We start from the raw sequence: 57,671 nt of genomic DNA on the forward strand, positions 1-57,671 counted from the left end.
CGCGGCGCTCGGCGAGTACATCGTCGTCGACGAGCATCTTCAGGGTCCGGGTCTTGACGTCGATGAGGATCTCGTCGCCGTTCTCGACCAGCCCGATGTCGCCGCCCGCGGCAGCCTCGGGGGAGGCGTGCCCGATGACGAGTCCCGACGATCCGCCGGAGAATCGCCCGTCGGTGACCAGTCCGCACTTCTTGCCCATTCCGGTGCCCTTCATGAAGGCCGTCGGGTGCAGCATCTCCTGCATACCCGGCCCACCGGCAGGACCTTCGTAGCGGATCACCAGGACCTCGCCCGCCTGGAGTTCCTTCGACAGGATGGCGTGAACCGCGTCCTCCTGGCTCTCGACGACACGCGCGGGGCCTTGGAAGTGCCACAGTGACTCGTCGACTCCGGCGGTCTTGAGGACCGCGCCGTTCTCGGCGAGGTTGCCGTGCAGGACACACAGGCCACCTTCGACGGTGTAGGCGTGTTCGATGTCGCGGATGCAACCGTCGGCGGCGTCGGTGTCCAACGATTCCCAGCGATTCGACGTCGAGAACGGCTCAGTGGTGCGAACGCCGCCCGGCGCGGCGTGGAAGAGTTCGATCGCCGCGTCGGTCGCGGTGCCGCTACGGATGTCCCAGTCGGCCAGGTACGACTCGAGCGACGGGGCGTGGACCGGGTGGACATCGGTGTTGAGTAGGCCGCCGCGATTCAGCTCGCCGAGGATCGCGGGGATACCTCCGGCGCGGTGCACGTGCTCCATGTAGTACTTCGGCGAGTTCGGCGCGACCTTCGACACGCAGGGCACCTTGCGCGAGATGCGGTCGATGTCTTTGAGGGTGAAGTCGACCTCACCCTCCTGCGCAGCAGCGAGGATGTGCAACACCGTGTTGGTGGAGCCGCCCATGGCGACGTCGAGCGCCATCGCGTTCTCGAAGGCCTCCCGGGTCGCGACGCTGCGCGGCAGCACCGACTCGTCGTCGTCGTGGTAGTAGCGCTTGGCGATGTCGACGATCAACTCGCCCGCCTTCGTGAACAGGTCACGGCGGGCGACCTGGGTCGCGAGGGTGGATCCGTTGCCCGGCAACGACAACCCGAGCGCCTCCGTCAGACAGTTCATCGAGTTGGCGGTGAACATGCCCGAACACGAGCCGCACGTCGGGCACGCCGAACGCTCCACGGTGAGCAGTTCCTCGTCGCCGACGTTGCTGTCGGCGGAGGCGGTGATCGCGTCGATGAGGTCGGTGCCCGGATGCACGACGCCGTTGATGACCACGGAGGTTCCCGCCTCCATCGGTCCGCCGGAGACGAACACCGTCGGGATGTTCAGACGCATCGCCGCGTTGAGCATTCCCGGAGTGATCTTGTCGCAGTTGGAGATACAGACGAGGGCGTCGGCGGTGTGTGCGTTCACCATGTATTCGACCGAGTCGGCGATGATTTCACGGCTCGGTAGCGAGTAGAGCATCCCACCGTGTCCCATGGCGATTCCGTCGTCGACGGCGATCGTGTTGAACTCCTTGGATACCCCGCCCGCGGCCGCCACTGCCTCCGCGACGATCTCTCCGACGTTCTTGAGATGAACGTGGCCCGGCACGAACTGCGTGTACGAGTTGGCGATGGCGACGATCGGCTTGCCGAAGTCATCCTCCGTCATTCCGGTTGCGCGCCACAGCGCGCGAGCGCCGGACGCCTCGCGTCCGACGGTGGTGGTACGTGACCTCAAGGCTGGCATGGAGATTCCTCGATCATTTCGGTGTCCGCACAGAGGCGGAGCGTGTGGACTCGCTGCGCGTTGTAGTGCGTGTCAACGTCGCGCCCGGCGCAAATATTCATCGCAGACATTCGCGCCTGACACCGCGGCGGGTCCGCGCCGGGTTCGTCTGGGCTGTGAGCAACCGGTCGTCGTCGCCGATCGACGCGATGACTCGGGCTCGACATTCCACGGTACTCCCCGCTGACGTGGGAGAACAAAACCGACCGCCGTCCGGTAGGGCTCAGATGTTGAGCACCGCTTTGGCGATGGTGAAGTAGATGATGAGTCCGGTCGCGTCGCAGAACGTGGAGATGAAAGGCGTCGAGAAGACGGCAGGATCGACGTGGATGGACTTCGCTGCCAGTGGCATGAGTCCGCCGACGGTCGCGGCCATGGTGCAGATGGCGACGATGGTCAAGCCGATGACCGTGCCGATGCCGGTGTCATAGGCCAGCGAGGCCACGGCGAAGCCGACCACACCGAGACACGCGCCCAGGGTGAGGCCCACCCGGAATTCCTTGGAGACCACCCGCACCACGTCGCGGGTGCGCACGTCGTCGACGGCGAGTGCGCGGGTCACCGTGACCGCGGCCTGCGAACCGGTGTTGCCGCCGATGCCGGTGAGCAGCGGGATGAACAGTGCGAGAGCCACCATCTCGTCGAGTGTCGCCTCGAAGATCTCGAGCACGTTGACCGTGAGGATCGCCGACACTGCGAGGACGAACAACCACACAACCCGTGATCGGGTGATGCGCCAGACCGACGCCAGCAGGTAGGGCTCCTCGAGGGGTTCGCTGGCGCCCGCTCGCGCCTGGTCCTCGTCCCTGGCCTGCTCGATGACCTCGATCGCGTCGTCGAGCGTGAGGACGCCGACGACCTTGTTGTCGCTGTCGACGACGGGAGTGGCGAGGATGCCCCGCTCGACGCAGCGTTGGGCGGTCTGTTCCGCGTCGTCGTCTGCCCGGGCGGACACGGGGCTTCGCATGAGCTCGGTCATCGTGGTGCCCGGATCGGCGAGCAGTAGATCGCGCAGACTCACCACCCCCGCGAGTTCTCGGTCGGGCTCGGTGACAGGGATGGTGTAGATGGTCTCGACACGGTCGCCTACCGCTTTGACCTGGTTGAGGACGGACTCGGCGGTGTCGTCGACGACGGCGTGCACGATCTCCGGACTCATTCGCCTGCCGACGGATCCGCGCGGGAATCCGAGCACCACGCCGGTGGCCTCGCGCTCGTCGCGGCGCAGCGTCGCAACCAGTTCGTGGGCGATGGGGGTGGGTAGTTCGTCGAGGAGTTCGGCACGATCGTCGGGATCGAGACCCGCGAAGTATTCGCCGACCTCGGTGGTGCCCAACTCGTCGATCAATCCCTGTTGCACCCGTGGCGAGAGATGCTCGAACACTTCGAGGCAGTCGACTTGGGCAGCATGCGGAAGGCGATGCTCGCCTGTTTGCGGGGAAGGTGGTTGCCGATCGAGGCGATCTCGGTCGGCGGCAGGTCGCGCATGAGTCGCGTCAGCGTCGCGAGGTCACCGTCATCGATGAGCTCTTTCACCGCGTGGGGCGTGATCGTCGGCGTGTGCACGATCCGACCCTAAACGCGTTGCCGCGCCGGCACCGGGTGGCGAACCGACGCCACGCGTGCGATCTCGCCGCGCGTCGGCCATGGCGTCCGCGGGGTCAGTCCTCGGCGGCAGCGGCTGCGGCATAGGGGTCGGGTATCCGACCACGGCTCGCAGCCGACAACCGGGGGAGATCGCGGAACATCAGTGCGGGCAGGCGCACCGTCGAATCATCGGTCAGGACAGCGCGGACAGGCCCCCACTTGGAGAACTGCAGACCGGCGATGTCAGACCACGGGATTCGTCTCGTTCGGAACGTCCCGACCGCGGTGATCCCGTCCTCGGTCACGACGGTTCGCACGCGTGCGATCCACAGGGCGAGGAGGACAGGGAGGATCAGGGTCCATCCGAGCCACACCAGCGAGGCGCCGGCGAGGATGATGACCACGATGAACGCTGCCGGAATGGTGAAGTAGGCCAGCTTCTGGACCCGGAACACCTGCGGGAGCTCGACCACCTCGGGAGCGCTCGTCTCGTCGTGCACAGCCTCGGCGTCGACATGTGCGTGAGCGTCGCCCGCAGTGGCGTCGACCCGTGCGGTCGCGTGGCTGCTGTGCCGTGCGGAGTCGTCTGCGGCGGAGTCGTGCGTCGTGTGGTCGGAGGGGGAGGACACGCTCCCATTGTGACATCCGGACGATACCGCCCGGTCACGCAGTACTTTCTCACGATGTGGGACTGAAGTGTCCGTAGTTTGACTCTGCGATGGGCGCGGTCCTACCGTGAACAACGTGATGCACAAGGATCTTCTCGTAGTAATCGGCCGGCGCGTCGTCGCCTGACCGGTCACTTCGTAGACCCAGCCAGCATCGACGCGCCACCCTCGAACAGCCTTGCTGTCGGGGGTTTTTTGTTGTCAACGGCATGGTGACCCGATCTCCATACGCCATCACAAGCCAATTGAATCCCAGTCCGTCACAGGACACCGAGCAGAAGATGTGAGGACCGTGCAGTGAGCGCACCAACAGCACGCGCCGCCGGCGGGGCCGAGCCCGCAGCCAAGAGTAATGGCAATGCAGCCACTGTGCTGCGCGAACAGTCACCGGCGGCGGGCACTCTCCGCGCCGTGCAGCAGAACACCGTTGCACCCGAACGCGTCAGCGGTGCACAGTCGGTGGTCAGGTCGCTCGAAGAACTCGGCGTCGAGGTCGTCTTCGGAATTCCGGGCGGTGCTGTGCTGCCCGTCTACGACCCGCTGCTCGACTCGCAGAAGGTGCGTCATGTCCTCGTTCGCCACGAGCAGGGGGCTGGCCACGCCGCCACTGGTTATGCGCAGGTCACCGGGCGCGCAGGTGTCATGATGGCGACGTCGGGGCCCGGCGCGACCAATCTGGTGACGCCGCTCGCCGACGCGCAGATGGACTCGGTCCCGGTCGTGGCGATCACCGGTCAGGTGGGACGCGCTCTCATCGGTACCGATGCGTTCCAGGAGGCCGACATCTCCGGCATCACGATGCCGGTCACCAAGCACAACTTCCTCGTGAGCAACGCCGTCGACATCCCGCGGATCATCGCCGAGGCGTTCCACATCGCCGAGAGCGGCCGTCCGGGTGCCGTCCTCGTCGACATCCCCAAGGACATCCTGCAGGCACAGACCACCTTCTCGTGGCCGCCGCAGATCGACCTGCCCGGCTACCGCCCGGTGACCAAGCCGCACGGCAAGCAGGTCCGCGAGGCCGCACGTCTCATCAACGCCGCCAAGAACCCCGTGCTCTACGTCGGCGGCGGTGTGATCAAGGCGAATGCCACCCCGGAGTTGCTCGAACTCGCGGAGCTGACCGGCATCCCTGTCGTCACCACACTGATGGCGCGGGGCGCCTTCCCGGATTCGCACCCGCAGCACCTCGGAATGCCCGGTATGCACGGCACCGTGGGAGCTGTTGCTGCGCTGCAGCGTTCGGACCTGCTGATCACGCTCGGCGCCCGTTTCGACGACCGCGTCACCGGGCAGTTGTCCTCGTTCGCGCCCGGCGCGAAGGTCATTCACGCCGACATCGACCCGGCCGAGATCGGCAAGAACCGAGTTGCCGACGTGCCGATCGTCGGGGACTGCAAGGCGGTCATCTCCGATCTGATCGAAACCCTGCGCAACGAGCGGGCCACCAGCGATTCGTCGCAGGATCTGACCGCGTGGTGGGAGTATCTGGACCGCATCCGCCGCACGTATCCGCTTAGCTACGACCGTCCCGCCGACGGGTCGATGTCGCCGGAGTTCGTCATCTCGCGCATCGGGCAGCTCGCGGGTCCCGACGCCGTGTACTGCGCGGGCGTCGGCCAACACCAGATGTGGGCGGCCCAGTTCATCTCCTACGAGAAGCCGCGCACGTGGCTCAACTCGGGCGGACTGGGCACGATGGGGTACGCGGTTCCCGCGGCCATGGGCGCCAAGATGGCCGACCTCGACGCCGAGGTGTGGGCGATCGACGGTGACGGTTGCTTCCAGATGACCAATCAGGAGTTGGCGACCTGCGCGATCGAGGGCATCCCGATCAAGGTGGCACTGATCAACAACGGAAACCTGGGCATGGTGCGCCAGTGGCAGACGCTCTTCTACGAGGAGCGCTACTCCAACACCGATCTCTCGACCCACTCCCGCAGAATCCCGGACTTCGTCAAACTCGCAGAAGCGTTGGGCTGCGCGGCATTCCGCGTCGAGAACGAAGCCGACGTCGACGAGGTGATCGCCAAGGCGCGCGAGATCAACGACCGGCCGGTGGTCATCGACTTCATCGTCGGCGCCGACGCCCAGGTGTGGCCGATGGTCGCAGCGGGAACCGGCAACGACGAGATCATGGCGGCCCGCGACATCCGACCACTGTTCGACGACGACGAGTCGGCGGCTGAGGACGTCGCCGACATCCACGAAATCGTCAACCAGCAGACCAATCTCGGCCAGGAGGGTCGCAAGTGAGTACTCATACCCTGAGCGTTCTGGTCGAGGACCTACCGGGCGTCCTCGCGCGAGTGTCGTCGCTGTTCTCGCGCCGTGGATTCAACATCGAGTCGCTCGCGGTCGGTCCGACCGAGATGAAGGGTGTCTCGCGGATGACCATCATGGTGTCGGTCGACGACTTCCCGCTCGAGCAGGTCACCAAGCAGCTCAACAAACTGATCAACGTGATCAAGATCGTCGAGCAGGACCCGGCGTCGTCGGTGTCCCGCGAGCTGATGATGGTCAAGGTGCGGTCCGACGCTTCGGTGCGCAGCGAGGTCATCGAGGTCGTGAATCTGTTCCGCGCCAAGGTGATCGACGTCTCGCCGGAGTCGTTGACCATCGAGGCGACCGGAACGTCGGAGAAACTGGAGGCCCTGTTGCGGATGCTCGATCCGTACGGGATTCGTGAGATCGCCCAGTCCGGTGCGGTCACGCTGGGTCGGGGTCCCAAGAGCATGTCGGCCAATCGCTGACGCACTCACATCACTGTCACAACACAACAGCAGCGTCCCGGTTCGACGAGTTCGCTTCCACCGAAGCCGTCTTCATCCGGGGCACCAAGAGATATATCGAAGGGAATCCAACTGTGGCGATCGAATTGTTCTATGACGACGATGCCGATCTGTCGATCATCCAGGGCCGCAAGGTCGCGGTGATCGGTTACGGCAGCCAGGGGCACGCGCACTCGCTGTCGCTGCGCGACTCCGGCGTCGACGTGGCGATCGGCCTGCGTGAGGGCTCCAAGTCGCGTGAGAAGGCCGAAGAGCAGGGCCTCAAGGTCATGTCCAACGCGGAGGCCGCAGAGTGGGCCGACGTCATCATGCTGCTCGCGCCCGACACGAGCCAGGCGAAGATCTTCACCGAGGACATCGAGCCGAACCTGAAGGACGGCGACGCGCTGTTCTTCGGTCACGGGCTCAACATCCACTTCGACCTCATCAAGGCGCCGGAGAACGTCACGGTCGCGATGGTGGCGCCGAAGGGCCCGGGACACCTCGTTCGGCGTCAGTTCGTCGACGGCAAGGGAGTGCCGTGTCTGATCGCGGTCGACCAGGACCCCAAGGGTGAGGGCCAGGCGCTGGCGTTGAGCTACGCGTCGGCCATCGGTGGTGGTCGTGCCGGCATCATCAAGACCACCTTCAAGGAAGAGACCGAGACCGACCTCTTCGGTGAGCAGGCTGTGCTCTGCGGTGGCACCGAGGAACTGGTCAAGACCGGCTTCGAGGTCATGGTCGAGGCCGGCTATGCCCCCGAGATGGCGTACTTCGAGGTGCTGCACGAGCTCAAGCTCATCGTCGATCTCATGTACGAGGGCGGTATCGCGCGGATGAACTACTCGGTGAGCGACACCGCCGAGTTCGGTGGCTACCTGTCGGGACCGCGCGTCATCGACGCCGACACCAAGGAGCGCATGCGCGCCATCCTCTCCGACATCCAGGACGGCACCTTCGTCAAGCGGCTCGTCGCCAACGTCGAGGGCGGCAACAAGGAGCTCGAGGAGCTGCGCAAGAAGAATGCCGAGCACCCGATCGAGGTGACCGGCAAGAAGCTGCGTGACCTGATGAGCTGGGTGGATCGCCCGATCACCGAAACTGCCTGAGTCACAAGCACCCAACGCCGGCCCGGCTTCCCGTCAGGGAGCCGGGCCGGCGTTGTTTCCGGCTCGTGGGTCGACCGGCTCTGCCACACTGCGCAAGGTTACCGAACTCTGGATGCTGGAGGATCTCGAGTACTTCCCCGAGGTACCCGAAGGTGACGGTGTCTGCGCGCCGACGACACTCGGTGCCGACTGACGGACCGACATGCGAAACCACAACACCCCGAGGCGAACTGCCGCCTCGGGGTGTTGTGGTTGTTCTCGGATCAGCCGATCAGATCAGCGAGAAGCCCTTGTACCTGGTCGTTTTCACGTAGTCGAGCACCGCACCGATGTTGGTTCCCGTCTCCGGTCCGATGCAGCCGACGAAGTAGTAGGCGTTGACCATGCCGACGAGCCGGTCGCCGACGACGACCGGGCTACCGGAATCGCCCTCGATGACGCAGATCTGGGAGAAGTGGACGTCGCCGTCGGAGAACCACGAGATGCCGCAGGTGTTGCCGGTGGTGCGGCCCTGCTTGCACGCGACGGTGGGGAAGCCGATGGGACGGGTGTCGATTTTGTTGATCGTCACGCCGTGCACGGATCGCAGCGGCACGACACGATTCGGATCGAATTCGATCAGCGCGACGTCTTCCTTGGGATCGGAGTAGGTGATGACGCCGGCCTGGCCGCGATCCTGGAATGTCTCCGAGAGGACCTTCTGTCCGGGCTTGCCGCAGTGCCCGGCTGTGATGCCGATCAACTGCCCGGTCTTGGCGTGGCCGATCGTGGTGAGGGTGCACGCCGACGCGCTGTTGCCGCCCTTGAGGACCAGGATTCCCGAGCCGCCGCCGATGTAGATCTTCGCCGGGGCGGCTGTGGCGCTACCCGCCCCCCAGCCGGCCAGCAATACCGCAGCGAGAACAGCCAGCATTGCTGTCAGCTTCCTCATCATTCACATGCTCCACTCTTGTTAACATTCGTCCCGCCTGTTCGGCGGGTCATGCACACCGTAACGGTCGGCGACCCAGTCGATCTCCACTCGGAATCCAGATGCGGTTGCTTTGCAACCAGTCCGTGATGACGCTCGTCGGGCCGCGTAATGACGATCACAATGTACAGGTGTTTCCTGAGTAAGCACCTTGACGACGCAGACCGGCTGTTCAGGCGCGTCGAGCGTCCCTCTAAGCTGTTGCCGTACGTCTTTGACGTCCTCGAATCCTGTGCACCCGATCTACGGAGAATTCACTGTGACCTCAGCTGGCAGTCCGGTCGTCCTGATCGCCGACAAACTGGCCCCCTCGACGGTGGAAGCCCTTGGCGATGGCGTCGAGGTGCGGTGGGTCGACGGCCCAGACCGCCCCAAGCTCCTCGAGGCAGTGGTCGATGCGGATGCGTTGCTCGTGCGGTCCGCAACCACCGTGGATGCAGAGGTGCTCGAGGCGGGCAAGAACCTGAAGATCATCGCGCGCGCGGGCGTGGGCCTCGACAACGTGGACGTGCCGGCAGCGACCGCACGCGGCGTGATGGTCGTGAACGCACCGACCTCCAACATCCACACCGCCGCAGAGCATGCCGTCACGCTGATGCTGGCGGCCGCCCGCCAGATCCCCGCGGCCGACGCAACGTTGCGTGAACACACGTGGAAGCGCTCGTCGTTCAACGGCGTCGAGATCTTCGACAAGACGGTCGGCGTCGTCGGGCTCGGTCGTATCGGTCAGCTCGTCGCTGCGCGCCTGGCAGCCTTCGAGACGCACGTCATCGCTTATGACCCCTATGTCTCGCCCGCGCGCGCTGCGCAGCTCGGCATCGAGCTCGTCAGCCTCGACGAACTGCTCGAGCGTGCCGACTTCGTCACCGTCCACCTACCGAAGACTCCCGAGACACTCGGCTTGATCGGTGCGGATCAGCTGGCGCGGACCAAGAAGGGCGTGATCATCGTCAACGCCGCTCGTGGCGGACTCGTCGACGAGCAGGCGCTGGCCGACGCGATCACCTCCGGTCAGGTCCGTGCCGCGGGTCTCGACGTGTTCGCCACCGAGCCGTGCACCGACTCGCCGCTGTTCGAACTGCCGCAGGTCGTCGTGACGCCGCACCTCGGTGCCTCCACGAGCGAGGCGCAGGACCGCGCGGGTACCGACGTCGCCAAGAGCGTCCGCCTCGCGCTCGCCGGTCACTTCGTCCCCGACGCGGTCAACATCACCGGCGGTGCGGTCGACGAGGAGGTCGCACCGTGGCTGGAGATGGCGCGCAAGCTCGGCGTGATGATCGGTGCGCTGAGTACCGAACTGCCGTCGTCCATCGTCGTCGACGTCCGCGGTGAACTCGCCTCGAGCAACGTCGACGTCCTCGGGCTGTCGGCGCTGCGCGGACTCTTCTCTGCCGCCCTCGACGAACCGGTCACGTTCGTCAACGCGCCGACCGTTGCCGCCGAGCGCGGTGTGACCAGTGAGGTCGTGACCAACAGCGAGAGCCCGACCCACCGCAGCGTCGTCGACGTCAAGGCCGTGTATGCCGACGGTTCGGTGCAGAACGTGTCGGGTGCGATCACCGAACCACGTCAGGTCGAGAAGATCGTCAACATCAACGGTCGCAACTTCGACCTCCGTGCCGAAGGGCTCAATCTGCTTGTCAGCTATGTCGATCAGCCCGGTTCGCTTGGCAAGATCGGCACGCTGCTCGGTAACGCGGGCATCGACATCCTCGCGGCCGCGCTGTCGCAGGACGCGGAGGGCGGCGGTGCCACCATGCTGCTCCGGGTCAGCACGAAGGTCGACGACTCTGTCGTCTCGGCCATCTCGGAAGCGGTCGACGCAACGCTGATCGAACAGGTGGATCTGTCATGAAACTCGCTGTCATCGCAGGCGACGGCATCGGGCCCGAGGTCATCTCCCAAGCGCTGCAGGTGTTGACGACGCTCGTCCCCGACGTCGCCGTCACCGAATACGACCTCGGCGCGCGCCGTTTCCATCGCAACGGCGAACTGCTCACCGATGACGATCTGGCGTCGCTGCGTGAGCACGACGCAATCCTGCTCGGTGCGATCGGCGATCCGTCGGTGCCGTCCGGTGTGCTCGAGCGTGGCTTGCTGCTCAAGATGCGGTTCGCGCTCGATCATCACATCAACCTGCGTCCGTCACGCCGCTTCCCAGGCGTGCCGTCGCCACTCGCGGGCGATCCCGACATCGACTTCGTCGTGGTCCGGGAGGGCACCGAGGGGCCGTACACCGGCAACGGTGGAGCCATTCGCGTCGACACCGCGCACGAGGTCGCCACCGAGGTCAGCGTCAACACCCGGTACGGCGTCGAACGCGTGGTACGTAATGCTTTCGAGCGTGCGACCGCGCGCCGGAAGCACCTGACGCTCGTGCACAAGACGAATGTGCTGACCTTCGCGGGCTCGCTGTGGAGCCGCACCGTCGAGCAGGTCGCCGCGGAGTACCCCGACGTCAGTGTCGACTACTGCCATGTCGATGCGGCCACCATCTATCTCGTGACCGATCCGGGCCGTTTCGATGTGATCGTCACCGACAACCTCTTCGGCGACATCATCACCGACATCGCTGCTGCGGTCAGCGGTGGGATCGGCCTCGCGGCGTCGGGCAACATCGACGCCACCGGCACCAACCCGTCGATGTTCGAACCAGTGCACGGCAGCGCACCCGACATCGCCGGGCAGCAGAAGGCGGATCCGACGGCCGCGATCCTGTCTGTGGCGCTTCTGCTCGATCATCTCGGGTACGCAGACGAAGCGCGGCGCGTGGAAAAGGCTGTCGCCGACGATCTCCTCGACCGCGACGGCGCAACGTTGTCGACCGGCGAGATCGGCAAGCGGATTCTCGGGCGGCTCTGAGCCGCGCAGCGTCCCACAACTTCACGGGCCGGAACCTTCGGGTTCCGGCCCGAGTCGTCTGTGCAGCTGTTCGATACGATGACTATTGTTCTATTTGAGCTAGAACTATAGGATAGCTGTGTGCTCATTCGCATCGACGCCGCAGACCGCACGCCGATCTTTACCCAGATCGCCGCATCGGTACGTGGCGGAATCGCGCGCGGCGACCTGACGCAGGGTGAGCGACTGCCGGCAGCGCGTGACCTCGCCGCATCCCTCGACGTCAACATCCACACGGTGCTTCGTGCATACCAAGAACTGCGCGATGAGGGGCTCGTAGAACTCCGCCGCGGCAGGGGAGCGGTTGTCTCGGGCGACGCGCCGCGCAACGCAGAACTCGCAGACGCACTCGACCGACTCGTCGACACCGCCCGCAGATTCGGCGTGGGGGCCGCAGAGTTGTCCGGAGAGATCACCAGGAGGATGTCATGAACGGTTCGTCGGCCCATCATCCGAGGCGCGCGGGGTATGCCCTGCTGGGGAGTCTGCCGTCCGTCGTTGTCCTCGTCGTCGGGCTGGTGCTGTTGAGTCTGTGGAGATCTGAGTTGCCGACAACTGTTGCCACGCATTGGGGTTCGGGCGGGGTCGACAGCACGGCCGACGTGCGGACCGTGGTGGTTTCTGTCGTGATCGTCGCAGTGGTTGCCGCCCTCGTCGGCGGCCTGTCGGGGTGGTTCATTCGTGAGGCCCGTGTGCTTCGCGTCGCCATCGCGCTGGTCAATGGTGTCGTCGTCTTCGTGACGATCGGTCTCGTGGGAACCGTTGGCGCCCAACGAGGCAGCACCGACACATCCGACGTCGGCGTACCGGTGGGTGCGCTGCTTCTGGCGGGGGTGCTCGGGTTGCTGGTCGCGCTCGCGAGCGCCAGTCTCGTGCGCCCGACGCACCTGTCGCAGCCCCCGGTGGTCGGAGCACAACCGATTGAGAGTCTTGCTGTGGGAGAACGCTTCCTGTGGCAGCGTAGGGTGTCGGCGTCGAGTGGATCGCTGGTTGTTCTCGGGGTCGCGCTACTGACGATGGGCGCACTTGCCGTTGTCCTGCGCAGCGCGTGGCTCGTGCTGCCGTGCGTCGTCGTCGTGGCAGCTGCGGCGATCCTGTGGTCGGCCCGGGTGAGCGTCGACCGTGGTGGCGTGGCGGTGCGAGGCGTCGTGGGCTGGCCGCGGCTGACCATTCCGATGCACGACGTCAGACGTGCCGAAGTCGCACACGTGAACGCGTTGCGGGACTTCGGCGGCTACGGCCAACGCATCTGTGTGTACGGACGCCTGCGCGGCGTGCGCGGCCTTGTCCTGCGGTCCGGGAGTGGTTTGTTGATCACACGGTCCGACGGAAGCCGTGACCTGGTCGTCGTTCCCGACGCCGCCGTGGCGGCGGTGCTGGTGAACGCGTCGGTGTCGCAGGCGCATTCGCGGCGTTGACGCGACTGGTCGGCTGACACTGACCTCAACCCACCAGTTCTTCGCGCGGTGCCGGATCCCTGGGAATCAACGGGGTGGCCACCACTGGAGCTGCGGCGCTGACCAGGAAGGCGAGAGGGAAACCGGCTGCGCCGATGAGGAGGCCGAACAACGGCGTCGTCGCTGCCGTCGCCAGATATTGTGCGGTGTTCTGAACCGCCAAACCGCGCCCACTCCACTGCGGCCCCGCGTATTCGGCGATGGCGGTGAAGGCGAGTCCGTTGTCGGCAACGGTGATGATCGACGCGACCACCATCAACGCGGGTGCCAGCGGCGTGTGCAGCCAATCGGTGACGGCGAGCAGCGCCATCGCGGCCGCCGCACCGAGCGCGATGAGGCGAATGGGCCGCATCCGCGACAGCCAGGCATCCGACCATCGTCCGGCGGCGATTCTCCCCAGCGCGCCGATCACCTGCGTGATGGTCACCAGAATGCCTGCTGCCGCGGGCGACCAGTGCCGGGCGACGATGAGCCACGTGGGGACGAAGGTCCACAGCATCTGTTGCGGGATCACCAGAAGCACACTCACGGCGTGGACCCTGACCAGAAACCAGCTCTCGCGGTAGGGATTTCGACGAGCCGCGTGGTCCGCCGAACCGTTGCCAGCGCTCGGTGGGTCGATCACGCCGAACACTACCGCTGCCAAACCGATGGCGGTCACCACGGCGGGCACCGCGAATGCGGCTGCGACGGAGTGTCGGTCGGCGATCACCGGCATCGTGAGGGCGCACACGCCGATCCCCAGTGGTTGGGCCATCTGTCGGATGCCCATCGCGGTACCACGCAGTCGGGGCGGGAACCAACCGACGACGATTCGTCCGCTCGCCCCGTTCGCGGCGCCGGAACCCAGCCCGGCGAGGAACAGACACACGGCGATCACGATGTACGACGCGTGCGTGGAGGCCGCGATGGCGGCTGCGGAGGTGCCGACCAAGGTGATCGAGATCGAGATCATCAGGATCGTCCGCTCGCCGTAGCGATCGAGCAGCGCGCCCCACCCGACGATCGCCAGCATGAGCCCGATCGTCGGAACGGTCGCCAACACCGAGGCCTGGGCCAGCGACATGTCCTGCTGAGTGTGCAACGCAGGGATCAGATACGCGACGCCGCCGACCACAACCGCTGTCGTCATCGCAGCGATCAACGAGCACGCGAGCATGGTCCAGCGCCTGGTGTTCGTGATCGTGGACGTGGTCGTCAACGTGGACCCCCTCTGGCGCGTGGGAAACCGAAACTTCTCCGCCTGAACTCACTTAATCTTAAATAATGAGATCAATAGTTCATATTCTAGGACGGCATAGCTGCCCGCTCAATTTCACGTCCCACGAAGTGGACAAGCCGGGTGCGCTAGGGTTTCGGGTATGCGTCTTGGCCGAATTGCGAGTCCTGATGGTGTGGCATTCGTCTCGATCGACGAGTCGGACGGTACTGCGACCGCCAAAGAGATTGCCGAACATCCCTTCGGTACACCGACGTTCACGGGTCGATCGTGGCCCCTGGCCGACGTGCGTCTACTGGCGCCGATTCTGGCGTCGAAGGTGATCTGCATCGGCAAGAACTACGCGGCGCACGTTGCGGAGATGGGTTCGGCCACGCCCGAGAGTCCTGTGATCTTCCTCAAGCCCAACACGTCGATCGTCGGGCCCGAGGTGCCGATCGTGCGTCCGCCGTCGTCCGAAAGAGTCGACTTCGAGGGCGAACTCGCCGTCGTGATCGGTCGCCCGTGCAAGGACGTGAAGGCGGCCGACGCCGCCGGTGTCATTCTCGGCTACACGGTCGCCAACGACGTGACCGCTCGGGATCAGCAGAAGATCGACGGTCAGTGGACCAGAGCCAAGGGATACGACACCTTCTGCCCACTCGGGCCGTGGATCGAGACCTCGTTCGACCCGTCGGACGCTGTGATCACCACCGAACTCGATGGTGAGGTTCGCCAGCGGAGTCGGACGTCGCTGATGTTGCACGACGTAGGTGCTGTGGTGGAGTGGATCTCGCGCGTGATGACGCTGCTGCCGGGTGACGTGATCCTCACCGGAACCCCCGAGGGTGTCGGTCCGATGGTTGCCGGACAACGAGTGTCGGTCACGGTCGAGGGGATCGGCACGTTGAGCAACCCGGTGGTCGACAAGCCGTGAGTGGATCGGCAACCGCGCAGGTCAACGGGATCGACATCGCCTACGAGCGGTCGGGGTCGGGCCCCGCTGTGGTCATGGTCATGGGTAGCGGCAGCCCCGGCAGGGTGTGGCGGGCGCACCAGGCTCCTGCGTTGGTCAGCGCCGGCTACGAGGTGATCACGTTCGACAACCGCGGCATCGCACCGTCGTCGGAGTGTGCGGAGGGGTTCACGCTCGACGACATGGTCGCCGACACCGCCGAGCTCATCGAAACGTTGGGGATCGCACCGGCTTTCGTCGTCGGAACCTCCCTGGGTGCGCGAATCACCCAGGAGTTGGCACTCGCTCGGCCCGATCTGGTGCGCGCCGCGGTGATGATGGCGACCTACGGGCGCACCACAGTACTGCAGGAGACGTTCTCGGCGGGAGAGCGTGCGCTCTACGACAGCAACATCGAGTTGCCGCCCGAGTACGAGGCCTCGATCACCGCTGAACTCAATCTGTCTCGGCATACGCTCGCCGACGACCGCACGACGCGCGACTGGCTCGACGTCATGATGTTCTCCCAGCAGAAGATGACTCCGGGAATGCGCGCGCAACTGGGTGTGCACACCAACGAGCCCAATCGGCTCGAGGCCTACCGGCTTATCGCGGTTCCGACCCTGGTCGTCGGATTCACCGATGACAGAAGGCTTCCCGTCGAACTCGCCCGCGAGGTGGCTGACGCGATCCCTGCCGCGGAGTACGCGCAGGTCGACAAGGCCGGGCATTTCGGGTATCTCGAACAGCCCGCCCAGGTCAACCGTCTCCTGGTCGACTTCCTCACGCGACATCGGTAGGCGGGACCGTCTCCGGTCGAAACCACGGTGCGAGCGGTCGGTGCTGCGGTATTCGATACGCTGACCTCCATGAGCAGCAACGATCCTGTCCGCGTCCGCTTCTGCCCGTCGCCGACGGGTACACCGCATGTGGGAATGGTGCGCACCGCGCTGTTCAACTTCGCGCAGGCGCGTCACGACAAGGGGACCTTCGTGTTCCGTATCGAGGACACCGACGCCGCGCGCGACAGCCAGGAGTCGTACGACGCGATCCTCGACTCTCTGCGGTGGCTCGGGCTCGACTGGGACGAGGGGCCGGAGGTCGGCGGTCCCTACGGCCCGTACCGGCAGTCCGAACGACGCGGAATCCATGAGGATGTCGTCGCGCGGTTGCTCGCCGCGGGAGAGGCATACGAAGCGTTCTCGACTCCCGAGGAGGTCGAGGCACGCCACCGCGCCGCAGGTCGGGATCCCAAGCTCGGGTATGACAACTTCGATCGCGATCTCACCGACGAGCAGCGCGAGGCCTACCGCGCGGAGGGCCGCAAAGCCGTTGTCCGCCTCCCGATGCCCGATCGCGACATCACCTGGAACGACCTCGTGCGCGGACCGACGACCATCAAGGCGGGGACGGTGCCCGATTTCGCACTGACCCGCGCCAACGGCGATCCGCTCTACACCCTCGTCAATCCGGTCGACGACGCGATGATGAAGATCACCCACGTGCTGCGCGGCGAAGATCTCTTCTCTTCGACACCGCGTCAGATCGCGCTGTACGAGGCTCTCATCCGCATCGGTGTGGCAGAGCGTGTCCCAGAGTTCGGCCATCTGCCGTTCGTGATGGGGGAGGGGAACAAGAAGCTCTCCAAGCGCGACCCGCAATCGAACCTCTTCCACCATCGCGATCGCGGCTTCATTCCGGAGGGGCTGCTCAACTATCTCGCGCTGCTCGGCTGGGGATATTCACATGAGACCGACGTTTTCAGTCTCGACGAGATGATCGACGCATTCGACGTGCGCGACGTGAATTCCAATCCGGCACGCTTCGACCAGAAGAAGGCCGATGCAATCAACGCCGAGCACATCAGGATGCTCGAACTCGGCGACTTCACGGCGAGACTGAAGGCATATCTCGTCACACAGGGGCTTCTCACCGAGCCGATCGACGACGAGCAGTTCACCACGATCGCCGAGCTCGTCCAGACCCGCATCCAGGTCCTCGGCGAGGCGTGGCCTCTGATCTCGTTCCTCTATGTGTCCGACGACGAATTCGCGATCGACGAGAAGTCGGCGTCGAAGAATCTCGGAGCCGACGCCGCGCCCGTCCTCGACGCCGCGATCACCGCACTGGACGGCCTCGCGTCCTGGAACACCGAGGCGATCCAGGAGGCGCTCACGAGCGCACTGGTCGACGGTCTGGAACTCAAACCCCGCAAGGCGTTCGGGCCGATCCGCGTGGCGGTGACCGGTTCGCACATCAGTCCGCCGCTGTTCGAGTCGATGGAGCTGTTGGGGCGCGACAAGAGCCTCGCCCGACTGCGCGCTGCGCGGGAGTAGTCGCCCAGTTAGTGCGTTGACCAGGCGATTTGTAGTAACCGGGTCGGCCTCTGCTAGGCTATCGCAGGTTGTTTTCCTCACGGAGAACAAGACCTTTGGGGTATGGTGTAATTGGCAACACAGCGGTTTCTGGTACCGCCATTCTAGGTTCGAGTCCTGGTACCCCAGCGAAAGCCGGGACACCACACCCCGGTCTTTCCAACTGAATATCGAGTCATGGCCCCGTCGTCTAGCGGCCTAGGACGCCGCCCTCTCAAGGCGGTAGCGCGGGTTCGAATCCCGTCGGGGCTACAACACAGCACCCCCCTCACCATCAGCCAGTGGTGAGGGGGGTGCTGTCGTTTGCGTAATCGCCTCGGGTGTCCGTCTAGTCGGCTTCCGCCGTGACCGCAGCGGCCGTCGACCCGGCGACCGGCATCGGATCGAGGCCGAGTTTGCGGTGATCCCACGACCGCACACGCGACGGAACCACGCGCACCGCCACGCGCTTGTGCATCATCTGGTCGACGAAGGGCTTCATCTCGTCGGAGTAGGGCCCGGTGTAGCGTTCCCAGACGCTCACGCCGACGCGATGGCAGTTGTCGGGGTCGTCGTGGATCTCCGCGACACCCTCGAACGCGACGCCTCGCAGCGTGTCGTAGGTGTCGCCGTCCTCGATGAGTACCGAGCACCGTGGATCACGACCGAGGTTCACGGCCTTCTGTGACTTCGCTTTCGTCTCGAACCAGATCTCGCCGTCGACGACGCCGTACCACATGGCGACGAGATGGATGCTGCCGTCGGCGCCGTAAGTCGCGAGAGTCGCTGTGCGGCTGCGTTCGACGAAGTCGGTGATCTCTGCGTCGGACATGACGATCTGTCGGCGTTGGTTTGTTCCCATGCCACGACGCTAACCGAATCAGGTTCGCGCGGTTGGCAGTAGCCGTTTCTGGATGGCCTCGGCAGCGGCGAGCAGGTCGGCGGCCCACCGTGCGCCGGGCCTTCGCCCCATCCGGTCGATCGGACCCGAGACCGAAATCGCCGCCACGACGTCGCCGTTGGCGTCGCGAACCGGCGCCGAGACACTGGCCACGCCCGCGGCGCGCTCACCTGCACTCTGCGCCCACCCGCGACGACGGATCTCGTACAGTGCGCGCTCGCTGAAGACGCTGTCGTGTAACAGCGCCCGCTGCGTCGACGGTTCGGCCCAGGCGAGCAGCACCTTCGCGGCAGAGCCCGCACTCATGGGAAAGCGGGTCCCGACCGGAACGGTGTCGCGCAATCCGGTCGGTGGCTCCATCGCGGCGATGCATACCCGTTCGGAGCCCTCCCGGCGATAGACCTGGACCGATTCGCCGGTGATCTCACGTAGTCGGGGGAGCACCATGAGCGCGGCTTCCTGGATCGGATCGTGGGCGCTGGAGGCCAATTCGCCCAGCGCGGGTCCCGGGTACCACCGTCCGGAAGCGTTGCGTGCCAGGAGACGATGTGTCTCCAGGCCGACGGCCAATCGATGGGCCGTCGCGCGTGGCAGATTGGTGCGCTCACAGAGCTCGGTGAGGTTGGCCGGAGCCTCGGCGATGGCCCGTAATACGATCACGGACTTGTCGAGGACGCCGATTCCGCTCTGCGGTTCCGGTGCGCTATCCTTTCCCATAGGACGATACTAGCGGTCCACATCGTGAGATGCACACGCGAACCGGCACGGCCCGCCGGGTCCCGTCGCACCCCACGCGAAACCACAAGTGCTACAGCCAGAATGAGTGCAGTGATGACGAACAGTGCAAGTAAGCCTCGTACTCTCGCCGAGAAGGTGTGGGACGACCACGTCGTCGTGCGTGGAGACGCGAACGACCCCGATCTGATCTTCATCGATCTCCACCTCGTTCACGAGGTCACCAGTCCGCAGGCCTTCGAGGGACTGCGACTCGCCGGTCGGCCCGTGCACCGCCCGGATCTGACGATCGCGACCGAGGACCACAACGTGCCCACCGTCGACACCATGCTGCCCATCGCGGACCCGGTCTCGCGCACACAGGTCGACACACTGCGAGCCAACTGCGAGGAGTTCGGGATTCGCCTGCATCCCATGGGCGACAAAGAACAGGGCATCGTCCACGTGGTCGGACCGCAACTCGGCCTGACCCAGCCCGGGATGACGGTCGTGTGCGGCGACAGCCACACCTCGACGCACGGTGCCTTCGGGGCGCTCGCCATGGGTATCGGCACCTCGGAGGTCGAGCACGTGCTGGCGACACAGACACTGTCGTTGCGGCCGTTCCGGACCATGGCCATCACGGTCGACGGTGAACTGCCGTCCGGTGTCACGAGTAAGGACCTGATCCTCGCCGTGATCGCCGAGATCGGTACCGGCGGGGGACAGGGCTACGTCCTCGAGTATCGCGGCAGCGCAATCGAGAAGCTCTCGATGGAAGCCCGGATGACGATCTGCAACATGTCCATCGAGGCGGGGGCTCGCGCCGGCATGATCGCACCCGACGAGACGACCTTCGAGTTCCTGAAGGGGCGTCCGAATGCCCCCACGGGAGCACATTGGGACGCGGCCGTCGACTATTGGACGTCGCTGCGGACCGACCCCGACGCCGAGTTCGACGCCGAAGTGCACATCGACGCCGCGTCGCTGAGTCCGTTCGTCACCTGGGGCACGAATCCCGGCCAGGGCGCACCGCTTTCGGCGGAGGTACCCGATCCTGCCGATTTCGGTGACGAGAACGCGGCCGGCGCGGCGTCGAAAGCGCTTCAGTACATGGATCTCACCCCCGGCACACCCTTGCGTGACATCAGTGTCGACACGGTCTTCGTCGGCTCGTGCACCAACGGCCGCATCGAGGATCTACGTGCCGTCGCCGAGATCCTCGATGGTCGAACGGTCGCAGAAGGTGTTCGGATGCTTGTGGTCCCGGGGTCGATGCGGGTACGTGCACAGGCCGACGAGGAGGGACTCGGCGAGATCTTCACGGCGGCCGGTGCGGAGTGGCGTCAGGCCGGATGCTCGATGTGTCTCGGCATGAACCCCGATCAGCTCGCCCCGGGCGAACGGTGCGCGTCGACGTCGAACCGCAACTTCGAAGGGCGCCAAGGCAAGGGTGGGCGTACCCACCTCGTGTCGCCTGCCGTCGCAGCGGCCACCGCGATCCGCGGCACGTTGTCGTCGCCCGCTGATCTGTGAGCCCCGCCCGTCGCGACGCCTGACTCCGCCACCACCACGCAATCCCCGATCCGAAGGCCACAACATCATGGAACCGTTCATCACCCACACGGGAATCGGCGTCCCGCTGCGTCGCAGCAATGTCGACACCGACCAGATCATCCCCGCCGTCTACCTGAAGCGCGTGACCCGCACAGGTTTTGAGGACGGATTGTTCGCAGGCTGGCGGACCGACCCGGACTTCATCCTGAACGCCGAGCCGTGGAAGCGCGGCTCGGTTCTCGTCGCGGGGCCCGACTTCGGCACCGGGTCGTCGCGCGAGCACGCTGTCTGGGCACTGTCGGACTTCGGATTTCGGGTCGTCATCTCGTCGCGCTTCGCCGACATCTTCCGCGGGAACGCCGGAAAAGCCGGTCTCGTCGCCGCGCAGGTCGAACAATCCGACGTCGAGCTGCTGTGGAAGCGCCTCGAGGAGCAGCCGGGGCTCGAACTCACGGTCAGCCTTGAGGACCGGACTGTCACTGCCGGAGACCTCGTGGTGCCGTTGACAATTGATGACTACACGCGGTGGCGTCTGATGGAGGGTCTCGACGACATCGGACTCACATTGCGGCAGGTAGACGCCATTTCCGAGTACGAGTCGCGCCGTCCGTCGTGGAAGCCCACCACATTGCCGCGCTGATGTAACGGCCGGAAAAGCCTTTCCGCGCGACAGCGTCGGAAGTGCCAGAAAGCGTGACGAATTGGTGACACGTCGCGCTAATTGGCGTGGAAGATGGAACTTTTCGACGTCGACGTTTACCGTGTGGTGGTAGCTGGCCTGATAAGTGGGCCAGATCGGCTTGCGGAGGTATCCAATGAACAAGGCAGAGCTCATCGATGAGCTGACAGCAAAGCTCGACACGGATCGAAAGACCGCGACCCAGGCGGTCGAGCAGATGGTCGACTCCATCGTGCGTGCGGTCAACAAGGGTGAAAGTGTCACCATCACCGGATTCGGTGTCTTCGAGAAGCGTCGTCGCGCACCGCGCGTCGCACGCAACCCGCGGACGGGCGAGACGGTGAAGGTGCGCGCTACGTCCGTGCCCGCGTTCCGTCCCGGCGCTCAGTTCAAGGCAGTCGTCTCGGGCAAGCAGAAGCTCGCCTCGTCCGGCCCGGCAGTGAAGCGTGGCAGCGGCGCCACCACCACGGCGGCCAAGAAGACGACTCCGGCCAAGAAGACCACGGCCGCGAAGAAGACGACTCCGGCCAAGAAGACCACGGCCGCCAAGAAGACCACGACCCCGGCCAAGAAGACCACGGCCGCCAAGAAGACCACGACCCCGGCCAAGAAGACCACGGCCGCGAAGAAGACGACTCCGGCCAAGAAGACCACGGCCGCCAAGAAGACCACGACTCCGGCCAAGAAGACCACGGCCGCCAAGAAGTCGACCGGCACCGCGGCCAAGAAGACCACGGCGAAGAAGACGACGGCAGCCAAGAAGTCGACCCGTCGCTGAGGGTCCACAGCGACCGACGCTTCGATCACCTCACCCCCGATGGTCTTCCCCCGTCGGGGGTGAGCTGTATCCGGCGCGATTCACTCCCTGTCGTGCTGTGGCAGCGGGCTGTCGATGTGGTCGGCCGCGACGAGCTTGCCCTGGTGTGTCGGAATGACCCATACGCTCGCTTTGCGGTTACGCGCGGGTGGTAGGGACACACCGTCCTGTGTGGCCCACCATTCGAGTAGCGGTGGAATCACCTTGCCCTGACTACACACTGCGCGTACCACAGCGCCTGAATCCGCTGCCAGGGCGACGATCCGCCGTTGTGCGGCGACAGGATCGTCGCGATACATCTCTTCGGAGAGTGTCGGCTCCGTGATGATCGGCACGCCGAGGGCCTCCGCGGTCGGGGCCACCGTCTGCTCGCAGCGAGTCCGGTCTGCGCTGTGGACCTCGTTGGCGCCGAAAGCCGGAAGCATGACCGCGAGCGCGTGGGCCTGCGCGTGGCCTTCGGCGTCGAGCGGTCGCAACCGGTCGTCGCCGCGGTAGCGTGATCGACTGCCGGCCTTGGCGTGCCGCACCAGAAGTAGAGTGTCGAGATCGGCTGGGAGTCTGGTGAATTCGCGTAGAACCCGCCGGTCCTGTGAATAGCTCAGGAGTCGGTCCGCTGCCTCGACACCCAGCCACTCCATGGTGTCGACCTCATGGTTCTCGACGAACTCACCGTCGGCTGCCTGTGCGGACCAGTACCGCACGCGCTTGCGTCCGCTGGAGATGTCGTATGCGACGTCGCGGAGATGTCTACCCAGCCGCACGCGGTAACCGGTCTCCTCACCGATCTCACGTGCCGCCGTCATCACGAGCGTCTCGTCGGCTTCGAGCTTGCCCTTGGGCAGCGTCCAGTCGTCGTAGCGGGGTCGATGGATCACACCGATCTCGACACCGTCGTTGTCCCGCGGCCTCCACAGCACACCGCCCGCGGCCCAGATCGTCTTGTGTGTCTTGGACATCGACTGTGAGCTTAGTGGTGGAAGGTTACGAAACGGGTGCGTTCACGGCGCCCACAACCAGCTGATGACATTCGGCGATACGCCCGCGGGTCACATGCCCGCATCGCGCTGCCGCGTGCGACGCATCATCTGGCGCTGGTGATCGCGCACCTCTTCACCCGCTGCCGGAGAGGCAACCCAGCTTCCGTCCGGTTGCAGCACCCAGCACCTGGTGCGTGGGTCGAGGGCCGAGTCGAAGATGTCGCCGAGCTCTGCGGTCAGTCGATCGTCGCGCACCTGCACCATCACCTCGATGCGTCGATCGAGATTGCGGTGCATCATGTCGGCGCTACCGATCCAGTACTCGTCCTGCGCACCGAAGTGGAATATGCGCGAGTGCTCGAGGAACTGGCCGAGGATCGACCGGACATGGATGTTGTCGCTGACACCGGGCATGCCCGGACGCAACGCACAGATCCCTCGTACGACGATCTCGACCGGCACGCCCGCCTGAGACGCGCGATAGAGGGCGTCGATCACCTGCTCGTCGACAAGTGCGTTGGCCTTCAGACGAACCCGAGCATTCGGGTCGCCGTCGCGCTTGAGCTCGATCTCGCGGTTGATGCGCTCGATGATGCCGGAGCGGATGCCCGTGGGGGCCACCAGGATGTTGCGGTACTCACGCTTGCGGGAGTACCCGGTCAGTGTGTTGAACAGATCTGTCAGATCGGCACCGATGTCGGGTGCGGCAGTGAGCAATCCGACGTCTTCGTAGAGCCGGGCGGTCTTCGGGTTGTAGTTGCCGGTCCCGATGTGGCAGTAGCGTCTGATCGACGACCCTTCACGACGGACCACGAGGCATGTCTTGCAATGTGTCTTGAGTCCGACGAGACCGTAGACGACGTGCACGCCCGCCTGCTCGAGCTGACGCGCCCACTTGATGTTGGCCTGCTCGTCGAACCTCGCCTTGATCTCGACGAGTGCGACGACCTGCTTGCCAGCCTCGGCGGCATCGATGAGGGCGTTGACGATCGGGGAGTCGCCCGACGTGCGATAGAGGGTCTGCTTGATCGCGAGCACCTGCGGGTCGGCGGCGGCCTGCTCGATGAAACGCTGGACACTCGTCGAGAACGAGTCGTACGGATGGTGCACGAGCACATCGCCCTCGCGCAGCGTCGAGAACACGCTTTTCGGGGTCTCGCGTTCGCCGAATGCGGGGTGCGTTGCGGGGATGAATGGTCGGTCTTTGAGTTGAGGGCGGTCGAGGGAACCGATCTCGAACAGAGAAGACAGATCGAGCAGCCCCGGAACCTGGATCACGTCAGCGGGATTGACGTCGAGTTCGCGCAGCAGCAGTTCGAGCATGTGCTCGGTCATGTCGTCGGCGACCTCGAGACGCACCGGTGACCCGAAACGGCGACGCGCGAGTTCGCGTTCGAGCGCCTGCAACAGATCCTCGTCGCGATCCTCCTCGACCTCGAAATCCGCGTTGCGCGTGATACGGAACGCATGGTGTTCGACGATCTCCATGCCGGGGAACAGGTGTCCGAGGTTGGCGGCGATCAGGGTTTCCATCGGCAGGAAGATCGCTGTGCGGTGTCCCTTGTCGTCGGTCTCGCCTGTCGGGGGCATGAGCTGATCGACGCGCACGAAACGATTCACGTTGTCGGGCACCTTGACCCGGGCGAAGTGCTCGCCACCCTCGCCGGCATCACGCACGGTGACCGCGAGATTGAGGCTCAGTCCGCTGATGTACGGGAACGGGTGCGCCGGGTCGACGGCGAGCGGCGTCAGTACCGGGAAGACGTCCTCGTGGAAGTACTCGACCATCCGGGTCTTCTGGGCGTCGTTGAGATCCGACCACCCGACGACGTAGATTCCGTTGTCCGCCAACGCCGGACGTACTGAATCAAGGAATACCCTGGCGTGTCGATCTGCGAGGGTCTGGGTGCGGCCCGCGATACGCAGCAACTGCTCCCGCGGAGACAAACCGTCGGCAGACCGTACCGAGAGTCCGGTCTCGTCGCGTCGCTTCAGTCCTGCAACGCGGACCATGAAGAACTCGTCGAGGTTCGACGCGAAGATGGCAAGGAACTTGGCCCGCTCGAGAAGCGGGATCGACGTGTCCTCGGCGAGCGAGAGCACACGCGAATTGAAGTCGAGCCAACTCAGTTCTCGATTGAGATACCGGTCCTCGGGAAGATCGGCGGATTCGCCCGGTTCGAGAGTTGCCGCGGGCGGCGCACCGGGAATCGCACTGATCGGCTGCGTGGTGACCTTGGTGGTCGCAGTGTCGTCGGCTGTGCTCACGGTTCAATCATGACGCATCCGACTGATCGCCGACACCGCTGGCCGTCGAGTGGGAGGTCAGAGATCTCCGAGTACCGACAGCGTGCGATCGCCGACGCCGAGTCGGATGGCCGCGGTGAGATCACTCACGGTGTCGACGTCGGTTCGTATGTCCGGCCACAGGTGATGATCGGGGTCGAGTTCGGCGATCCCCGCTGCGCGGTGCGCCGCAGCTGAATCGGGGCCGAAACACGGCGCATCGCTGTTCGATGCTCTGCGCAGGAGAAGCGACGTCCCGGTTCCGGCGCGGTCGGTGACCATCGACTCGCCCTGTGCCGCGGCAGCGGAGACGATCTGACGAAGGCTCTGTGGCTCGGCAGCCGGCAGATCGGCCTGGATCATCAGAATCCACCGGCGATCCGGCCACAGCCGACGAGCAGTTGACGCCCCGAGTGCGTACGCGGCGTTCAGGCCGCCGGTGCCATCGGTGGATTCGGACACCACCTGCGCGGCCAGGCCGTACGCGGTCGCGCGAACCCTGTCGTCCGGAGTCACGACGACGACGTCTCCCACGCCTGCGTCGTGCAGCGCACCGATCGTGTCGGCGAGCATGGCGAGCACGAATGCACCCGGGTCGGCCTTGAGGCGGTCCCGTTGAACAGGGGAGAGGACGCCTGCCGCATCGTGTACCGCGGCGTGCGGTGGGGAGTCCACGTGCACCGCAAGGTCGTCGGGCTCGTCGTGCAACGTGGCGACGAGCCGCGACTTGGCGTCGCCGAGATGCTTGACAGCGAGGACGGCAGCCATGTTGTCGAGAACGTAGTGGCCGGCCGCGTCGGAAGCGTGCTCGATGTCGTTCGCGGGCGCAGCGGCGTCGGCGGGCACACGCCGTCGCTCACCGGACTGACCGCGTAGACACGAGAGGGTCATCTACACATGATGACCCATGGGCGTGCGCGAGGTGATCGCGCCGCATGATCGCGAATCGGTCGGGCGGGCATCGTCGGCGGTCTACCCTGAGTCGAAGCGACGTCTGGTGATGAGGAGAGTTGTGCGGACGGTAGTGATGGGCGCCGGTTCATGGGGCACGGCGACGGCAAAGGTACTCAGCGACGCGGGAACCGACACCACGTTGTGGTGCCGACGAAGTGAGCTCGCCGAACGGATCAACGCATCACATACGAATGCCGACTATCTGGCCGGTATCACCTTGCCGTCGAATCTCACCGCGTCGAGCGACGTGGCCGAAGTCCTGACCGACGCCGAGCTCGTCGTGTGTGCGGTGCCCGCACAATCGCTGCGGGACAATCTCGCCGACTGGCGGCCGTACCTGCGTGACGACGCCACCCTCGTCTCGCTCGCCAAGGGGATCGAGACGTCGACACTCATGCGGATGAGTGAGGTGATCGCAGAGGTCGCCGAGATCCCGTCCCAACAGATCGCGGTGCTCACCGGGCCCAACCTCGCGCGCGAGGTCGCCGAGGGACAGCCCGCGGCGACGGTGATCGCATGCACGGACATCGCGCGTGCCGAACAACTCCAGCAGACCTTCAACACCGGCTACTTCCGGCCGTACACCAACACCGATGTGATCGGTTGTGAGATCGGTGGCGCGGTCAAGAACGTCATCGCGCTCGCCTGCGGCATGGCCAGCGGTGTGGGATTCGGGCAGAACACACTCGCGACCATCATCACGCGGGGACTCGCCGAGACCATCCGGCTGTCGAGTGCTGTCGGCGGGCAGATCGAGACTCTCGCCGGTCTCGCGGGCATCGGGGACCTCGTCGCAACGTGCTCGTCACCGCTGTCGCGCAATCGCACCTTCGGTGCACACCTCGGACAGGGCGCGACGATGGAGGAAGCGCAGGAGGCCGCTTCCGGCCAGGTCGCCGAAGGCGTGAAGTCGTGCATGTCGGTCACTGCTCTTGCCGAGAAGTATCAGGTCTCCATGCCGCTGACCGATGCGGTGAACAACGTCTGTCATGCGGGAATGCCTGTGGCAGAGGCGGTCAGTTCGCTACTCGGACGCAAGACCAAGCCGGAGTTCCACCGCGGCGAGGTCTGATCCATCCGACGCCGCGCGGTGCAGACAACCGCTGTCGCAGAATGTCGCCGGGTCGTGATGGCGCCGGGTCGCGCCGCCGGTGGAAAGCGATTGCCGCTCAGCCGAAGTCGAGTGGGCCCCTGGGCAAGGTGCGTTCGATGGTGGCCGACACGTCGGTGATCGGCCCGTTGCCTGCGTTCACCGGAACCCAGAGCGCGACGTACGGACGATGATCGACACACACGAATGCCTGTCCGGATCCCTCGATCGAATCGGTGATGAACCATTGCACGGGATTGACCACCTGCAGGTTGCTGGTAGGAGAGAGTTCCGACGGGCGTGAGACGCCACATCGCACGATCACAGGGTCGCCCTCCGTGGTCGAGCGCCACGTGGCCTGGGTGCCCGACACCTCCTTGTCGCCGTATCCCTCGAAGGTCTGCGGGAGCGCAGCGAGGAACCTCGGGCATTCGGCAGGCGTCGACGAGTCCGCGGCGTAGGACTCGACGGGCGTCGAATCGGTCTGCTCGGGACGCAACGCCGCGAAAACGATGAAGCCGACGATCACCATGACGGGAATCGTCACCAGTGTCGCGATCAGTGCTGGATTCAGCCGCGGGCCGGAGCCGCCGTAGCGCGCATGGGAGGCATCGTCGGGATCGGAGGTGACCCCCGCATCCGACTCGAGATCAGCACCGGGCTCGGGGTCGGCACCGGGCTCGAGGTCGGCGTCGGGTGCGCGATGCTCGCCGCTGTCGTCGGGATCGTCGGGTCCGGAGGAAGTCACGACGACAACCCTAGGACATCACCTCGGCGACAAAACATCACCTCGGAGCCGATCTACGACGCCACCGCAGTGACCAGTGTCAGCGTGCGGCGTTCACCACCGGGCAGGTCAACGTGCGGGTGATTCCGTCGACCTTCTGGATCTGTGGCACGACATCGTCGGTCAGGTGGCCGGCATCGGTGGCTTCGACCCGCACGATCACGTCGTAGGGCCCGCTGACCTCCTCGGACGAGGCGACCCCGGAGATCTCTGCGATCGTCGCAGCCGCCAGTGCAGCTCGTCCGACCTCCGTCTGGATCAGTATGTATGCCTGAACCACGGCCATCCTCTCGTATCCACTGTGCCGTCGGCCCCGGGCTCGGGGAGCGGCGAAACGACGCCACGACGAGCGCCGCGGACATCTGGCCCCCGGTCTCCCGGAAGCCTCTTCACGCGCCGAACCGCCACGCGAAGTCAATACACTGTGGAGATATTGTCACCACAACCCCGCGAGAGCGCGAACCGAAACCAATAACCGTTGAGCCGACGAGGAGTTGACTGTGGCAGGTGGCGACGAGAACGCCACGACATCCGAACCAGCGTTCACCGTCGACACGACGGTCGGTGACCTCGGCGAGCGGGCCCTCATCTCGGTGTTCACCTCCGCAGCATCAACGGGTACCGATCGCGACATCGTCATCGGATCGGGCGACGACGCCGCCGTTTTCGATGCCGGTGGTCCCACCGTGATCAGCACCGACACCGCCGTCGAACGCCGCCACTTCCGCTTCGACTGGTCGACGCCCGACCAGATCGGCGAACGCGCCGTGATCCAGAGTGCTGCCGACATCGCGGCCATGGGAGCGCGAACCGTCGGAGTCGTCGTATCCATCGCATGCCCCGTGACGACACGAGCGTCGACGGTGTCGGGAATCAACGACGGCGTCGTCGCGGCGACGCACCGCCTCGGCGGACGTGTACTCGGTGGTGATCTCGTCGCCGCCGACCAGGTGGTCCTGACCGTCACCTCGGTGGGCGCACTCGACGGCCTCGCTCCCGTCGCACTGACCGGCGCACAGGTCGGCGACGTGTTGGCCGTCAGCGGACCCCTCGGCGGGGCAGCAGCCGGACTCGCGGTCCTACTCGCCGCAGAATCGACAACAGAGCACGGTGCCCGATTGCGTGCAGAGCACGGTGCCCGATTGCGTGCAGAGCACGGTGCCGTCGTGGATGCCTACCGCCTGCCGACTCCCGACCTGTCGGCCGGGGCGCAGGCTGCGCGTGCCGGCGCGCACGCCATGACAGACGTCTCGGACGGCCTCATCGAGGAACTCACCACCATGTCGCAGGCGTCGAAAGTCGCGCTGGCAGTCGACGGTTCGCGAGTGCCTCGAACAGCGGCGACGACCCGCGCAGCAGATGCGCTCGGCGAGGACGCCGACATCTGGGCTCTCACCGGTGGCGAGGACCACCAGTTGCTCGCCGCCTTCGCGCCAGCCGATGTTCCGCAGGGCTGGACGGTGATCGGGAGCGTCGAAGCCCGCACGGCCGAGCGCGCGGAGGTGTCCGTCGACGGCGCCGATACGCGCGGACTGCGTGGGTGGCAGTCCTTCGGACGCCAGTAGACGGCCGCCGCGAGCTCGATGATTAGATCGACTCATGGCCATCTACGCGCTCGACGACCGCGAACCCGTCCTCGGCGAGGACGTGTACATCCACCCGGACGCAACGGTGATCGGTGCGGTCACGCTCGCCGACGGAGCCTCCGTGTGGCCCGGAGCAGTGCTGCGCGGCGACTACGGGACCATCACCATCGGGTCGCGCACCAACATTCAGGACGGGACGGTCATCCACTGCACACCCATTCATCCGACCGTCATCGGTGCCGGTTGCGTTGTCGGCCACAATGCGCACATCGAGGGGGCGACGATTGGTGACAACTGTCTGATCGCGTCGGGATCGGTCGTTCTCAACGGCTCGTCGATCGGTGACGGTGCGGTCGTCGGGGCGGGCGCTGTTGTGCCGTTCGGATTCTCGGTGCCCTCGCGGGCGATGGCGCTCGGCGTTCCCGCCCGTGTCCGGGAGGGCTTCGAGGTGGCCGCCGATCATGTCGACATGAACGTCGAAATGTACTACCAGAATGCCCTGCACTACCGATCGAAGCTCAGGAGACTCGACTGATCATGGCCGCACAACCGTTGAGCGAACTCGTCGACCCGGGCTGGGCACAGGCGCTCGCGCCGGTCGAAGACGTCATCGCGCAGATGGGCCAGTTCCTCCGTGAGGAGAACGCCGCCGGTCGCGGTTATCTCCCGGCGGGACGAAACGTGTTGCGCGCGTTCACGCAACCGTTCGACGACGTCCGCGTCCTCATCGTCGGGCAGGATCCCTATCCGACGCCCGGACACGCAGTGGGGCTGAGTTTCTCTGTGGCAGCCGATGTGTCGCCCATTCCGCGGTCCCTGGCCAACATCTATACCGAGTACTGTGCCGACCTCGGCTATCCCAAGCCCGCCAACGGCGATCTGACCCCGTGGGCGACATCGGGTGTGCTGTTGCTCAACAGAGTGCTGACCGTCGCACCCGGACAGCCCGCGTCGCACCGTCGTAAGGGCTGGGAAACGGTGACAGAGTGTGCGATCAAGGCACTTGTGTCCCGGGACGAACCGCTCGTGGCGATTCTGTGGGGGCGCGACGCAGCAGACCTACAGCAGTGGATGCCCGACGTCCCCGCGATCGTGTCGCCGCATCCGTCTCCATTGTCGGCGAGTCGGGGATTCTTCGGCTCGCGTCCGTTCAGTCGTGCCAACAGCGAACTCGAGGATCTCGGGGGCGAACCGGTCGATTGGCGCCTGCCCTCCTGACGCCGACGTCGAGAGCACGGATCTGGGAGTCCGCGCTCAGCGGACGAACCGCCGGTGCTCGGCACCGGTGCGCTCCTGCCAGCCCGCACGCTCGAGTTCCGGAACGTCGTCGTCATCGATCGGGTACCCGAGGCACAGGTACGCCGTGAGCCTCCAAGAGCCGGGGACCTCGAGATCGTCTGCCACGGAGCCTGCATCGAGGATCGACACCCACCCCACGCCCACGCTGCGCGCACGGGCCGCGAGCCACAGCGTCGCGACGGCTGTGACCGTCGAATAGTCGAGCGTCTCGGGCATGCTCCGGTTGCCGAGTCCATGACCTTGGTCGCTTCCATGGTCGGTGAAGACGGCGAGTTGGACCGGGGCGTCGTCGAGTCCGGAGAGTTTGAGGCGTGCGTACGACCGTGCGCGTTCGCCCGAATAGCCCTCGAGCGCCTCCGCGTTGCACGTCGAGAAGTTGCCGCGGACCCGGGCGCGCGCCTCGGGTGAGTCGACGCGCACCCACCGCCACGGCTGACTGTTGCCCACCGACGGCGCGAGTTCGGCCCGCGCGATCAACTCGTCGAGCAGGTGCGGAGCAAGCGGATCGGTTCGGAAATGTCGGACGTCACGGCGCCACACCAGCAATGTGTCGAGCTCGGCGACGAACGAGTCGTCGAATCCCGTCACTGATCGCGTGCGGTCGCGAAGTCGGGAGCGCGTTTCCCGACGAAAGCGTCGACGCCCTCGATCCCTTCCCGCGTGCCGCTGTTCGTCGAGATCGCATGCGCTTCGGCGGCGAGTTGATCTCGCAGCGTCGCGGTGGCCGACCGGGACAGCAGCGACCGGGTCGCCGACAGACCAGCACGCGGGCCCGCAGCCAGGGTGCGGGCGATCTGTGTGGCTGTGGCCTCGACCTCTGCATCGTCATCGACAAGACGCGAGAGAATGCCCCACGCGAGTGCCTCGTCGGCGTTGACAACGCGGTCCGTGAGGATGATGTCACGTGCTCGGGCTGCGCCGACGGCGCGCGGCAACGTCCAGGTCATGCCGCCGTCGGGGGAGAGGCCGATTCCGGTGTAGGCCGGCCGCAGCTTGGTCGAGGGCCCGCCGACCGCGATGTCGGCGTGCAGCACGACGCTCAGTCCGGCTCCGGCGGCCCATCCCCGCACACCGGCGACGACGGGACGGTCAGCGTCGAGGAGTGCGGTGACGAAATCATGGAAGGAGTCGGCGAGAGCCCTGATGAAGGTGGGTCGGTGCTGTGCCGACGCGAAATCGCGGACATTGCCGCCGGCACAGAAATTACGACCGGCGCCGAGTATCAGAATCGCACCGATCTCGCGTTCGCCGCGCGCGATCTCGCGGAGCGCTGCGGTTGCGAGAGTCAGGGCGGAGCCGTCGAGCGCTGATCCCTTGTCGGGATCGGAGATACGGAGAACCAGGACGTCTCCGTCCTGTGTCACAGGCGAGTCTGCGGGGAAGGTTGTGGTCGAGGTCATGCCCGACACCCTAACCCGCAGATGCAGACAACCCGACCCCGGGGCCGAGCGTTCGCTCGGTCGGGGTCGGGTTGTCTGATTTCTCGCTGTCAGGCGAGAGTGGTCTTACCGGCCTTCAGGCAGGAGGTGCAGACGTTCTTGCGCTTGCGGTTGCCCGGGGCCACCTCGACGCGAACCGACTGGATGTTGGGATTCCAGCGGCGATTGGTACGGCGGTGCGAGTGCGAAACGGACTTGCCGAAGCCCGGACCCTTGCCGCAGACGTCACAGACGGCAGCCATTGTCGAACTCCCTTGATAGATGGAATGGTCTTTGCGGTTACGCCAGCCCCTGCTCGCGGAAAGCACATCGGCGTCCACAGCGGCGGCAAGGCAACCCTGCAAGGATAACCGGGCCGGTGCGTCAGCGCCAAATCCTCGCCGGAGATGCGCGGATCGGTGGCAGGTGCGAGTGCACGACTCACGCCGAGAGTCCCCGTGTCGGGCGCTCCGAGTAATCTCTCACACATCCTGGGCAACGGGTGTCGTGGGACGTGACAGTCCCGCGAACGCCGCTGGGCGCGCGCAGCGTGTGTTCCCCGGCGAGGAAGGAGGACGCATGTCGACCGACGGCGGTCTCATCCGCGTGATGAATCCGCAGGTTCTTCGCGACTGGGCCCAAGAATGTGTGGTCCGCCTCGATGAACTGCGCGGCGAGATCAACGATCTCAATGTTTTCCCCATCCCGGATTCCGACACCGGCAGCAACATGCTGTTCACCATGCGGTGTGCCGCCGACGCCGCGCGGGAACTGCCCGCCGACGCCGACGCCGCCGCGGTGACGCGCGCGATGGCCGAGGGAGCCGTGGCGAACGCACGCGGCAACTCCGGGGTCATCATGTCGCAGATTCTGGTCGGCCTCGCTGACGCGGTGGAGATCGCGGCGCCCGATGGTCTGCTTACGTTCTCCCAACTCGCCGTCTCCGGTCTGCGACAGGGATCGCTGGCGGCCACGCGGGCAGTGAGTGACCCGCGAGAGGGCACGGTCCTCACCCTGATTGCGATCGCCGCGGAGTCGGCGGCCCGTCACGCCGACGAGCGTGCGCCCGACCAGGCGCGGGCGATTGCCGACGACGTGGCAGACGGATTGGAACGCACACCCGAACAGTTACCCGAGTTGGCGTCGGCAGGAGTGGTCGACGCGGGCGGGCGTGGGTTCCTCGCGATCCTCGACGCGATGGTCGGTGTGCTGACCGGGGTCACGCAGCGACGTCGGCGCTACCGCGGAATCCTCACCGGCGGGGGTCAGCCCGGCCACCCCGTAAACGAGACGTGCGACGGCCCCGGCGACATGGACTTCGAGGTGATGTACCTACTCACCGGTGCCGCGGGTGAGAGTATCGCGGCGCTGCGCAGCCGACTCGACGAACTCGGCGACGCCGTCGTGATCGTCGGCGACAGCTCCGCCTCCGGCGAGCGCTTCTCGGTACACGTCCACACCTGCGAGCCGGGAGCGGCGGTCGAGGCCGCGATCGGGCTCGGTCAGGTATCCGACATCCGGATCTCCTGCTTCGCACTCGATGCTATTCGTGCGCAAGCCGATTCGATGGAGCCGCCACCTCGGCACCGACGCGCCGTCGTCGCCGTCGTGCGCGGCGACGGTGCGGCCGAACTGTTTTCCGACGCCGGTGCCGCGGTGGTGCGTGCCGACGAGGGGGTGACGCCCGAGGCGCTCGCCGCGGCGATCCGCGCCACCGACTCGGCGCACGTCGTGGTCATGGCCAACGGCTCGTTGACATCTCAGGACCTCGTCAGCGTCGCCACGGAGGTCCGGTCGGCGCAACGATCGGTGATCTCGCTGCCGACGTCGTCGATGGCCCAGTGCCTGGCAGCCTTGGCGGTCCACGATCCCGCGGAGTCCGCCGACGCCGATGCCTACGCGATGGCGGAGGCGGCGGCGGGGGCGCGCTGGGGGTCGCTGCTGCTGGCCGACGAGCGGATGATCACGTTGGCCGGCACATGCGATGTCGGAGATGTGCTGGGACTCATCGGTTCCGATGTGCTTGTGATCGCCCAGGATCAGACCGCGGCTGCGGTGTCGCTGGTCGATCTGATGCTGGCGACCGGCGGTGAGATGGTCACGGTACTGGCGGGATCGGAGGTCGACCGAGCGGCGCTGACCGCGCTGGAGGCACAGATCCGGAGGGCCTATCCCGGCGTCGAACTCGCTGTCTACGAGACCGGACAACACGACGATCTGATGCAGGTGGGTATCGAGTAGTGGTCGTCGCATCCGACTCGCTGACCGACGTGTTGAGCCCCGCGAGGGCGACGGGCCTTGCCTCGCTGGGGCTTTCGACGGTCGGCGAACTCCTGCGCTACGCGCCTCGTCGTTACCTCGTGCACGGGCAGTCGTCGGAGGAGCAGGCACTCAACGACGGTGAGTGGATCACCGTCGTCGGGCGCATCACACGCGCCGACCTGATCCGCATGAAGAAGCGCAACGGGCAGTTCCTCAAGGTCACCGTCGACGACGGCAGTCGTACATACGAGGTCAGCTTCTTCAACCCGCGCTTCATCAAGAACGCGCTCAGACCGGGAACGCGCCTCATGGTGGCCGGCACCGTCAAGTTCTTCCGCAATCAGCCGCAGCTGTCGCATCCCGAGTGGATGGTGCTGCCCGACGGCGACGTCGAACTCGATCGGGTCGTCGGATCCGCCATGCTCGCCGAGATGTACCAGGCCGAGGCGGAGATCACCGGTGAGCAGCGCAGCCCGGGTGCGCACTCTGCCGACCTCGCGGCCGCGTTCGAGAGAGCGATCGTGCCGCTCTATCCCGCCAACCGCGAGATCCAGACGTGGGACATCTGGGCGTCGGTCCGACAGGTTCTCGACGACGTGGAGTCGTTCGTCGATCCGCTGTCCGAGGACGAGCGCGTCGCGCGTGGACTGATGCCGCTCGACACCGCGATCCGCGCGATCCACCTGCCGGAGTCCGACGACGAGATCGCCGCCGCGAACCGGCGCCTGAAGTTCGACGAGGCGCTGGCGATACAGACGGTTCTCGCGCAACGGCGCCTCGCCGGGCGGGCGGAGGCCGCACCCGCATGTCCGCATGTGGAGGGCGGACTGGAAGACAGGCTGCGCCAACGGCTTCCGTTCACACTCACTGATGGCCAACAACTCGTGCTCGCGGAGATCGCAGACGATCTCGGGCGAGCCACCCCGATGAGCAGACTGCTGCAGGGTGAGGTCGGCTCGGGTAAGACGCTCGTGTCGCTGCTGGCGATGCTGCGCGTCGTCGACAACGGGCATCAGTGCGCGATCCTCGCCCCGACGGAAGTTCTCGCCGCGCAGCACCTCCGCACCATCACGTCGATGCTCGGCGATCTGGGCATGGCGGGCGAACTCGGTGCCGCCGACCGTGCGACGAGCGTGGTGTTGCTGACCGGCTCGATGAAGACCAAGGGCAAACGGCAAACGCTCCTCGACGTCGTGACCGGCCAGGCGGGCATCGTGGTCGGCACGCACGCGCTGCTCGAGGAGAAGGTCGAGTTCTTCGACCTGGGCATGGTCGTCGTCGACGAACAGCACAGATTCGGGGTGGAGCAACGGGATGTGCTGCGCGGGCGTGGTCGTGACCACCTCATGCCGCACTTTCTGGTGATGACTGCCACGCCCATACCGCGGACGGTGGCCATGACGGCCTTCGGCGATCTCGACACCTCTGTTCTCGCCGAGCTGCCCAGGGGACGTCAGCCGATCACCACAACCGTCGTGCCGACCGGGAAACCGCAGTGGATCGAGCGTGCGTGGGGTCGCGCAGCGGAAGAGATCGAGGCGGGTCGTCAGGTCTACATCGTCTGCTCACGCATCGGCGACGTCGAGCCGGTCGGGGCTAAGAGCGCGTCCCGGAAGGGCGACGCCGACGACGAGGCGATCGCACAACAGCAGACGACATCGGTGCTCGACCTCTACGACGAACTGCTTGCCGGGCCACTCGGCGACCACCGCATCGCGATCCTGCACGGCGGGCTTCCGGCGGACGAGAAGAACGAGGTGATGGATGCGTTCGGGCGCGGCGAGATCGACGCCATCGTGTCGACGACCGTGATCGAGGTCGGCGTCGACGTCCCGAACGCCTCGATGATGATCATCGTCGACGCCGAGCGATTCGGTGTGAGTCAGCTCCACCAGCTTCGCGGTCGTGTCGGCCGTGGCGGCCATCCCGGTCTGTGTCTGCTGATGACGTCGGCGAAGCCGGTCTCGCAGGCGATGGAGCGCCTGCGAGCGGTCGAGGCGTCGACGGACGGTTTCGAACTCGCGCGCGTCGACCTGGTGCAGCGCCGCGAGGGCGATCTGCTCGGCTCGCTGCAGTCGGGAGGGGTGTCGTCACTGCGTCATCTCTCGCTACTCGACGACGTCGACGTGATCGCCGATGCCCGCGAACTCGCCGAGTCCGTTGTGGCATCCGACCTCCCACTGGCCGATCACCGACCACTCGCCGACCTCGTCGACTCGATCCTCGTGCCGAACAAGGTCCGCTACCTCGACAAGTCCTGACCCGGGCTCGGCTGCGCACCTCCGAACCGCCAAACGCCGCCCGCACCCGCAAACGCTGCTCGAACCCGCAAACGCGGCTGGTGTACCGACCGCGTCCACCGGATCGAGCCGCGTCTGCGACGACCCGTCAGATAGGGGAACCGCCGACGGCCCCGCAGCGTCGAAGATGGCGTGAATCCTGTTGTCGCGGTGCCGCTGTACCGACTGCGAATGCGCTATCGGCACGCCCGGCGAGACGCGCAGTGGCCGGCGCGTCGGTGGGCCATCACCGCGGGGTGCGTACTGACCGCCGTCGTCGTGGCCGCCGGTGTGTACCGGGACCTACCGCGCACCCGCGTGGGGCAGTGGCATCCGGGTGCCCAGCAGGCATTGCACGCACTCGCCTCGGTGACGATCGTCGCAGCACGGTCCGGGAGAGATGACTACGAACGGTCGGCGTTCGGGCCGCCGTGGACGGACGACACCGGTGTCGTCGGGGGCGGAAATGGTTGCGACACCAGAAATGACGTCCTCGCGCGTGATCTCGGCGACGTTCGTGTCGGTCCGGTCACCTCGTGTCCGCGTGCGGTGCTCGCCGGCGAATTGCGCAGCCCGTACACCGGCGAAACGGTGGTCTTCCGGCGTGACCGCAACGCAACCGCGGTGCAGATCGACCACATCGTGCCGCTCGCTTTCGCCTGGGACATGGGTGCGTTCGGATGGTCGGCCGCGCGTCGCGCCGATCTCGCCAACGATCCGGCCAATCTCGTCGCTGTCGACGCGGCGTCGAATCAGGACAAGAGCGACAGCGAACCCGGCCGCTGGTTGCCACCCAACAAAGGCTTCCACTGCCAGTACGCGATCGAGTTCGTCGTCGTCACACGCGCATACGGACTGATGATCGACGCCGCCTCGCGCGAGGTGCTCGCCCGCGTGTTGCGCCGGTGCTGACCACCACGACCGCTCGACAGGCGGCTTGGGCGGGCGTGACGCTGCGACGTAGTCTGGAGAGGATGTCCGCAGCTGCGGCGTCGGCCGACCCGGCTGTCGTCGTCCGAGTGGTCCCGCCACGGCTCACGATGCGATCGTCTGCCGTGTACGCGAAACAGAGGAATTCATGAGTGCACCCACAGTGGCCGGAACCGAGGCCACGACCGGAGTCGACGTCGCGCAGATCGTGGACGCGCAGGCCCGAGCTGCGCGCACGGCGTCGCGGACGCTGGCTGGGCTCAACACCGCAGCCAAGAACGCAACACTGCTGGCCGCTGCGGACGCTGTCGACGCACACACCGAGTCGATCCTCTCGGCCAACGCCGACGACGTGGCACGCGCGAAGGCCGCGGGCACCGAGGTGAGCCTGATCGACCGGCTCCGGCTGACTGCGGAGCGTGTCGCGGGCATCGCCGACGGGCTGCGTCAGGTTGCGACACTGCCGGATCCGATCGGTGAGGTCATCGCGGGCAAGACGCTGCCCAACGGTCTGCGGCTGCGGCAGGTGCGCGCGCCGCTCGGCGTGGTCGGCATCGTCTACGAGGCGCGGCCGAACGTGACGGTCGACGCCTTCGGTATCGCATTCAAGTCGGGAAACGCGGTGTTGCTGCGCGGATCGTCGTCGGCGGCGTCGTCGAACGCCGAGCTCGTCCGGATTCTGCGTGATGTGGTCGCCGGCGCGGGATTGCCCGCCGATGTGGTGTCGTTGTTGCCCAGCGAGGATCGGTCGAGTGTCACGGCTCTGATCACGGCGCGTGGCTTGGTCGATGTCGTCATCCCGCGCGGCGGTGCCGGGCTGATCAGCGCGGTCGTCGCCAACGCGACGGTCCCGACGATCGAGACCGGAACCGGCAACTGCCATGTCTACGTGCACGCCCTCGCCGATGTCGACGTCGCGACCCGCATCATCCTCAACGCCAAGACGCGGCGGCCGAGCGTGTGCAACGCGGCCGAAACCGTTCTCGTCGACAAGGCCATTGCCGCGGAGGCACTTCCCAAGATCAGTCAGGCCCTGCAGTCGCAGGGAGTGGTGATCCACGGTGACGAGCCCGAGATGGAAGCGGCCACCGAGGCCGACTGGTCCGACGAATATCTGTCGATGGACATCGCGATGAAGGTCGTCGACGGCCTCGACGCAGCGGTCGCACACATCGACACCTACGGAACCGGGCACACCGAGGCCATCGTCACCACCGACCTCGCTGCCGCGGAGGAGTTCACCAACCGGGTCGACGCCGCGGCCGTCATGGTCAACGCGTCGACCGCGTTCACCGACGGCGAGCAGTTCGGGTTCGGCGCGGAGATCGGTATCTCCACCCAGAAACTGCACGCGCGCGGACCGATGGGCTTGCCCGAACTCACCTCCACCAAGTGGATCGTGTGGGGCGACGGGCAGATCCGGCCCGCATGATGAGCAGTTCGCACTCGCCGCAGAGCCCCTCGGCCACCGAAGCCGCCCCCATCGTCCCGTCGTTTGCCGCGGTGCCCGACGTCGTGACCGCGCTGCGCGCCACGGGGTACCTCGCCGACGACGCGACCGCGACGTCGACGTTCCTCGCCGACCGTCTCGGCAAACCGCTGCTCGTGGAAGGCCCTGCGGGAGTGGGTAAGACCGAACTCGCGCGTGCCATCGCGGCAGCCACCGATGCAGAGCTCGTCCGCCTACAGTGCTACGAGGGCATCGACGAGGCGCGCGCGCTCTACGAGTGGAACCACGCGAAGCAGATCCTGCACATCCAGGCCACCGGCACCCGGGACTGGGCCGAGGCGAAGACAGACATCTTCTCCGAGGAGTTCCTGCTGCCTCGCCCCCTGTTGACGGCCATCTCGCGCGACGACCCGACGGTTCTGCTGATCGATGAGGTCGACAAGGCAGATGTCGACGTCGAAGGACTGCTGTTGGAGGTACTCAGCGACTTCGCGGTCACCATCCCCGAGATGGGGACCGTCGTGGCCTCACGTCGGCCGATCGTGATCCTGACGTCGAATGCGACGCGGGAGTTGTCCGAGGCGCTCAAACGACGCTGTCTCTACCTCTACATCGACTTCCCCGACGCCGCACGGGAGAAGGAGATCCTGTCGTCGCGGGTGCCGAACCTACCGGATGCGCTCGCGTCCGAGCTCGTGCGCATCGTCGGTGTGCTGCGCACCCTCGACATCCGCAAGAAGCCGTCGGTCGCCGAGACCATCGACTGGGCCAACACCCTGCTCGCGCTGGGCGCGGGGGAGGAGCGAGGACTGGGTGGGCGCCTCGACGAGGGCCTCATCGCACGCACCCTCGGTGTGGTCCTCAAACACCGCCCCGACCTGAAACTGGCCGTCAAAGAACTCAAGCTGGGCTGATGTCACGGGCCGATCGGGGCAACGCTGCCGCCACGACGCCATCAGTGCCACTTGTCGCGCATCTGACCGACTTCGTCGACGCGCTGCGGCGACGGGGGATAGCTGTCGGCCCGTCGGCACTGATCGACGCGGCGCGTGCCATGGAGGTCCTCGATCTACTCGATCGCAGCAGTCTGCGTGAAGGGCTCGCGGCGACGCTCGTTGACGACCACATGCACCGCCCAGCGTTCGATCGCCTCTTCGACCTCTGGTTCCCGGTCGCGATCGGTGCGCGCACCGCAGACGAGGAACTGCCGCGAACAGAGTCCGGCGAGGTCGATGTGGCAGCAGTGCGCGAGATGCTCGCCGATCTGCTCGCCGACGAATCCGCGGACGCCGACGGTCGATTGTCGCGGGCGGTGGCCCAGGTGGTCGACGAGATGGGCCGCTACCAATCCAGTCGCGGAGAGGCGTATTCGGCGTATCAAGCACTGTCGAGCATCGATCCCCAGACATTGATCGCGCGGATCGCGGCCGCGATGGCGGGCGGGTCGGGAGACGACCTCAGCGTCGGCGACGATCCGACGTATCGTCGAGCCGCTCGCGAACGGGCCAACCGGCTGCGCACCGCGATCGAGGTGGAGACCCAGCGGAGAATGGCCGATCGCAACGGCCGCGACAAGGTCAGCGACTACGCGGTTCCGACGTTGCCGGAGAACATCAATTTCCTCTCCGCGGGTAAGAAGGACCTCACCGAGATCCGCCGTACCGTTGCACCGCTGGCACGGTTGTTGGCCTCACGCCTCGAGATTCGACGACGCCGCGCTCATCGGGGGGCTGTCGATGTGCGGGCGACGCTTCGCGCATCGATGTCGACGGGTGGCGTGCCCATCGAACTCAAGACCCGCAAGCCCCGCCCCGGTCGGCCCGAACTGGTGATCATCTGCGACGTATCGGGGTCTGTCTCCGGCTTCTCCCAGTTCACGCTGCAGCTCGTGTACGCCCTGCGGCAGCAGTTCGCGAAGGTTCGGGTGTTCGCCTTCGTCGACACGGTCGACGACGTGACCGAATACTTCGACGACGACGAGGGGTTCGGCGGCACCGATATCGGTGCGGCGATGCATCGCGTGCTGACTCAGGCGCGGCTGATCACGCGTGACGGGCACTCCGACTACGGACACATGCTCCGCGGGTTCGTCGATTCGTACGGCGACACCTTGACGCACCGGGGAGCGCTGCTGATTCTCGGCGATGCGCGGAACAACTACCACGACGCCGCTGAGGATTCTCTGCGCGAACTCGTCGACCGCGCCCGCCACGCCTACTGGCTCAATCCCGAGGCTCACGGCGAGTGGGGGACCGGCGATTCGGCGGCCGACGACTACGCCGAGATCATCGACATGTTCGAGTGCCGGAACGCCACCCAACTGTCAGCGGTGATCGCCGATCTGCTGCCCGTGTGACCGCTCGCGTAAACTGACGCCTCATGGCACATGACCGTCCGCGTGCGCGCCGGATCGGCGTGATGGGCGGAACGTTCGACCCCATCCACAACGGGCACCTCGTCGCCGCCAGTGAGGTCGCCGATCGCTTCTCGCTCGACGAGGTCATCTTCGTCCCGACAGGGCGTCCATGGCAGAAGCTGCCCGCGGATTTCGGCGCAGTTCCCGACCGGACCAAGCAGGTCAGTCCGCCCGAGGACCGTTACCTGATGACGGTGATCGCGACGGCGTCGAATCCCCAGTTCAGCGTGAGCCGCGTCGACATCGACCGAGCGGGCTTCACTTACACCGTCGACACACTGCGTGATCTTCGCGCAACCCTTCCCGACGCCCACCTCTACTTCATCACCGGCGCCGATGCCCTGGAGTCCATCCTGTCGTGGCAGGACTGGGAAGAACTGTTCGAACTGGCCAACTTCGTCGGCGTGAGCCGGCCGGGTTACGAGTTGAACGCCAGCCATCTCTCCACGCACCTGAGAAATCTGCCACCGGATACGCTGCACCTGATGGAGATTCCCGCCTTGGCGATCTCCTCGACGGACTGTCGGGCTCGCGCCGCCACGGGAAGACCGGTCTGGTATCTCGTGCCCGACGGAGTCGTCCAGTACATCGCCAAGCGTCGGCTCTACCGTCGGCCGCGGGTGAATTCGCCCGGAGTCTCCGCACCACTCAAGAGCGATGAGGAACTGCCCGAATCGCACGACGTGGACTCGCGCAGCGCGAGTACACCTGACACCCCACCACGTGGCGCCCACGCGCAACGCTCGAAAGGACAGATGTGACAGCAGCACCCGAGTCGCTGGCCATGGCGAAGGTGGCAGTCGCTGCCGCGCAGGACAAGGTCGCCACCGATGTCACGGTGATCGACGTGTCCGAGCAACTCGTCATCACCGACCTGTTCGTGATCGCGTCGGCCGACAACGAGCGACAGGTCAACGCCGTCACCGACGAGATCGAGGACAAGATGCGTGAAGCAGGCTACAAGCCGGTTCGCCGTGAAGGCACACGCGAAGGGCGCTGGGCGCTGCTCGACTACGTCGACATCGTGGTCCACGTCCAACATGCGGACGAGCGGGCCTACTACGCGCTCGACCGGCTGTGGCAGGACTGCCCGGTGGTCGACCTGGAGAACCGCGCGTGAGCGGAGGCCCGGACGACCACGACACCTCAGTCGAACGTCTGACCCCGGTGGTGCGCAGACTGATTCTGCTGCGGCACGGGCAGACTGAGTTCAACGCGGCCAGTCGGATGCAGGGGCAGCTCGACACCGAGCTCTCCGACCTCGGTGTGCGGCAAGCGAAGTCGGCTGCAACCGCACTCGCGCAACGCGATCCGATGCTCATCAGGTCGTCGGATCTACAACGTGCCCGAGACACCGCAGAAGCTCTCGCGGTGCTCACGGGCCTTCCGGTCGAGACAGATCCCCGGCTGCGGGAGACCCACCTCGGCGAGTGGCAGGGCATGACCCATCACGAGGTCGACGACGTCATGCCCGGAGCGCGTGCGCTCTGGCGCGACGACGCCACCTGGCGTCCGCCCGGCGGCGAGAGTCGCGTCGACGTCGCAGCCCGGGCTCTGCCTGTCGTCGACGAACTGCTGACGAGCGTCGACGGCTGGGGGAGCGGCGAGACACCGGAGGCCCCCGTCGTCCTCGTCGCCCACGGTGGGGTGATCGCGGCGATGACCGCAGCACTTCTGGAGCTCCCAATCGCCAATTGGCCGGTGTTCGGGGGTCTCGCCAACACGAGTTGGGTGCAACTGTCCGGGCACGGACTTCCCGACGAGAAGCCGCGGTGGCGGCTGGACGTGTGGAACGCGTCGGCCGAGGTGGCCGACGCGGGGGTGCAGTGACCGACGAGGCTCTCGCCGACCGGGCTGGGGCGGACGGGGCGGACGGATGTCTGCTCGTCCTGTCCGATTCGCTGGCGTACTTCGGGCCGCAGGGCGGGCTGCCCGCCGACGACGCACGTATCTGGCCGAACATCGTCGGAGCGCAGTGCGGTCTGTCCGTGCGGTTGTTCGGACGGATCGGCTGGACGAGCCGAGACGTGTGGTGGGCGATGACCCAGGATCCGAACATCTGGGCGGCTGTGCCGCACGCACGTGCGGTGATTCTGGCGTTCGGCGGGATGGACTCGCTGCCGTCGCCGCTGCCGACCGCCCTGCGTGAGCAGATCAGATACGTGCGACCGGGACGTCTACGGCAGCTCGTCCGGTCCGCCTACCAGTGGGTGCAGCCGCGTGCGTCGAGGATCGGTTGGCCCGTTGCGCTGCCTCCGGCCGTGACCGTCGAGTATCTCGCCAAGATCCTCGACGCGCTGACGCAGTTGCGCCCTGACCTGCCGATCGTCGTCTGTCTGCCGTCCACCCATCGGAGCCCCTACTACGGCTACGTGCACACCGGACGGGTCCCGACGACAGCGGCGATGCGCGCGTGGTGCGAGCGCAACGCACTCGCGTACGCCGACTTCTATCCGCCGACCCGCGACGCCTACGACAATCCGGCTGTCGAGATGAACCCCGATGGCATCCACTGGGGGTTCGGATGCCATCGAGCCGTCGCCGACGTCGTGGCGCAGCCGGTTCTGAGGGCCCTCGAGGATCCGGTTGTCCGGGACGCGCGGAGAACCCGCTAACGTAGGACTCGTGCCTGTCGTCGTCGTCACAGATTCCTCCGCACGGTTGCCCGCAGCCGTTGCCGACAGCTACGGCATCATCCAGGTTCCGCTGCACCTGACCCTCGACGGCAACGACTACCTCGAGGACGACGAGAACGTCCCCGCCGACATCGTGTCGACGCCCGGCGTGACCACGGCGGGTGCTGCACCGCACGACCTCGTGCAGGCCTACGGCGAAGCCATCGAACTCAGCAAGGGCGATGGCGTCGTCGCGGTCCACATGTCTCGAAAGCTGTCGGGCACGTGGAGCGCGGGACGGCTCGCCGCGGAAGACTATTCGGGCCAGGTCCGTGTGGTCGATTCACGCTCGGTCGGACTCGCCGTGGGATTCGTCGCGATCGCCGCGGCACAGGCAGCCCAAGACGGTGCCGATCGCGATCGCGCCTACGAAACCGCCATTCGTCAGGCTGCGACCGTCGAGTCGTTGCTGTGTGTGCAGAATCTGGACAACCTCCGCAACAGTGGACGCATCAGTGCAGCGAGCAAGATGCTCGGGTCGGCACTGTCGATCAAGCCGATCCTTCACGTCGTCGACGGCACGCTGACCCTGCGCGAACGGACACGCACCTTCTCCAAGGCGCTCGACAAGATGTCCGAAGCGGCCGTCGACTACGCCGATGGCCGTCCGGTGACGCTCGGTGTGCAGCACTGCCAAGCTCCCGCTGCCGCAGCCGATCTCGTCGTTCGACTACGCGAAAGTCTGCGCAGTGTGACGTCGAGTATCACGGTGGATCTGGGTCCGGTGCTCGGCTGTCACGTCGGTCCCGGCGCTGTCGGCGTGGTGATCGGTACCCAACTCGACCCCATCACCAGGGGGCCGTCGGTCAGCTGACGTGCTGCCGCCTCTGACCGTCCGTCGCTTCCCTCGAAGCTCTGCACGACCCGTCCGTACGAATGCACGCTCACGTGCTGTCCACAATCGGGCCCCGTTCCACAGACTCTCTCAGCGCACTCGGCTGCACGCAGGAACGGGACTGCGGCGACCTACCGTCAGACAGTATGAGCGACAAACCAATCCGGATGACGCGCGCGTCGGCGGCGCGGGGTGGTGGCGAGCGGGGGTCGGGTCGCGGTCCCGACCGTGGACGGTCCGCGCTCGACCGGTTGTCGGTGACGGCACCCGCAACCGTGCAGGTCGACGAGGGGCGAGTCCCGAGCCCCCGTGATCGCGCGGGGTTGGCTGAGCTCGACGCCATCCCCGCAGTTGCTCCGCCGGACGTGGTCGACACCGTTGTCGACAACCCCGCGTCAGTCGGGTGGGGCGTCGACACGACACCAGGATGGCTCGCACCCGGCGATGACCGCCACCACAGATATCCCTTCGCCGCGCATGGGGACGGTGTCGACGAGGACGACGAGGACGAGGAGGACGACGCGTCACGACCGCGACGCCGATTCGCCGTCGCTCCCGCGGGTGCGATCGCTCTGATACTCGTTGGTGTGATCGCCTGTGCGGTAGCTGGTTTCGGGCTCTTTCGCAGCGACGACGTCGTGCCGGCGGTGGCATTTCCGGCATCAGCAGGTCCGTCGTCTGGTGCATCACCCGGGAGTGCGGACCGGCCCGAGGGCGCGGCGCACCCGGGTACTGCACCCGGCGCGCCCTCGGTCTCGCCGACGACGATGGTGGTGAGTGTCGTCGGGCTGGTGAACAAGCCGGGGCTCGTGCACCTCGCGCCGCGTTCGCGGGTGGCCGACGCGCTGGCACGCGCCGGTGGTGCGCGTGCCGGGGCTGACACGACATCGTTGAATCTCGCCCAGGTGCTCAACGACGGCGACCAGGTGCTCGTCGGTTACGCAGGCAAGAACGGCCAGTTGTCGCTGCGTAGTGCAGTGGTGGCCGCTGGAGCCGGCGGTGGCGCGCCGACGGCCGCACCCGACACCGGCAGTGCATCCGAGTCCGGCTCTGGGACAACCGGTTCCGCCGGTTCCGGGCCTTCGGGTGGGAAGGTGGATCTGAACACCGCAACCGCAGAGCAACTCGACACGCTGCCGGGCGTAGGACCGGTCACCGCCAAGGCCATCATCGATTGGCGTGCGCAGCACGCGAAGTTCACGTCGGTCGATCAACTCGGCGAGGTCGACGGCATCGGACCAGCTCGGCTGGCAAAGCTGCGCGATCTCGTGACCGTGGGCTGACGCTACAGTGGACTTCCGGCTTGTCACACCTGCTCTCGTGGTGTGGTCGGTCACGCTGCTCGGTCTGCTCGGACCGTCGTGGTCGATGCCGACGATCGTGTGCTTCTCCGGAATCGTCTTGGCCACGGCAGTATTCGGCTATCGCCGACGGGTCCTCGACTGGCAGACGATCGGAATCGTCGTCATCGGTGCAGGCATGGCGGCGACATGTGCCCTCGCTCTGTGGATGCGGCTCGAGACACGCGACGCGCATCCGCTGGTCGGGATGTCGGGCAAGGCGACGATCACCATGACGATCCGCGACGACCCTCGCAACTTCGGGCCCGCGCAGCGGGGGCAGGTGACGATGCGCGTCTCGGTCTCGGCGATCGGGGAGCGGCGGGTCCGGAGTGCTGTCGCCGATGTCGTCGCTCGCTCGTCGGCGTGGTCGGGGTTGCTGCCGGGACAACGTGTGCGTGCGTTGATGAGTGTTCGTGCGCCGCGCGGCGGCGATCTGACCGTCGCGCGGCTGACGGCATCGGGATCACCGACGCTGGTGGGGCGGCCTCCGCCGCTGCAACGGGGTGCGGGTGCCGTGCGGTCGAGGTTGCAGCAGAACTCTGCCGCTGCGCTGGGCGGCGAGTCCGCCGGTTTGCTGCCCGGCCTGGTGATCGGCGACGAGAGTGCGCTCTCGGAGGCGGTGCGCGACGAGTTCAAGGCCGCAGGTCTGAGCCACCTGACAGCCGTGTCCGGTGCCAACTTCGCGTTGATCTGTGGGGCGGCGATCGTCGCCATCCGGTTGGCGGGAGCGTCGCCGAAAGGCGCGGCCGTGTGCGGGATGGTCGTGATAGTCGGGTTCGTGATCCTGGTCAGGCCGTCGCCGAGTGTGGTGCGGGCCGCGATGATGGGCGGTGTCGGGTTGCTGGCGTTGTTGTCGACGCGGCGCGCTCGTGCGTTGCCGTCGCTCGGAGTGGCAGTGCTCGCAGGTCTGCTCTGGTGGCCGGAACTCGCAAGCTCACCGGGTTTCGCGTTGTCGGTTGTCGCTACCGCAGGATTGGTGCTTGTGGCGCCTGCCATTCGAGACAGACTGCGCGACTGGAGAGTACCGCCGGTTCTGGCCGAGGTCCTCGCCATCGCGATTGCTGCGCAGATAGTGACGGCACCGGTGATCGCGTTGATCAGCGGAACGTTCAACGTGGTGTCCGTGCTGGCGAACGTCGTCGTGGCCCCGGTCGTCGGCGTGATCAGTGTGATGGGGACGTTGGCGGCTCTGATCGGGATGGCGGGTGAGGTCGGATCGGTGTGTGCTCAGTTGTTGCTGCGTGCGACCGCGCCGGAATTGTGGTGGATGCTGGCCGTCGCCAGGTGGTTGGGTGGATTGAGTTGGGCCGCAGTGGATGTCCCGGATGGGGTGGCGGGAATGGCACTGGTGCTGCTGTCCACGTGCGTCGGCGTGGGGATCGCTTGCGGCAGGCGGATCGTCGGTGCTGTCAACGGCGCGGGTTCTGGTTGTCGTCCGGTCGATTGAACGGCGGATGTCTTCCGCAGAATTCGGACCTGCATGCGCGACACTGTTCGGGTGCAGAACAGAATTGTGCGTCGTGCCATCGTCGCGACGGGTTTCGCCGGTGCCATCGGTGTCGGTGTCCTGACCGGTCAAGCGTATATGGGTTCCCCGCAGGCGGCTGCCGACACCGTCGCACGTCACAGCGTGTGTGGGTCGCGCTACTACGAGAACTCGGATGGTGTGTGCACGCCCCGCCCGGATGGGTCGGCAACTGGGATTCGTTGCAAGGACGGCAGTTTCAGTCATGCTGCGCATCGTCAGGGTGCGTGTTCGAGTCATGGCGGGATCGACGAGAGTTCTGGTGAATCCGGCGGCAGTGCGGAACTCGGGAGCGCGGCGCTGGGTGCGGGTGCAGTAGGGAGCGCAGTGATCGGTAGCTCGGTGCTACCTGCACTCCTCTTCGCCAGCTGAGCCGCGCGCCGGAAGTCTGCGTGTCAGGGCCGTCTGGCACGATGAATGGCGTGACCGACCGCCTGCATCTTCTCCTCGGAGACGACGATTTCCTCACCGGACGCGTGATCTCGGGCGTGACCAACGAACTGTCAGAGCATGTCGGTGCCGATATCCCGGTGACGCGAGTGCGGGCGGGTGATGTCAGCGAGCACGAATTGGCCGAGTTGCTGAGTCCGTCGTTGTTCGCCGAGGACCGCGTCGTCGTCGTCGAGTCAGCGGCCGAGGCGGGCAAGGAGCCGGCTGCGCTGATCACCCAGGCGGCACGCGAACTGCCCGAGGGCATCACGCTGATGGTGATCCACACCGGGGGCGGTCGCGCGAAGTCGATGGTCGCAGAACTGCGCAAGGCCGGTGCCGTCGAACACGATTGTGCGGCGCCGCGGTGGCCGTCGGAGCGGATGGACTTCGTCCGCAAAGAGTTTCGCGAGCTGGGTGTCAAGGTGAGTGCCGACGTCGTCGAGCAGGTCGTCGAGGGCGTCGGTGCCGAACTCAGGGAGCTCGCTGCCGCGTGTAGTCAGCTCGTTGCCGACACCGGCGGGAAGATCGATCGTGATGCGGTCCGGCTCTACTACCAGGGCCGCCCCGAGGTCACCGGCTTCGAGGTCGCCGACAAGGCGGTCACCGGCGATCGCGCCGGAGCGTTGGAGTCACTGGCTTGGGCGGTGCATCACGGGGTGCCGCGAGTTCTCCTGGCCGATGCGCTCGCCGAGGCTGTGCACGCCATCGCTCGCGTACGGGGGATCGGGTCGATGGATCAGTACGCTGCAGCGTCGGAGCTGGGTATGCCCCCATCGCGCGTGAAGAAGGTGCAATCGCAGGCGCGTGCCTGGGATTCGTCGTCGATAGCGCAGGCCGTCGTCGTGGTGGCCGGGCTCAACGGAGACGTCAAGGGGCAGGCTGCCGACGCCGACTATGCGCTGCTGCACGCAGTCGATGCTGTTGCCTCTCTGCGCCCCACCTCGCGCCGACGCTGACCCTCGCTGAGCAACGCAACTCACCCCGGCGACCGCGTGGAAGTCGCCGGGGTGAGTTGGCTAGAACGAGGAGACGGTCGGCGCTGCGACCCATCACGTGTTGCAGGTTGGACCACGGTGCGGGTGCGCGCTCGGACTCGTCGAGCTCCGGCACGTGCCGGAAGGGCTACCTCAGAGCTTGTTGACGGCCACAGCGATGGCCGACTTCTTGTTGGCAGCCTGGTTGGCGTGGATGACGCCCTTGCTGGCTGCCTTGTCGAGCTTGCGGCTTGCCGACTGTCCGAGCTCGGCTGCCTTGTCCTTGTCGCCGGCGTCGACAGCCTCACGGAAGCTACGGATCGCGGTGCGCAGCGAGGACTTCACCGACTGGTTGCGCTGACGGCGGATCTCGTTGGTGCGGTTCCGCTTGACCTGGGACTTGATGTTTGCCACGCGTGTGTACCTATCGTTGTTGTTGCTGGTTGTGTTCCTGAGCAGGTCAGACGGGTGGCGGCCTTGTACCGACCGTCGACTCTGCGACAGCGGTCTACTTTACCAGCCGGAAACGGGGGTCCCAAATCCGTGGCGTCCGGTGGCTGGCAACCGTGCGGGTATCGAACTCCTGTGAATCGGTGTGACGGTGCGCCGGGCTACACATGTTCGTGATGTCCGGATCTAGGCTCGACACATCATGTCAGTTGTTTACGTTCATGTCGGACTACCCAAGACGGGGACCACCCATCTCCAGGATCGGCTGTGGTGGAACCGCGACCTCGCCTTTCGCCACTCGGGTCTGCTCTACCCGGGAAACGAGATGGTCGATCACTTCCACGCCGCCACACATCTGCAGCCCGACAGATACCTCGACTGGGTCGATCCGGCGTTTGCCCACAGCTGGCCGACGATGGTCTCGCAGATGCGGGCATGGCCGGGGAAGTCGCTGGTGTCGCACGAGTTGTTCGCGACAGCGCGCGACGACCAGATCGAGTCACTGGTGAACGATCTGTCGTTCGCCGACGAGGTCCACGTGATCGTGACCGTGCGCGACCTCGCCCGCCAACTGCCGTCGGTGTGGCAGGAGAACGTCAAGAACCAGCGCCTCGCGTCGTTCGATGACTTCGTGGCGTCGGTACGTCGGCACGCGCCGCGTCGAACGGGGTCGTGGGGCGGCGATATGGAAGAGGAACCGTTCTGGGAGTTCCAGGACTACGTCGGCATCCTCGGCCGGTGGGCGGAGTTCGTCGGACCCGAAAGGGCGCATCTGGTCACCGTGGCCAGCCCGGGGACGGGCGGGACGTCGTTGTGGGAGCGCTTCTTGTCCGTGCTCGACGTCGATCCGGCGCCGATGACCATCGACGTCCCGACCAACAACACCTCGCTGTCGGCGGCACAGGCAGAGTTCCTGCGCCGTCTGAACTCGCGCCTGCAACCCGACGACATCGAATGGGAAAGATACGAGCGCGTCGTGAAGGGACACATCATCGCGAAGGTGCTGTTCGCGCAGAAGGGGGGCACTCCGCTCGGGCTCTCGACAGAACAGCGTGGCTGGGTCGCCGACGAAGCCGAGGCCATGGTCGACGCCGTGCGGGTCGCCGGGTACCCGGTGACCGGCGATCTCGGCGATCTCGTGGTGGCCAGGACGTCCGGCGACGACTCCCGACCTCCCACCGTGGACGAGATTCTCGATGCCTCGCTAGACGCGGTTGCGGGTGTCGCGAAGACGATGCCCTATCCCGAGACGGGAGCCCGTATGCAGACGCGCGCAGCGAACGTCGTGCGCCGCGTCGGTCGCCGCGTGGTCTCGGTGCGTCGGCGCCTCGGCTAGCGGGGTAGTCGTCTCGCCCGTTCGTGGTAAGCCAATTGCACCGACGTCGATGAGAGATGTGCGACGCGCCTGCGCAGACGTCATGCCGAGCGGCGCGATGTGAGGCACCATGTGTGTCTATGAGTCCCGCGTCAACCGGAGCGCCCGCCAAGAAGGCGGCGCGCAAGTCCGTGCCCTCGTCGTCGAAATCCGCCAACGGAGCCAAGTCGGCCAGTGGCAAGGGCGCCGAGCCGGGGCAGGCCGCCAAGGGCGGCAAGGTCAAGGTCGCGCGCGAGACACCTCCGACAGAGACAGGCATCTTCAAGGGCTATTCGAAAGGGCCGTACGGCAAGGCCTTTGACGAGATGTTCGACGCCGACGGCGAGGTGCGTCCTGCTTATCGGGGCATCTTCAAGGTCATGGCCGAGTCCGATCGCGCCGACCTCGAGGCCCGGGTCGACGCGCTCGGTCGGGCGTTCATCGACCAGGGCATCACGTTCTCGCTCTCGGGAATGGAGCGTCCGTTCCCGTTGGACGTTGTGCCGAGGGTTATCTCGGCAGCGGAGTGGAACAAACTCGAGGCGGGGATCACCCAGCGCGTGCAGGCCCTCGAACTCTTCCTCGACGATGTCTACGGCGAGCAGGAGATCCTACGCGACGGCGTCCTGCCCAAGAGGCTGGTCCACTCGTGCGAGCACTTCCACCGCCAGGCCGCAAACATCCGTCCCCCCAACGGTGTTCGCATCCACGTCGCAGGTATCGACCTGATCCGCGACGCCAACGGCGATTTCCGGGTTCTCGAGGACAACCTGCGGTCGCCGTCGGGTGTGTCGTATGTGATGGAGAATCGCCGCACCATGGCGCGGGTGTTCCCCGACCTGTTCTCCACCCACAAAGTGCGCCCCGTCGCCGACTATCCGAGCCACCTGCTGCGCGCCCTGCGGGCATCGGCCGCGTTCAACGAGGCAGATCCCAACATCGTCGTGCTCACGCCCGGTGTGGCGAACTCGGCGTACTTCGAGCACTCGCTGCTCGCGCGCCTGATGGGCGTCGAGCTCGTCGAGGGTCGCGACCTGTTCTGTCGCGACAATGTCGTGTACATGCGCACCACGGAGGGTGAGCAGCGCGTCGACGTGATCTATCGACGTATCGACGACGACTTCCTCGACCCCGTGCAGTTCCGTCCCGATTCGATGCTCGGGGTAGCAGGTCTGCTCAATGCTGCGCGCGCGGGCAATGTCGTCATCTCGAGTGCAGTCGGTAACGGGGTGGGCGACGACAAGCTCATCTACACCTACGTGCCGGAAATCATCAACTACTACCTCGGTGAGAAGCCGATCATCGGCAACGTCGACACGCTGCGCTGCTGGCTTCCCGAGGAGTGCGAGGAAGTACTCGACCGGATCGATGAACTCGTCGTGAAACCCGTTGAAGGGTCGGGTGGGTACGGCATCGTCTTCGGACCCGACGCCACCAAGGCCGAGTTGGACACATTGGCGCGCAAGGTCCGCAACGATCCGCGCGGATGGATCGCGCAGCCTGTCGTGCAGTTGTCGACGGTGCCCACGAAGGTCGGAGACTCGCTGCGGCCTCGTCACGTCGATCTGCGTCCGTTCGCAGTCAATGACGGTGAGAAAGTCTGGGTGCTACCGGGCGGACTGACCCGCGTCGCCCTTCCCGAGGGCTCTCTGGTGGTGAACTCGAGTCAGGGTGGCGGTTCGAAGGACACCTGGGTCCTCGCGAGCCGCGCGACGCAGAGCGAGCGTGAACTCGGTGGTGGCAAGGTCGTCACGTCCAGTGCGGCCAAGGCAGCACGGCCCGCGGAGAGCGCGCCCGATCCCGTATTCGAACAGACGCAACAGCAACAGCAGGGCCTCGGCTCGATGGCGCAGTCCCAGAGCATGCCCGGGATGACGCAGAGTCAGGGCACGTCCACGACTCAGAATACGGGCGGTGATCACCGATGATGTTGGCCCGCAACGCCGAATCCCTCTACTGGATCGGCCGCTATGTCGAACGTGCCGACGACATGGCGCGTTTGCTCGACGTGGCGATCCACCAGCTACTCGAAGACACGTCCGCTGACGTCGACGGCGCCGTGCGCATGGTCATCCAGGTTCTCGGGCTCGAGGTCCCCGACACCGACGATCCACTCGACGTGTGGGCATTGACCGAGCACGTCGCCTATGCGAAGGGGTCGGCAGGATCGGTCGTCGACCTTATCCGAGCGGCACGCGAAAATGCCCGTGGCGCACGAGAAGTCACGTCGAGTGAGATGTGGGAGTGTCTGAACACCACCTACAACGGCCTCGCCGAGGCGGAACGTCGGGGCCGTCGACTCGGGCCCCATGAGTTCCTCTCGTACGTGAAGAACCGTGCGGCGATGTTCGCAGGACTAGCCGACGCGACGATGAGCCACGACGACGGGTACCGCTACCTTCTTCTCGGCCGGTCTGTCGAGCGTGTGGACATGACCATTCGCATGCTCCTGTCACGGGCCAACGACACCGTCAATTCGCCGGCGTGGGTCAACGTCCTGGTCTCTGCGGGTGCCCACGACACCTACCTGCGAACTTACCGTGGTCTTCTCGACGCCGAGAACATCGTGCAGTTCATGTTGCTGGACAGGCTGTTTCCGCGATCGGTCTTCCACGCACTGCGTGTCGCCGAGCAGAATCTCGCCGAGATCGAGAAGCGCCCCAGTCGCGTAGGTGAGCAGGCCGAGGCGCTGTTGCTGCTGGGTCGGGCGCGCAGTTCGCTGGAATTCCTCGAACCGGGTCGGCTGCTCGAAGGGCTGCAGGAGCGGCTGCTCGACCTGCAAGACACCTGTCGCGCGGTCAACGAGGCTGTCACCGCCCAGTATTTCCATGTGTCGCCGTATGTTTCGTGGGCCGATGCTCGCGTCAGCGATGGTGAGGACCACGTCATCGAGGAGAGTGAACTGTGAGCTGGCGTCTGAGAGTCGTGCATTCGACGGGGTTCGCCTACCAGAGTCCGGTCACCTCGTCGTTCAACGAGGCTCGTCTGACCCCGCGAAGTGACACGCGGCAGAACGTGATCGTCAACCGCGTCGAGACGGTGCCCGCAACGCGTTCCTACCGGTACACCGACTACTGGGGCACCGCCGTCACCGCGTTCGACCTCCATGCCCCGCACGAGGAACTCGAGGTGTCGGGGATGTCGGTGGTCGAGACCGAGCCGGGGGAGCGTCCGTCCCCGGAGAAGGCGGCGACCTGGGAAGAACTGCAGAGCGATTACGTCGCCGACCGGTACGACGAAATGCTCTCGTTCACACCGTATGTACCCAAGAACGGGCGACTCGGTTCGACGGCGCGTCGAATAGCCAAGGGCTTGGACCCCGAGGACGCGGTGGAGGCGATCTGCAAGTTCGTGCACGAGGAGATGGAGTACGTACCCGGCACGACCGGCGTGCACAGCACCGCGGTGGATGCGTGGAACGAGCGGAAGGGTGTCTGTCAGGACTACGCGCACGTCAGTCTCTCCATGCTCCGCAGTCTCGGCGTGCCAGCGCGATATGTTTCCGGGTATCTGCATCCCAAGCCCGACGCGAAGATCGACAAGACCGTCGAGGGACAAAGCCATGCGTGGATCGAGGTGTGGACCGGGGGATGGTGGGGTTACGACCCGACGAACGACATGCCCATCACCGAGCAGCACGTCTCGGTCGGCGTAGGCCGCGACTACTCCGACGTCTCGCCACTCAAGGGCATCTATACCGGAGGCAAGGCCACCGACCTCGACGTCGTCGTGGAGATCACCCGACTGGCTTGAGCCGCACGAGGCTGTGCCGTCGCTAGAACGGTGGTGGTCCTGCGACGTCGACGTAGGGTTTGTCGGCGTTGCGGGTGAGTCTGTGTTGTCGGTTGCGGTGTCGTTCGGTGCGGCGGCGGGCGTGTTTGTTCGCCGCGCGTGTTCGGTGGCGTGGGTTGGTCTCGGGTGGCTTCATTCGACGCGGTGGTGGGTCGCCGGTGGCTGGTGGGGTGAACCGGAGTCGGCGTAGACCGGGGAAGGTGTCTTCGAAGGTTTCGGCGTCGCCGGGGATGACGAAGCCTTCCGGGGTGATGTATTCGGTGACCAGCCGGCCGGTGGCCGGGTCCCGGTACTGGTCATCCACCCAGTCGCCGAAAGTCTTCTGGATGTGCCCGTATCGGCATTTGGTATTGAGATTCTCGTAGCTGGTGGGTCCACCAGCCTCGGGGTTGTGGTGGTCGTATTCGGTGACGTGATCGTTGTCGGCGGTCCATGCCGAATGGGCGCAGCCGGGGTCGGCGCAGTAGCCGTCGCGACAGCGCACCGCCTCATCCAAGGCAGTCGACGGGCGGTAGGGGTCGGTGCCGTGTGCGGGCAGGGTGTAGGTGCCGTCGGCGTTTTCGGGGGTGTTTGTCGGCACGACCCGGTGGGTCACCGCGTCCGGGCGGGCAGCGATGTCACGGACGTGTTCGGCGGAGATGATGCCGTAGCCGTCCATGAATCCGACCGGCACCGACTCTGATGACTGGGTGGTCCGGTGACCGTCTTTGCGCGCATAACGCAGCCCGGGCAGGCCACCGGCGGCATCGCCGGGCGCGTCACCGTCGGACACACCATCGTCGTCGCTGCCATGAGCGACGCCACCAGACGACGAATCCGCCTCGCTGTCAACCGCATCCGCTGCTCCGCCTGCGGTTCCCGCGGTGCCGTCGACGCGATCTGCGATGCCGTCAGCGGTTCCCGCGATGCCGTCGGCGAAAGCGGCGATGCCCTCGACGCGATTCCCGATGCCGTCAGCGGAAGCGGCGGTGCTGTCGGCGCGATTCTGGGTGCCGTCGGCGGGTTCGGGTGGGGTGAGGGTGGCTTCGTTGCACACCACGTGGATGACGAACCGCGGATCGGCAGGCGGTACGGTGCCCGGTTCGGGGATCTGGGCGGTGCAGTCGTCACTGCCGCAACCGCATTCGAACCGTGAACCAGAGAGCAGCGCGAACATCGCATCCGAGGCGCGTTGCTGACGCGTCCGCCCATCACCGCCGCACACCGCCTCGGCCAAACGCCGTACCGCCGCGACCGCTACCCGCACGTTCTCCGCCGACATCACGGCGGTGATCTCCCCGACCCCGTCACCACAGTTGTCGGTGAACACACCCCGCTTGTCCAGAGCACGTTCACGACGTTCACGCACCGCATCCGGATCCTGGCGGAACACGATCCTATCCACCATGTCCCGCAATCGTGGACGCTTCCACGACCCTCGCCGGGTCCGTAGCGTGGTCGCGATCTGTTCGTCGACAGCGGCCACCACCTCGGGCGGGGTGCCCGGCGCACGCACCAGGTCGGTACGTGAGATGACCAGTCGCGCTTGCTCGACCGACACGATCCCCTCCCGCAGACAGCCGAACACCTGCGGCAGATCATCCCGCAGCACGATCGCCTCATCGATCATGCGTTCTGCCTGCGGACGTGACACCGCGAAGATCCCTGAGATGCGTGCTGCAGCATCCGAAAAGCCGTCGACGATCAGGCCGTCAGTCTCGGCACGCGCAGCGACCAGCCGGTCATAGAGCACGCCGATCGACTGATACCGCGCCCACGCCACAAACGCCTCACCACACCGCAATCGGGTCAAACCCTCCAGGACGGCAACCGTGTCCGAACCCTCGGGAGCGGCGGGATCGACACCACCGAGCAATCCAAGCGGCACGCCCGTTGCCCAGTCCGACTGAACAGCGTCGGGCGTCGAATCGAATCCTTCCGAATCATCACCTCCCGCAGCCGAATCGGCTCCTGGGCCAACTGACTCGATCGACATCCCACACCCCCTTGCCCTCGCCGGATCGAACGTTTGTACCCATAGTACGACCTGCCACCGACAAGAAATCCGAAGAATTCCGGCCGTTCAGTTGTCGACGTCGATCGCCGAGCAATCGCCGAAGGCCGAGTTATCGGCTACGGTACTGCTGCTCCATTGCCTCGAGGGTGTGCCGATCGCTGGCAGTG

Annotated in this window: 53 protein-coding genes, 2 tRNA genes and 1 pseudogene; 39 read left to right on the forward strand and 17 right to left on the reverse strand. The window is 66.0% G+C overall.

The annotated features are described in order from the left end of the window. The 3 genes and pseudogenes from ilvD to GOOTI_RS12475 form a co-directional block, all read right to left on the reverse strand. The coding region (gene ilvD / locus GOOTI_RS12465) for a dihydroxy-acid dehydratase (RefSeq protein WP_007238951.1) at positions 1–1,717 on the reverse strand (1,717 nt) is incomplete at its 3' end. Positions 1,718–1,979: 262 nt separating this feature from the next. Then, positions 1,980–3,322: pseudogene (gene mgtE / locus GOOTI_RS12470) on the reverse strand (magnesium transporter). 95 nt (positions 3,323–3,417) lie between these two features. Continuing rightward, positions 3,418–3,972, reverse strand: a complete 555-nt coding sequence (locus GOOTI_RS12475; RefSeq protein ID WP_007238954.1) for a PH domain-containing protein — start codon at positions 3,970–3,972, stop codon at positions 3,418–3,420. Between the two features lie 336 nt (positions 3,973–4,308). On the opposite strand from GOOTI_RS12475, the gene GOOTI_RS12480 reads away from it, so the two are divergent. The 4 genes from GOOTI_RS12480 (at position 4,309) to GOOTI_RS26155 (ending at position 8,084) form a co-directional block, all read left to right on the forward strand. After that, on the forward strand, positions 4,309–6,267 hold the full coding sequence (locus GOOTI_RS12480) for an acetolactate synthase large subunit (protein WP_007238955.1): 1,959 nt from the start codon (positions 4,309–4,311) through the stop codon (positions 6,265–6,267). After that, positions 6,264–6,764 (forward strand): acetolactate synthase small subunit, encoded by a 501-nt coding sequence (gene ilvN, locus GOOTI_RS12485; RefSeq protein WP_007238956.1) that lies wholly within the window; start codon positions 6,264–6,266, stop codon positions 6,762–6,764. Before GOOTI_RS12480 ends, ilvN begins: the two co-directional genes overlap by 4 nt. Positions 6,765–6,877: 113 nt before the next feature. Further along, the gene (gene ilvC, locus GOOTI_RS12490) at positions 6,878–7,891 is read left to right on the forward strand and encodes a ketol-acid reductoisomerase (protein WP_007238957.1); all 1,014 of its coding nucleotides are present in this window, start codon (positions 6,878–6,880) and stop codon (positions 7,889–7,891) included. Positions 7,892–7,943: 52 nt separating this feature from the next. Continuing rightward, entirely contained in the window at positions 7,944–8,084 is a 141-nt protein-coding gene (locus GOOTI_RS26155; protein ID WP_169315814.1) for a hypothetical protein, read from the forward strand. A 78-nt stretch (positions 8,085–8,162) separates the two neighbouring features. Here the strand turns inward: GOOTI_RS26155 and GOOTI_RS12495 are convergent, their stop codons facing one another. Further along, a complete protein-coding gene (locus GOOTI_RS12495) occupies positions 8,163–8,825 on the reverse strand; it encodes a chymotrypsin family serine protease (protein WP_039994044.1) in 663 nt (220 codons plus the stop codon). A gap of 295 nt (positions 8,826–9,120) precedes the next feature. Here GOOTI_RS12495 and serA point away from each other — a divergent pair, with 295 nt between their 5' ends. From serA to GOOTI_RS12515, 4 genes are all read left to right on the forward strand, one after another. Continuing rightward, the gene (gene serA / locus GOOTI_RS12500) at positions 9,121–10,716 is read left to right on the forward strand and encodes a phosphoglycerate dehydrogenase (protein ID WP_039994051.1); all 1,596 of its coding nucleotides are present in this window, start codon (positions 9,121–9,123) and stop codon (positions 10,714–10,716) included. Further along, on the forward strand, positions 10,713–11,723 hold the full coding sequence (locus GOOTI_RS12505) for a 3-isopropylmalate dehydrogenase (RefSeq protein ID WP_007238960.1): 1,011 nt from the start codon (positions 10,713–10,715) through the stop codon (positions 11,721–11,723). Before serA ends, GOOTI_RS12505 begins: the two co-directional genes overlap by 4 nt. A gap of 120 nt (positions 11,724–11,843) precedes the next feature. Further along, positions 11,844–12,194 (forward strand): GntR family transcriptional regulator, encoded by a 351-nt coding sequence (locus GOOTI_RS12510; RefSeq protein WP_007238961.1) that lies wholly within the window; start codon positions 11,844–11,846, stop codon positions 12,192–12,194. Then, positions 12,191–13,180: a hypothetical protein gene (locus GOOTI_RS12515; protein ID WP_007238962.1), complete on the forward strand. Its 990-nt coding sequence runs from the start codon at positions 12,191–12,193 to the stop codon at positions 13,178–13,180. The genes GOOTI_RS12510 and GOOTI_RS12515 overlap by 4 nt, the downstream gene beginning before the upstream one ends. A 25-nt stretch (positions 13,181–13,205) precedes the next feature. Here the strand turns inward: GOOTI_RS12515 and GOOTI_RS12520 are convergent, their stop codons facing one another. After that, positions 13,206–14,420, reverse strand: a complete 1,215-nt coding sequence (locus GOOTI_RS12520; RefSeq protein ID WP_039994045.1) for an MFS transporter — start codon at positions 14,418–14,420, stop codon at positions 13,206–13,208. A gap of 160 nt (positions 14,421–14,580) precedes the next feature. On the opposite strand from GOOTI_RS12520, the gene GOOTI_RS12525 reads away from it, so the two are divergent. The 5 genes from GOOTI_RS12525 to GOOTI_RS12545 all read left to right on the forward strand — a co-directional run bounded on the left by GOOTI_RS12525 (position 14,581) and on the right by GOOTI_RS12545 (position 17,999). After that, entirely contained in the window at positions 14,581–15,354 is a 774-nt protein-coding gene (locus GOOTI_RS12525; protein ID WP_007238964.1) for a fumarylacetoacetate hydrolase family protein, read from the forward strand. Continuing rightward, a complete protein-coding gene (locus GOOTI_RS12530; RefSeq protein WP_007238965.1) occupies positions 15,351–16,172 on the forward strand; it encodes an alpha/beta fold hydrolase in 822 nt (273 codons plus the stop codon). The genes GOOTI_RS12525 and GOOTI_RS12530 overlap by 4 nt, the downstream gene beginning before the upstream one ends. 69 nt (positions 16,173–16,241) lie before the next feature. Next, positions 16,242–17,708: a glutamate--tRNA ligase gene (gltX, locus tag GOOTI_RS12535; RefSeq protein WP_007238966.1), complete on the forward strand. Its 1,467-nt coding sequence runs from the start codon at positions 16,242–16,244 to the stop codon at positions 17,706–17,708. Positions 17,709–17,804: 96 nt separating this feature from the next. Further along, a tRNA-Gln gene (locus tag GOOTI_RS12540) sits at positions 17,805–17,876 on the forward strand. Between the two features lie 50 nt (positions 17,877–17,926). Further along, positions 17,927–17,999 (forward strand) — tRNA-Glu (locus GOOTI_RS12545). A gap of 76 nt (positions 18,000–18,075) precedes the next feature. Here the strand turns inward: GOOTI_RS12545 and GOOTI_RS12550 are convergent. After that, on the reverse strand, positions 18,076–18,588 hold the full coding sequence (locus GOOTI_RS12550) for a PPOX class F420-dependent oxidoreductase (RefSeq protein ID WP_007238967.1): 513 nt from the start codon (positions 18,586–18,588) through the stop codon (positions 18,076–18,078). 18 nt (positions 18,589–18,606) lie between these two features. Next, positions 18,607–19,344 carry an IclR family transcriptional regulator gene (locus GOOTI_RS12555; protein ID WP_007238968.1) on the reverse strand — a complete coding sequence of 246 codons (738 nt, stop codon included), beginning with the start codon at positions 19,342–19,344 and terminating at the stop codon, positions 18,607–18,609. Between the two features lie 114 nt (positions 19,345–19,458). On the opposite strand from GOOTI_RS12555, the gene leuC reads away from it, so the two are divergent. The 3 genes from leuC (at position 19,459) to GOOTI_RS12570 (ending at position 22,355) form a co-directional block, all read left to right on the forward strand. Continuing rightward, on the forward strand, positions 19,459–20,877 hold the full coding sequence (leuC, locus tag GOOTI_RS12560) for a 3-isopropylmalate dehydratase large subunit (RefSeq protein ID WP_007238969.1): 1,419 nt from the start codon (positions 19,459–19,461) through the stop codon (positions 20,875–20,877). Positions 20,878–20,944: 67 nt separating this feature from the next. Beyond that, entirely contained in the window at positions 20,945–21,538 is a 594-nt protein-coding gene (gene leuD, locus GOOTI_RS12565) for a 3-isopropylmalate dehydratase small subunit (RefSeq protein ID WP_007238970.1), read from the forward strand. A gap of 175 nt (positions 21,539–21,713) precedes the next feature. Continuing rightward, entirely contained in the window at positions 21,714–22,355 is a 642-nt protein-coding gene (locus GOOTI_RS12570) for an HU family DNA-binding protein (protein ID WP_007238971.1), read from the forward strand. 80 nt (positions 22,356–22,435) lie between these two features. Here GOOTI_RS12570 and GOOTI_RS12575 read toward each other — a convergent pair whose 3' ends face one another. The 3 genes from GOOTI_RS12575 to cofC all read right to left on the reverse strand — a co-directional run bounded on the left by GOOTI_RS12575 (position 22,436) and on the right by cofC (position 26,548). Further along, a complete protein-coding gene (locus tag GOOTI_RS12575) occupies positions 22,436–23,350 on the reverse strand; it encodes an NUDIX hydrolase (protein WP_007238972.1) in 915 nt (304 codons plus the stop codon). Positions 23,351–23,440: 90 nt separating this feature from the next. Beyond that, entirely contained in the window at positions 23,441–25,639 is a 2,199-nt protein-coding gene (locus GOOTI_RS12580) for an RNA degradosome polyphosphate kinase (RefSeq protein WP_007238973.1), read from the reverse strand. A 57-nt stretch (positions 25,640–25,696) separates the two neighbouring features. Continuing rightward, a complete protein-coding gene (gene cofC, locus GOOTI_RS12585; protein WP_007238974.1) occupies positions 25,697–26,548 on the reverse strand; it encodes a 2-phospho-L-lactate guanylyltransferase in 852 nt (283 codons plus the stop codon). Between the two features lie 121 nt (positions 26,549–26,669). On the opposite strand from cofC, the gene GOOTI_RS12590 reads away from it, so the two are divergent. Then, a complete protein-coding gene (locus tag GOOTI_RS12590) occupies positions 26,670–27,683 on the forward strand; it encodes an NAD(P)H-dependent glycerol-3-phosphate dehydrogenase (RefSeq protein ID WP_007238975.1) in 1,014 nt (337 codons plus the stop codon). A gap of 97 nt (positions 27,684–27,780) precedes the next feature. On the opposite strand, the gene GOOTI_RS12595 is transcribed toward GOOTI_RS12590, so the two are convergent. Next, positions 27,781–28,449, reverse strand: a complete 669-nt coding sequence (locus GOOTI_RS12595) for a DUF3515 domain-containing protein (RefSeq protein WP_007238976.1) — start codon at positions 28,447–28,449, stop codon at positions 27,781–27,783. A gap of 79 nt (positions 28,450–28,528) precedes the next feature. Continuing rightward, complete coding sequence (locus tag GOOTI_RS12600; protein ID WP_007238977.1) at positions 28,529–28,774, reverse strand: Lrp/AsnC ligand binding domain-containing protein; 246 nt, start codon at positions 28,772–28,774, stop codon at positions 28,529–28,531. Positions 28,775–28,988: 214 nt separating this feature from the next. Between GOOTI_RS12600 and thiL the strand changes: the two genes are divergently transcribed. From thiL to GOOTI_RS12615, 3 genes are read left to right on the forward strand one after another with little or no spacing between them, the layout of a single operon-like run. Further along, positions 28,989–30,053: a thiamine-phosphate kinase gene (gene thiL, locus GOOTI_RS12605; protein ID WP_007238978.1), complete on the forward strand. Its 1,065-nt coding sequence runs from the start codon at positions 28,989–28,991 to the stop codon at positions 30,051–30,053. 34 nt (positions 30,054–30,087) lie between these two features. Then, positions 30,088–30,609 (forward strand): gamma carbonic anhydrase family protein, encoded by a 522-nt coding sequence (locus tag GOOTI_RS12610; RefSeq protein WP_007238979.1) that lies wholly within the window; start codon positions 30,088–30,090, stop codon positions 30,607–30,609. 2 nt (positions 30,610–30,611) lie between these two features. After that, positions 30,612–31,292 (forward strand): uracil-DNA glycosylase, encoded by a 681-nt coding sequence (locus tag GOOTI_RS12615; RefSeq protein ID WP_007238980.1) that lies wholly within the window; start codon positions 30,612–30,614, stop codon positions 31,290–31,292. Between the two features lie 36 nt (positions 31,293–31,328). Here GOOTI_RS12615 and bluB read toward each other — a convergent pair whose 3' ends face one another. The 3 genes from bluB to rpmB all read right to left on the reverse strand — a co-directional run bounded on the left by bluB (position 31,329) and on the right by rpmB (position 33,054). Beyond that, entirely contained in the window at positions 31,329–31,961 is a 633-nt protein-coding gene (bluB, locus tag GOOTI_RS12620; RefSeq protein ID WP_007238981.1) for a 5,6-dimethylbenzimidazole synthase, read from the reverse strand. Further along, complete coding sequence (locus tag GOOTI_RS12625; RefSeq protein ID WP_007238982.1) at positions 31,958–32,773, reverse strand: enoyl-CoA hydratase/isomerase family protein; 816 nt, start codon at positions 32,771–32,773, stop codon at positions 31,958–31,960. Before GOOTI_RS12625 ends, bluB begins: the two co-directional genes overlap by 4 nt. An 89-nt stretch (positions 32,774–32,862) precedes the next feature. Further along, complete coding sequence (gene rpmB / locus GOOTI_RS12630) at positions 32,863–33,054, reverse strand: 50S ribosomal protein L28 (RefSeq protein WP_005180428.1); 192 nt, start codon at positions 33,052–33,054, stop codon at positions 32,863–32,865. Positions 33,055–33,370: 316 nt separating this feature from the next. On the opposite strand from rpmB, the gene fakA reads away from it, so the two are divergent. The 15 genes from fakA to holA all read left to right on the forward strand — a co-directional run bounded on the left by fakA (position 33,371) and on the right by holA (position 49,894). Continuing rightward, complete coding sequence (gene fakA, locus GOOTI_RS12635) at positions 33,371–35,032, forward strand: DAK2 domain-containing protein (RefSeq protein ID WP_007238983.1); 1,662 nt, start codon at positions 33,371–33,373, stop codon at positions 35,030–35,032. Continuing rightward, positions 35,032–37,314: an ATP-dependent DNA helicase RecG gene (gene recG / locus GOOTI_RS12640; protein ID WP_007238984.1), complete on the forward strand. Its 2,283-nt coding sequence runs from the start codon at positions 35,032–35,034 to the stop codon at positions 37,312–37,314. The genes fakA and recG overlap by 1 nt, the downstream gene beginning before the upstream one ends. A 171-nt stretch (positions 37,315–37,485) precedes the next feature. Beyond that, a complete protein-coding gene (locus tag GOOTI_RS12645) occupies positions 37,486–38,244 on the forward strand; it encodes an HNH endonuclease family protein (protein ID WP_007238985.1) in 759 nt (252 codons plus the stop codon). 166 nt (positions 38,245–38,410) lie between these two features. Further along, complete coding sequence (locus GOOTI_RS12650) at positions 38,411–39,694, forward strand: glutamate-5-semialdehyde dehydrogenase (RefSeq protein WP_007238986.1); 1,284 nt, start codon at positions 38,411–38,413, stop codon at positions 39,692–39,694. Then, positions 39,691–40,626, forward strand: coding sequence for an AAA family ATPase (locus GOOTI_RS12655; protein ID WP_007238987.1), 936 nt, complete (start codon positions 39,691–39,693; stop codon positions 40,624–40,626). Before GOOTI_RS12650 ends, GOOTI_RS12655 begins: the two co-directional genes overlap by 4 nt. Then, the gene (locus GOOTI_RS12660; RefSeq protein ID WP_007238988.1) at positions 40,626–42,068 is read left to right on the forward strand and encodes a vWA domain-containing protein; all 1,443 of its coding nucleotides are present in this window, start codon (positions 40,626–40,628) and stop codon (positions 42,066–42,068) included. The genes GOOTI_RS12655 and GOOTI_RS12660 overlap by 1 nt, the downstream gene beginning before the upstream one ends. A 23-nt stretch (positions 42,069–42,091) precedes the next feature. Next, positions 42,092–42,889: a nicotinate-nucleotide adenylyltransferase gene (nadD, locus tag GOOTI_RS12665; protein ID WP_007238989.1), complete on the forward strand. Its 798-nt coding sequence runs from the start codon at positions 42,092–42,094 to the stop codon at positions 42,887–42,889. Next, positions 42,886–43,248, forward strand: coding sequence for a ribosome silencing factor (gene rsfS / locus GOOTI_RS12670; protein WP_007238990.1), 363 nt, complete (start codon positions 42,886–42,888; stop codon positions 43,246–43,248). Before nadD ends, rsfS begins: the two co-directional genes overlap by 4 nt. Beyond that, on the forward strand, positions 43,245–43,958 hold the full coding sequence (locus GOOTI_RS12675; protein ID WP_007238991.1) for a histidine phosphatase family protein: 714 nt from the start codon (positions 43,245–43,247) through the stop codon (positions 43,956–43,958). The genes rsfS and GOOTI_RS12675 overlap by 4 nt, the downstream gene beginning before the upstream one ends. After that, positions 43,955–44,743, forward strand: coding sequence for a diglucosylglycerate octanoyltransferase (gene octT / locus GOOTI_RS12680; RefSeq protein WP_007238992.1), 789 nt, complete (start codon positions 43,955–43,957; stop codon positions 44,741–44,743). Before GOOTI_RS12675 ends, octT begins: the two co-directional genes overlap by 4 nt. A gap of 10 nt (positions 44,744–44,753) precedes the next feature. After that, entirely contained in the window at positions 44,754–45,617 is an 864-nt protein-coding gene (locus tag GOOTI_RS12685) for a DegV family protein (protein WP_007238993.1), read from the forward strand. A gap of 167 nt (positions 45,618–45,784) precedes the next feature. Beyond that, on the forward strand, positions 45,785–46,921 hold the full coding sequence (locus tag GOOTI_RS25180; RefSeq protein ID WP_306302695.1) for a ComEA family DNA-binding protein: 1,137 nt from the start codon (positions 45,785–45,787) through the stop codon (positions 46,919–46,921). A 7-nt stretch (positions 46,922–46,928) separates the two neighbouring features. After that, a complete protein-coding gene (locus GOOTI_RS12695; protein ID WP_007238995.1) occupies positions 46,929–48,428 on the forward strand; it encodes a ComEC/Rec2 family competence protein in 1,500 nt (499 codons plus the stop codon). Between the two features lie 33 nt (positions 48,429–48,461). Next, on the forward strand, positions 48,462–48,878 hold the full coding sequence (locus GOOTI_RS12700; RefSeq protein WP_007238996.1) for a DUF3761 domain-containing protein: 417 nt from the start codon (positions 48,462–48,464) through the stop codon (positions 48,876–48,878). Positions 48,879–48,919: 41 nt separating this feature from the next. Next, positions 48,920–49,894 (forward strand): DNA polymerase III subunit delta, encoded by a 975-nt coding sequence (gene holA / locus GOOTI_RS12705; protein ID WP_039994049.1) that lies wholly within the window; start codon positions 48,920–48,922, stop codon positions 49,892–49,894. A 171-nt stretch (positions 49,895–50,065) separates the two neighbouring features. On the opposite strand, the gene rpsT is transcribed toward holA, so the two are convergent. Then, a complete protein-coding gene (gene rpsT / locus GOOTI_RS12710) occupies positions 50,066–50,326 on the reverse strand; it encodes a 30S ribosomal protein S20 (RefSeq protein ID WP_005180469.1) in 261 nt (86 codons plus the stop codon). A gap of 238 nt (positions 50,327–50,564) precedes the next feature. Here rpsT and GOOTI_RS12715 point away from each other — a divergent pair, with 238 nt between their 5' ends. From GOOTI_RS12715 to GOOTI_RS12730, 4 genes are all read left to right on the forward strand, one after another. Then, positions 50,565–51,698: a hypothetical protein gene (locus tag GOOTI_RS12715; RefSeq protein WP_007238998.1), complete on the forward strand. Its 1,134-nt coding sequence runs from the start codon at positions 50,565–50,567 to the stop codon at positions 51,696–51,698. Positions 51,699–51,817: 119 nt separating this feature from the next. Beyond that, on the forward strand, positions 51,818–53,644 hold the full coding sequence (locus GOOTI_RS12720; protein ID WP_007238999.1) for a circularly permuted type 2 ATP-grasp protein: 1,827 nt from the start codon (positions 51,818–51,820) through the stop codon (positions 53,642–53,644). Then, on the forward strand, positions 53,644–54,624 hold the full coding sequence (locus GOOTI_RS12725) for an alpha-E domain-containing protein (protein ID WP_217997291.1): 981 nt from the start codon (positions 53,644–53,646) through the stop codon (positions 54,622–54,624). The genes GOOTI_RS12720 and GOOTI_RS12725 overlap by 1 nt, the downstream gene beginning before the upstream one ends. Next, complete coding sequence (locus GOOTI_RS12730; RefSeq protein ID WP_007239001.1) at positions 54,621–55,469, forward strand: transglutaminase family protein; 849 nt, start codon at positions 54,621–54,623, stop codon at positions 55,467–55,469. The genes GOOTI_RS12725 and GOOTI_RS12730 overlap by 4 nt, the downstream gene beginning before the upstream one ends. A gap of 22 nt (positions 55,470–55,491) precedes the next feature. Here the strand turns inward: GOOTI_RS12730 and GOOTI_RS12735 are convergent, their stop codons facing one another. Beyond that, positions 55,492–57,483, reverse strand: coding sequence for a DUF222 domain-containing protein (locus GOOTI_RS12735; RefSeq protein ID WP_007239002.1), 1,992 nt, complete (start codon positions 57,481–57,483; stop codon positions 55,492–55,494). Between the last annotated feature and the right edge of the window lie 188 nt (positions 57,484–57,671).

It is taken from the genome of Gordonia otitidis NBRC 100426, from assembly GCF_000248075.1.
Lineage (GTDB): Bacteria > Actinomycetota > Actinomycetes > Mycobacteriales > Mycobacteriaceae > Gordonia > Gordonia otitidis.

Bases quoted from the DNA above. Each gene is read 5' to 3' on its own strand.
- GOOTI_RS12495 (WP_039994044.1), bottom strand. From the start codon at position 8,825: ATGATGAGGAAGCTGACAGCAATGCTGGCTGTTCTCGCTGCGGTATTG.
- GOOTI_RS12505 (WP_007238960.1), top strand. From the start codon at position 10,713: ATGAAACTCGCTGTCATCGCAGGCGACGGCATCGGGCCCGAGGTCATC.
- GOOTI_RS12515 (WP_007238962.1), top strand. From the start codon at position 12,191: ATGAACGGTTCGTCGGCCCATCATCCGAGGCGCGCGGGGTATGCCCTG.
- GOOTI_RS12525 (WP_007238964.1), top strand. From the start codon at position 14,581: ATGCGTCTTGGCCGAATTGCGAGTCCTGATGGTGTGGCATTCGTCTCG.
- gltX (WP_007238966.1), top strand. From the start codon at position 16,242: ATGAGCAGCAACGATCCTGTCCGCGTCCGCTTCTGCCCGTCGCCGACG.
- GOOTI_RS12550 (WP_007238967.1), bottom strand. From the start codon at position 18,588: ATGGGAACAAACCAACGCCGACAGATCGTCATGTCCGACGCAGAGATC.
- GOOTI_RS12555 (WP_007238968.1), bottom strand. From the start codon at position 19,344: ATGGGAAAGGATAGCGCACCGGAACCGCAGAGCGGAATCGGCGTCCTC.
- leuC (WP_007238969.1), top strand. From the start codon at position 19,459: ATGACGAACAGTGCAAGTAAGCCTCGTACTCTCGCCGAGAAGGTGTGG.
- leuD (WP_007238970.1), top strand. From the start codon at position 20,945: ATGGAACCGTTCATCACCCACACGGGAATCGGCGTCCCGCTGCGTCGC.
- GOOTI_RS12570 (WP_007238971.1), top strand. From the start codon at position 21,714: ATGAACAAGGCAGAGCTCATCGATGAGCTGACAGCAAAGCTCGACACG.
- GOOTI_RS12575 (WP_007238972.1), bottom strand. From the start codon at position 23,350: ATGTCCAAGACACACAAGACGATCTGGGCCGCGGGCGGTGTGCTGTGG.
- cofC (WP_007238974.1), bottom strand. From the start codon at position 26,548: ATGACCCTCTCGTGTCTACGCGGTCAGTCCGGTGAGCGACGGCGTGTG.
- GOOTI_RS12600 (WP_007238977.1), bottom strand. From the start codon at position 28,774: ATGGCCGTGGTTCAGGCATACATACTGATCCAGACGGAGGTCGGACGA.
- GOOTI_RS12610 (WP_007238979.1), top strand. From the start codon at position 30,088: ATGGCCATCTACGCGCTCGACGACCGCGAACCCGTCCTCGGCGAGGAC.
- GOOTI_RS12615 (WP_007238980.1), top strand. From the start codon at position 30,612: ATGGCCGCACAACCGTTGAGCGAACTCGTCGACCCGGGCTGGGCACAG.
- GOOTI_RS12625 (WP_007238982.1), bottom strand. From the start codon at position 32,773: ATGACCTCGACCACAACCTTCCCCGCAGACTCGCCTGTGACACAGGAC.
- rpmB (WP_005180428.1), bottom strand. From the start codon at position 33,054: ATGGCTGCCGTCTGTGACGTCTGCGGCAAGGGTCCGGGCTTCGGCAAG.
- fakA (WP_007238983.1), top strand. From the start codon at position 33,371: ATGTCGACCGACGGCGGTCTCATCCGCGTGATGAATCCGCAGGTTCTT.
- GOOTI_RS12650 (WP_007238986.1), top strand. From the start codon at position 38,411: ATGAGTGCACCCACAGTGGCCGGAACCGAGGCCACGACCGGAGTCGAC.
- GOOTI_RS12655 (WP_007238987.1), top strand. From the start codon at position 39,691: ATGATGAGCAGTTCGCACTCGCCGCAGAGCCCCTCGGCCACCGAAGCC.
- GOOTI_RS12660 (WP_007238988.1), top strand. From the start codon at position 40,626: ATGTCACGGGCCGATCGGGGCAACGCTGCCGCCACGACGCCATCAGTG.
- nadD (WP_007238989.1), top strand. From the start codon at position 42,092: ATGGCACATGACCGTCCGCGTGCGCGCCGGATCGGCGTGATGGGCGGA.
- GOOTI_RS25180 (WP_306302695.1), top strand. From the start codon at position 45,785: ATGAGCGACAAACCAATCCGGATGACGCGCGCGTCGGCGGCGCGGGGT.
- GOOTI_RS12700 (WP_007238996.1), top strand. From the start codon at position 48,462: ATGCGCGACACTGTTCGGGTGCAGAACAGAATTGTGCGTCGTGCCATC.
- holA (WP_039994049.1), top strand. From the start codon at position 48,920: ATGAATGGCGTGACCGACCGCCTGCATCTTCTCCTCGGAGACGACGAT.
- GOOTI_RS12715 (WP_007238998.1), top strand. From the start codon at position 50,565: ATGTCAGTTGTTTACGTTCATGTCGGACTACCCAAGACGGGGACCACC.
- GOOTI_RS12720 (WP_007238999.1), top strand. From the start codon at position 51,818: ATGAGTCCCGCGTCAACCGGAGCGCCCGCCAAGAAGGCGGCGCGCAAG.
- GOOTI_RS12725 (WP_217997291.1), top strand. From the start codon at position 53,644: ATGTTGGCCCGCAACGCCGAATCCCTCTACTGGATCGGCCGCTATGTC.
- GOOTI_RS12735 (WP_007239002.1), bottom strand. From the start codon at position 57,483: ATGTCGATCGAGTCAGTTGGCCCAGGAGCCGATTCGGCTGCGGGAGGT.